This window comes from Roseomonas sp. GC11, assembly GCF_024437745.1.
Classification (GTDB): Bacteria; Pseudomonadota; Alphaproteobacteria; order Acetobacterales; family Acetobacteraceae; genus Pseudoroseomonas.
Map to the genome: position 1 here is coordinate 1 of NZ_JANFNY010000023.1, position 57,082 is coordinate 57,082.

Genomic DNA, 57,082 nt, shown 5'->3' on the forward strand with positions numbered 1-57,082 from the left:
CGGCATCGCTGCCCGGGCGCGGCGGGGCCAGCGCCGCCACCGCCACCGGCCAGCCGGCGCGCTCCAGCAGCCGCGCGGCCACATAGCCATCGCCGCCATTATGACCGGGGCCGGCCAGCACCAGCACGCGGCAGGGGCGGAACCGCGCGCGAATCGCCCGCGCCAGGGCGGCGCCGGCGGCGTCCATCAGCACGGGGCCGGGGATGCCGGAGGCCATCGCCAGCCAGTCAGCCCGCGCCATCTCGGCCGGGGTGAGGAGTTCATGCGGGGTCATGCGGGAAGGGTAGGGGGGTTCCGGAAAGGTGACGAGATGGGGGCTCCGCCCCCAGGCCCCCCGCTGGGGGGACAGGGTCCCCCCAGACCCCGCCTTCAGGGGGGAAGGGATTGGCGCGGCGCTTGCTTTGGTGGGGGCAGGGCTGGCATTGCCGCCAGGCTTGAGCGTGAGACAGTGGCGGGGGCACAAAGGGTCATGGCAGCGCAGGAACGGCCATTCGTGGAGATCGACCAGGTCTCCATGCGCTATGGCGGGGTGGAAGGCACCCTCGCCCTGAAGGATGCCACGCTGCATATCCGGCGCGGCGAGTTCGTGGCGGTTGTCGGGCCTTCGGGCTGCGGCAAGTCCACGCTGATGAAGCTGGTCAGCGGGCTGTGGCCCTCCAGCGCCGGCAGCGTCATCGTCGCCGGGCAGGAGGTGGACCGCCCGCTCTCCGTCGTCGGCATGGCCTTCCAGAACCCCACTTTGCTGCCCTGGCGCAGCATCCTGGACAATGTGATGCTGCCGCTGGAGGTGGTGGAGCCCCACCGCCGCCGCCTGCGCGCCGAGCGCGCCGCCTATGAGGAGAAGGCGCGCCGCCTGCTCGCCATGGTCGGCCTCGCCGGGTTCGAGAAGAAATTTCCCTACCAGCTCTCCGGCGGCATGCAGCAGCGCGCCAGCCTCTGCCGCGCCCTGGTGCATGACCCGCAATTGCTGATGCTGGACGAGCCCTTCGGCGCGCTCGACGTCTTCACGCGGGAGGATCTCTGGGCGCAGCTGCAGGAGGTCTGCCTGACGCTGAAGCCCACCGTCATCCTGGTGACGCATGACCTGAAGGAGGCGGTCTATCTGGCGGACCGCGTGCTGGTCATGTCCTCCCGCCCGGGCCGCATCCTGGCCGAGCGCAGCATCCCCTTCCCCCGCCCGCGCCGGCTGGACGACACCTACAGCGCCGAGTTCCAGGCCCTGGTGCATGAGCTGCGCGACCGCATCAATGCCGCCCGGCAAGGGGAAGGCCAGGAGACCGCCGATGCCGCATGACGCGCCCACCCCGCCGCCCGCTCCGGCCCAGGCCCGCGGCAGCGCCAATGCCCGCCGGGTGGAGGCCATGGCCGCCGCCGCCCGCCGCCGCCGCCGGCTGCAGAAGCTGCTGCCCTGGCTGATCATCCTGGCCGCCTTCCTGCTGTGGGAAGCGGTGGTGCGCGGCTTCCAGGTGGACCCCTTCATCCTGCCCGCGCCCTCCGCCGTGGCCGCCAGCATGGTGCAGTGGTGGCAGCCATTGCTGGACAATGCCTGGCAGACCCTGCTCACCACCCTGGCCGGCTTCGCCCTGGCCATTGTCTTCGGCCTGCTGCTCGGCGTGCTGATCGGCAGCTCGACGCTGCTCTATCACGGGCTCTACCCGCTGCTGATCGGCTTCAACTCGGTGCCCAAGGTGGCGGTGGTGCCGGTGCTGGTCATCTGGTTCGGCATCGGCACCGTGCCGGCCATCATCACCGCCTTCCTGATCAGCTTCTTCCCCATCGTGGTGAATGTCGCCACCGGCATCGCCACGGTGGAGCCGGAACTGCGCGACGTGCTGCGCGCCCTCGGTGCCCGCCCCTCGGACATCATCCGCAAGGTCGGGCTGCCGCGCGCCATGCCCTATTTCTTCGCCTCGCTGAAGATCGCCATCACCGTGGCCTTTGTCGGCTCCATCCTGGCGGAGACGGTGGCGGCCAACAAAGGCATCGGCCAGCTCATGATGTCGGCCAGCAGCCGCTTCGACGTGCCGCTGGTCTTCGCCGGGCTGATGGTGACGGCGGTGATGGGCGTGGCCATGTATGCCGTGGCCGTCGCCATCGAGGAGCGCACCACCGGCTGGGCCATGCGCGGCCAGGCGGAGCAGAATGTGGCCAGCCTGAACGGTTGACCCGCCGTGCCCACCCGTCCATGGCGGGTGGGCCACCCAGCAGGAGGGGCCACGCCGTGCCGGTTGTCTTCGAGGACGCGCATCTCCAGGTCATCCACGCGCCCGGGGAGAGCGGCTATGCCCTGGCCACCTTCAACACGCGCGACACCCGGGCCAATGGCAGGGTCTTCTTCGCCCAGCCGCTGCACCAGAAATACGGGGTGGAGTGCTTCGGCTTCGTCTCCCGCGCCGCCAACTGGTATCCGCACCCCTCGATGGCAGCGGCCGCCGCGGCCATCGCCCCGCTGCGCCGGGCGCCGCTGATCGGCTATGGCCACAGCCAGGGCGGCTATGCGGCGCTGAAATATTCCCGCCTGCTTGGCCTCGCCGGGGCGGTAGCCAGCGGGCCGCAGGTCAGCATCGACCCGGCCGAGGGTCTGGCGGACCGGCGCTTCACCCACCATTTCGACCCCGCCCTGCACCAGGGCATGCGCATCGTGGCGGAGGATCTCGCGGGGCGGCTGGTGCTGGTCTATGACCCCGCCTATCCGCCGGATGTCGAGCATGCCGAGGCGATCCGGGCGCTGTCCCCGGCGGTGGAGCCGCTGCATCTGTCGCATCTGAACCACCGCACCGTGGTGGCGCTCAGCCCTTCCACCGTGCTGCTGCCGCTGTTCACCGCCATTCTGGAGGGGAGCCCCCTGGCCCCGGTGGCCCTGGCGGCGCGGCAGGCGCGGCGGCGGCACCCGCAATATGCGGTGTATCTGGCGCGGGCGGCGCTGGTGCGGCGGCGCCCGCTGGTGGCGCAGCGCCTGCTGGAGCCCTGGCGCCCCGAAGAGCTGAAGCCCCCCCTGGCCAAGGAGCGCAACCTGCTGCTGGCCCGCGCCTATGCGCGGCAGCGCCGGCATGAGGAGGCTTTGCGCCTTTATGACGTTCTGCTGCGCGACCACCCCTCGGTGGAGATCTATGCGCGCGAGGCTGAGCGCTCCCGCCAGGCTGTGGCGCGGCGCCAGAAGCTGTAAAAGTCTTTTTGCTTCTTTTTCTTCAGAAAAAGAAGTTTCTTCCTCGATTTATTTTATTTTGAATTTTCACTGCCCCGGCAGCGTGAGGGCGGGCAGTGCCTCGAATCCCGGCCGCCCGAGCAGGTAGCCCTGGAACAGGGTGAGGCCGAGTTCGCGCAGCGCCTCGAACTCGGCTTCCGTCTCCACGCCTTCGGCGAGGACGGCGCAGCCGAGGTCGCGGCACATGGCGACGACGTGGCGCAGGATGGTGCGGCGGGCGCGGTCGTGGTCGACGCCGTGCACCAGGGCCATATCGAGCTTCACGACATCCGGCTGGAAATCGGCCAGCAGCCCCAGCCCGGAATGCCCGGCGCCGAAATCGTCGATGGCGGTGCGGAAGCCGATCTCGCGGTAGCTGGCGAGGATGCGGCGCAGATGGGCGGGGTCGCGCATCAGCTCCTGCTCGGTGAATTCGAAGACGAGGCGCTCATGCGGCAGGCCGGTGCGGCGGGCGGCGTCCAGCGTGGTGCGGATGCAGGCGCGCGGCTCATAGACGGCATTGGCCATGAAATTGACCGAGAGCAGCGCCGCCTGGGCCGTGAGGCCGAGGCGGGTGGCCAGCTCGATGGCGCGCACGCGGCAGGTCTGGTCGAAGGCGTAGCGGTTTTCCTCCGTCACCTGGGCGAGCACGCTGGCGGCGCTTTCCCCCGCCGGGCCGCGCACCAGGGCCTCATAGCCATAGAGGCCGTGCGTGCCGTCCGCCCCCCAGCGCAGGATCGGCTGGAAGGCCATGGAGAGGGGCGGGACGGCGACTCTGGCCTGGCAGGCGGCGCAGGGCTGGCGGGGCGGGGCGGCGGAGTCCATGCGGGCGCACTTTTCCGGTTGGGCAATGACGCATTCTGCGGCACGTTGGTGGATAAAAGATGGATCGCGCCACCCTGCGCCCCGCCGGGCCTGGGCATCCGGCCGAGGGGGAACGATGAACGCGACACCCGACCCGCGCGCCCTGCGCGCCGCCGAGGACCCCGCCCGCCGCCTGCGCCTGCTGCGCGCGCTGGAGCGCAAGCTGCTCTGGCTCTCGGCCTGGATGATCCACCACGCCAACCACCTGCGCCCCAACCGCGACGGGCTGAAGGTGGGCGGGCACCAGGCTTCCTCCGCCTCGGTCGCCGCCATCATGACGGCGCTCTATTTCGACATCCTCCGCCCGGAGGACCGGGTGGCGGTGAAGCCGCATGCCGGCCCCGTCTTCCATGCGGTGAACTACCTGCTGGGCCGCCAGGGGCGGGAGAGGCTCGCCACGCTGCGCCAGTTCGGCGGCATCCAGCCCTATCCCAGCCGGGTGAAGGATGGGGGGGAGGTGGATTTCTCCACCGGCTCGGTCGGGCTCGGCGTCGCCATGACCAGCTTTTCCGCGCTGGTGCAGGATTATGTCCACCTCCAGGGCTTCGCCCCGCCGGGGCAGAAGCGCGGCCGGCATGTCGCCATCGTGGGCGATGCCGAACTGGACGAGGGCAATATCTACGAGGCCCTGCTGGAGGGCTGGAAGCATGATGTCCGCGATGTCTGGTGGGTGATCGACTACAACCGCCAGAGCCTCGATTCCGTGGTGCCGGACCGGCTCTTCGGCCGGATCGAGGGGCTGTTCCGCGACATGGGGTGGAATGTCGTCACCCTCAAATATGGCCGCCGGCTGGAGGCGGCCTTCGCCCGGCCGGAGGGCGAGCATCTGCGCCGCTGGATCGATGACTGCCCGAACAGCCTCTATGCCGCGCTCACTTTCCAGGGCGGGGCGGCGTGGCGGGCGGCGCTGCTGGCCGATCTCGGGCGGCTGCCGGGGCTGCGCGCCATCATCGACCCGCTGACGGATGACGAGCTGGCCGCGCTGATGACCAATCTCGGCGGCCATGACATCGAGACGCTGACCGAGGCCTTCCGCGCCCAGGAGGCGGCGGGGGACCAGCCCACCTGCTTCATCGCCTATACGGTGAAGGGCATGGGTCTGCCCTTCGCCGGGCATAAGGACAACCATGCCGGGCTGATGACGAAGGAGCAGATGGAGGCCTTCCGCGCCGGGATGGGCATCCGCCCCGGCCATGAGTGGGACCCCTTCGAGGGACTGGACATTCCGGAGGCGGAGCTGCGCGCCTTCCTGGCGGAACTGCCCTTCGCCCGGCCGCTGACGCCGGCGGGGCGCTGCCTCTCCGCCCCCGCCGTACCGGTGCCGGAGCATTTCCCGCCGCCGCGCCTGCCGCCCAACCGGATTTTCTCCACCCAGGCCGGTTTTGGCGAGCTGATGGCCGAGATCGGCCGCGGCAACCGGGAGATGGCCGGGCTGGCCGGGCGCATCGTCACCACCAGCCCGGATGTGACCGTCTCCACCAGCCTCGGCCCCTGGGTGAACCGGCGCGGCATTTTCGACCGCCACCGCAAGAATGATGTCTTCCGCGATGCCCGGCTGGCCAGCGCGCAGCGCTGGGGCATGTCGCCGCAGGGGCAGCATGTCGAGCTTGGCATCGCCGAGCAGAACCTCTTCCTGGTGCTGGGCGCGCTGGGGCTGGCGGACCGGCTGCACGGGGCGCGGCTGCTGCCGGTGGGCACGGTGTATGACCCCTTCGTCAACCGGGGCCTCGATGCGCTGATCTATGCCTGTTACCAGGATGCGCGCTTCCTGCTGGTCTCTACCCCCTCGGGCCTGACCCTGGCGCCGGAGGGCGGGCAGCACCAGAGCAGCAACACGCCGCTGATCGGCATCGCGCAGGACCGGCTGGCCAGCTACGAGCCGGCCCATGCCGATGAGCTGGCCATCCTGCTGCGCCATGCCTTCGCCCATATGCAGAAGCCGGATGGCTCGGCGGTGTGGCTGCGCCTGTCCACCCGCGGCATCCCGCAGCCGGAGCGGGAACTCGACCCGGCGGCGGTGATCGCCGGCGGCTATTGGGCGGTGCCGCCGGCGCCGGGGGCGCGCCTGGCCATCGCCTACCAGGGGCCGGTGGCACCCGAGGCCTGGGAAGCCTTTTTTCAGCTCAGGGAGGAGGAGCCGGGGGCGGGGCTGCTGGCCATCACCAGCCCGGACCGGCTGCATGCCGAGTGGCTGGCCAGCCGCCGCGCGGCGCGGCGGGGGCCTGGGGTGCCGCCTTCCACCATCGAGGCGCTGCTGGCCCCGCTGGCGCCCGGGGCGGCCATTGTCTCGGTGCTGGATGGGCACCCGGCCGCCCATGCCTGGATGGGCGCGGTGAAGGGCCACCGTGTGGTGCCGCTCGGCGTGGACCGCTTCGGGCAGGCGGGGGATATCCCGGATCTCTACCGGGAATATGGCCTGGATGTGGAGGCCATCCTCGATGCCTGTGCCCAGGCGATTTTAGAAAATTAAAAGCGTTCTTTTTTGAAAAAAAAGAACCAAAAAACTTTTTTCAGTTGGCGTCTCGCTTCAGGCCTGAGGCGGGACGCCAAACGGAAAGAAAGTCTTTTTGCTTCTTTTTCTTCAGAAAAAGAAGATTCTGAAAATTATAAAATAAATCAAAGGTTTCGCAGATAGCCATCCAGCCGCGCCATGGCGTCGCGCGCCAGTTCGGGCGAGACGGCGAAGCAGAGGCGGAGCTTGCCATCGGGGTCGGCGCCGAAGGCCGCGCCGGGGGCCAGCCCGACCTTGGCCTGGCGCAGGATGCGCACGGCGAGGGCGCGGCTGTCGGTTTCCCCCTCCACCGAGAACATCAGGTAGAAGCTGCCTTCCGGCGCCTGCACTCGGACCTTGGGGATGGCGGCGAGGCCCTCGCTGAAGATGCGGCGGCTCTCGCGGCAGCGGGCGACCATGGTCTGGATGAAGCCATCCCCCTGTTCCAGCGCGGCGATGCAGGCGTGCTGGATGAAGGTGGGGATGGAGGTGGTGTTGTACTGGCTGAGATTGTCGAAGACCGGGGCCATGCCCTCGGGGAAGATCAGCCAGCCGGCGCGCCAGCCGGTCATCGCCCAGTTCTTCGAGAAGGTGTTGGAGATCAGGAGCCTGTCGCTGGCGTCGCAGACCTCGAGGAAGGAGGGCGCGATGGCGTTGCCATAGGTGAAGTGGTTGTAGACCTCATCCGAGAGCAGCCACAGCCCGCGCGCGCGGGCGAGGTCGCGCAGCGCCGCCATCTGCCCCTTCTGCATCACCCAGCCGGTGGGGTTGGAGGGGGAGTTGATGGCGATGACGCGGGTGCGCGGGGTGATGGCGGCCTCGATATCGGCCAGTTCCAGGCGGAAGGCGCCCGATTCGTCGCGGTGCAGCGGCACGGGCACGGCGGTGCCGCCCAGCACCTGCACCGTGGCGGCGAGGTTGGGCCAGTGCGGGGCGGGGTAGATCACCTCGTCACCCGGGCTGAGGATGGCCTGGAGCCCCTGCATGATGGCGTTCATGCCGCCGGTGGTGATGGTGAAGCGGCTTTCCGCCACCTCCACCCCCCAGTGGCGGCGGTGGTAGGCGGCCAGGGCCTCGCGCAGGCGCGGCAGGCCGAGGGCGTAGGTGTAGCGGGTATGGCCGGCGCGCATCGCCTCCGCCGCGGCCTCGACGACGAAGGGCGGGGTGGGCAGGTCGCCCTCGCCGATCCACAGCTTGATCACCGCCGGGTCCTCGCGCGCCAGGTCGGCGATCTCGGCGATCTGGTTGATGGCGAGGCCGCGGATGCGCTCCGGCAGGTCGTCCAGCGGGGTCGGGGCGGGGGCGAGGGCGGTGCTCATGCGGTTCCTCCTGAGGCGCCAGCTGGGGCACCCGTTGGGGCACCAGTTGAAGCGCCGGAGGTTGTGCCGGGGGTCGCGGGGCGGCGCAAGCGGGGGGAGATGCGCTCCGCTCTTTCAATGCGCGGCCGGCTGCGCTAAACGCGCCGGCTCATGGAGACGCCGGCACTGCGTTCGCGGGCGTGGTGGAATTGGCAGACACGCTGGATTTAGGTTCCAGTGGCGCAAGCCGTGGGGGTTCAAATCCCTCCGCCCGCACCATTGGACAAGGCCGGCCGAGACTAGACCTTCAGGAGCATGTGTGGCGATGCAGGTGACCGAGCTGGCAGCCGAGGGGCTGAAGCGGGCCTTTACCGTGGTGGTTCCGGCGGCGGAGATCGCCACGGCGCGTGATCAGCGCCTGGCCTCGCTGGCGAAGGAGATCCGCATCCCGGGCTTCCGCCCCGGCAAGGTGCCGATGGCCGTGGTGAAGCAGCGCTATGCCTCCGCCGTGATGGGCGAGGTGCTCGAGGAGCAGGTCCAGGGCGCGACCAAGACGGTGGTGGACGAGCGCGGCCTGCGCCCGGCCGTGCAGCCGAAGATCGAGCTGGTGAAGTTCGAGGAAGGCTCCGAGCTGGAGTTCAAGATCGAGCTGGAGCTGCTGCCCGAGATCCCGCTGCCGGATTTCGCCGCCATCGCGCTGGAGAAGCCCGTCGCCAAGATCAGCGACGAGGAGATCACCAAGGCGCTGGAGGGCATCGCCGCCCGCAACCGCAACCTTGAGGACGTGACCGAGGCCCGCCCGGCCACCACCGGCGACGTCGTGGTGACCGATTTCGAGGGCCGCCTGGTCGAGGGTGACACCGTGAGCGAGCCCTTCCCGGGCGGCACGGGCACGGACATGCCGGTCGAGATCGGCGGCAGCGGCTTCATCCCCGGTTTCGCCGAGGGCCTGGAGGGTATCCAGATCGGCGAGACGCGCGAGGTGGACGTCACCTTCCCGGCCGAGTACGGCGCGGCGGAGCTGGCCGGCAAGCCGGCGCGCTTCAAGCTGACCGCCAAGGGGCTGAAGAAGCCCGTCTCCCCGGCGCTGGACGATGAGTTCGCCAAGAAGCTCGGCCTGGAGAGCCTGGACGAGCTGAAGAAGCGCATCGGCGAGTCGCTGCAGGGCGAGTATGACCAGCTCTCCCGCCTGAACGTGAAGCGCAAGCTGCTGGACGCCCTGGCGGCGCAGGCCAGCTTCGAGGTGCCCCCCTCGATGGTCGAGGCCGAGTTCGGCCAGATCTGGCAGCGCGTCGAGGCCGACCTGAAGGCCGGCAACCTCGACGAGGAGGACAAGGGCAAGGATGAGGACACGCTGAAGGCCGACTACAAGGCCATCGCCGAGCGCCGCATCCGCCTGGGCCTGCTGCTCTCCGAGATCGGCCGCAGCAACAACATCCAGGTGACGAACGAGGAACTGTCCCGCGCGATGCGCACCGAGGCCCAGCGCTACCCGGGCCAGGAGCGTGCCGTGATGGAGTTCTTCCAGAAGAACCCGCAGGCGATCGACAACCTGCGCGCCCCCATCTTCGAGGAGAAGGTGGTGGACTTCATGCTGGAGCTGGCCAAGGTCTCCGAGAAGGAAGTCCCCGCCGGTGAGCTGACGGCCGAGCCGGCCGCGGCCTGACCTCCGGCCGCCATCCGGCCCCCCGCCCGGCCCCGCGCCGCGCGGCAGGGGCCGGCAGGGTTGGCCTGGGTATGGCCCGGTTCGGGCATGGGCTGGCGGGCCGGGGCGGAAATTCCGCCCCGGCTCGTTTGCATGAGGGGACCCCTCTTTCGCGTCCGCTTCGGCTGCCCCATGTTAATCCTGGAAGCGTTAGGGTGACGGCGGCGGGCCGGTGCCGGAGTGCCAGGGGCAGGAGTCCCGGGCAGATGCCGGTGCCCCCCGCCACCGCGAGAGGATGCAAAATGCGGGACCGCGATCCGGTCGAACTCTACAACAATCTCGTCCCGATGGTCGTCGAGCAGACCGCGCGGGGCGAACGGGCCTTTGATATCTATTCGCGCCTGCTGAAGGAGCGGATCATCTTCCTGACGGGTCCGGTCTACGACCAGATGTCGTCCCTGATCTGCGCCCAGCTGCTGTTCCTGGAGAGCGAGAATCCGAACAAGGACATCGCCTTCTACATCAACAGCCCGGGCGGCGTGGTCTCGGCCGGCCTCGCGATGTACGACACGATGCAGTACATCCGCAGCCCCGTCAGCACGGTGTGCCTCGGCATGGCGGCCTCGATGGGCAGCCTGCTGCTGACCGCCGGCGCCAAGGGCAAGCGATTCGCCCTGCCGAACAGCCGGATCATGGTCCACCAGCCCTCCGGCGGCGCCCAGGGCCAGGCGACGGATATCGAGATTCAGGCGCGCGAGATCCTGGCGCTGCGCAAGCGGCTGAACCAGATCTATGTCAAGCACACCGGCCAGCCGATCGAGGAGATCGAGCGCAAGCTGGAGCGTGACAGCTATATGTCGGCCGAGGAGGCGAAGGAATTCGGCCTCATCGACGAAGTGGTCCTGGAGCGCCCGCTCGCTCCGGCCGAGACCCCGAAGGGGTGACGGGCAGGGGGGCAGCGGCCTTGGCCGCGCCCTTCCACCCCCTCCGCACCGCGGGGGGAGGGGCGGCGCGCACCGTCCGCCCCCCGTTCCGCTTCCCCCCGGATGACAGGGGGGCTACAGTCCCGCAAGATCCGCCGGCCCGATGCCGGTGGGTCCAGGAGCGCGCATGAGCAAGTCCGGCGACTCGAAGAACACCCTCTACTGCTCGTTCTGCGGCAAGTCCCAGCACGAGGTCCGCAAACTCATCGCCGGCCCGACGGTCTTCATCTGCGACGAGTGCGTCGAACTCTGCATGGATATCATCCGTGAGGAGCACAAGACGCATCTGGTGAAGTCGCGCGACGGGGTGCCGACCCCGCGCGAGATCTGCAAGGTGCTGGATGACTACGTGATCGGGCAGGAACACGCCAAGCGCGTGCTCTCTGTTGCGGTGCACAATCATTACAAGCGCCTGGCGCACGGCGGCAAGACCGGCGAGGTGGAGATCGCCAAGTCCAACATCATGCTCGTGGGCCCGACGGGCTCGGGCAAGACGTTGCTGGCGCAGACGCTCGCGCGCATCCTCGACGTGCCCTTCACCATGGCCGATGCCACGACGCTGACCGAGGCCGGCTATGTCGGCGAGGATGTGGAGAACATCATCCTCAAGCTGCTCCAGGCAGCCGACTACAATGTGGAGCGGGCACAGCGCGGCATCGTCTATATCGACGAGGTCGACAAGATCAGCCGCAAGTCCGACAACCCCTCGATCACGCGGGATGTCTCGGGCGAGGGCGTGCAGCAGGCCCTGCTGAAGATCATGGAAGGCACCGTGGCCTCGGTGCCGCCGCAGGGCGGGCGCAAGCACCCGCAGCAGGAATTTTTGCAAGTTGACACCTCCAATATCCTCTTCATCTGCGGCGGTGCTTTCGCCGGGCTGGAGAAGATCATTGCGGGCCGCGGCAAGGGCTCGGGCATCGGCTATGGCGCCGATGTGCGCGGGCCCGATGAGCGCCGCACCGGCCAGATCCTGCGCGAGGTCGAGCCCGAGGACCTGCTGAAATTCGGCCTGATCCCGGAATTCATCGGCCGCCTGCCCGTCGTCGCCACGCTGGACGACCTGGACGAGAAGGCGCTGATCGAAATCCTGACCAAGCCGAAGAACGCCCTGGTCAAGCAGTACCAGCGCCTGTTCGAGATGGAGGCCACCAAGCTGACCTTCACCGAGGACGCGCTGCGCTCCGTCGCCACCCGCGCCATCCAGCGCAAGACCGGCGCGCGTGGCCTGCGCTCGATCATGGAGGGCATCCTGCTCGGCACCATGTTCGACCTGCCGGGGCTCGAGGATGTCGAGGAAGTCGTGGTGAACAAGGAGGTGGCCGAAGGCCGCGCCGCCCCACTGTTCATCTATGGTGAACGGGCAGCGGAGCAGACTTCCGCTTGAGGCCGGCCCGGCGATGTGAGCGGGGCAGGCCTGCATGGCTTGCCCCGCCCATCGGCCGGACCCATCTCATGGGAATTCCCCGTGGTGCGGGGCCGCGCCGATGATCGGGCGGACCTGCGCCGACTGTCCTGAGTGAGGTCCCCTATGGCGGATAATAAACCCGAAGTGCTGAGCGGCGAATTGCTACCGGTGTTGCCGCTGCGGGACATCGTCGTCTTCCCGCATATGATCGTCCCGCTCTTCGTGGGGCGGGAGAAGAGCGTGCGCGCCCTGGAAGCCGTGATGCGCGAGGACAAGCAGATCCTGCTTGTCGCCCAGCGCAACGCCGCCCAGGACGACCCCGGCTCGGGCGACCTCTATGATGTCGGCACCGTCTCCACCGTGCTGCAGCTGCTGAAGCTGCCGGACGGCACCGTCAAGGTGCTGGTGGAAGGCGGCAAGCGCGCCCGCGTGCTCGGCTTCAAGGAGACCGACCAGTATTTCGAGGCCTATACCTCGGCGATGGACGAGGAAGGCGCGGAAGGCTCGGAGGTCGAGGCCCTGGCCCGCACCGTGGTCGGGCAGTTCGAGCAGTATATCAAGCTCAACAAGAAGATCGCGCCCGAGGTGCTGGTCTCGATCAACCAGATCGAGGATTCGGCCAAGCTCGCCGACACGGTCGCCAGCCACCTGAACCTGAAGATCGCCGAGAAGCAGGAGCTGCTCGAGATCTCCGGCGTGCCGGCGCGGCTGGAGCGCGTCTTCGCCCATATGGAGAGCGAGATCGGCGTCCTCCAGGTGGAAAAGCGCATCCGCAACCGCGTCAAGCGGCAGATGGAGAAGACCCAGCGCGAGTACTACCTGAATGAGCAGCTGAAGGCGATCCAGAAGGAACTGGGCGAGGGCGAGGACGGCAAGGACGAGGCCGCCGAGCTGGAGGCCAAGATCAAGGCCACCAAGCTCTCCCCCGAGGCGCGCGACAAGGCGCTGGGCGAGCTGAAGAAGCTGCGCTCCATGTCGCCGATGAGCGCCGAGGCGACGGTGGTGCGCAACTACCTCGACTGGATCCTCTCCATCCCCTGGAAGAAGAAGTCGAAGGTCCGCAACGACCTGGCCAAGGCCGAGGAAGTGCTGGACGCCGACCATTACGGGCTGGAGAAGGTCAAGGAGCGCATCCTGGAATACCTGGCGGTGCAGTCGCGCTCGCCCAAGGTGCGCGGGCCGATCCTCTGCCTCGTCGGCCCCCCGGGCGTCGGCAAGACCAGCCTCGGCAAGTCCATCGCCAAGGCGACCAACCGCAACTTCGTGCGCATGTCGCTGGGCGGCGTGCGGGATGAGGCGGAGGTGCGCGGCCACCGGCGGACCTATATCGGCTCCATGCCGGGCAAGGTCATCCAGGGCATGAAGAAGGCCAAGACCTCCAACCCGCTCTTCCTGCTGGACGAGATCGACAAGCTTGGCGCCGACTGGCGCGGCGACCCGTCGAGCGCCCTGCTGGAGGTGCTGGACCCGGAGCAGAACGGCACCTTCGGCGATCATTACCTGGAGGTGGATTACGACCTCTCGGACGTGATGTTCGTCACCACCGCCAACAGCCTGCGCATGCCGCAGCCGCTGCTGGACCGCATGGAGATCATCCGCATCCCCGGCTACACCGAGGATGAGAAGGTGCAGATCGCCAGGCGCCACCTGCTGCCCAAGGTCACCGAGGCCAACGGGCTGAAGGAGGGCGAGTGGAGCGTGACGGATGAGGCGCTGCTCGACCTCGTGCGCTACTACACGCGCGAGGCCGGCGTGCGGAACCTGGAGCGCGAGGTGGGCGGGCTGGCCCGCAAGGCCGTCAAGGAGATCGTCTCCAAGAAGGCCAAGAAGGTCGCCATCAACCGCAAGAACCTCGAGAAATATGCCGGGGTGAAGAAGTTCCGCTATGGCGAGGCCGAGGCCGAGGACATGGTGGGCGTCGTCACCGGCCTGGCCTGGACCGAGGTGGGCGGCGAGATCCTGACCATCGAATCGGTCATGGTTCCCGGCAAGGGCAAGGTGCAGACCACCGGCAAGCTCGGTGACGTCATGCAGGAAAGCGTCTCCGCGGCGATTTCCTATGTGCGCAGCCGCTCGGTCAGCTTCGGCATCAAGCCGACGATGTTCGAGCGCCGCGACATCCACGTCCATGTCCCCGAGGGCGCGACTCCGAAGGATGGCCCTTCGGCCGGCATCGCCATGGCGACCTCGATCGTCTCGGTGCTGACGGGCATTCCGGTGCGCAAGGATGTCGCCATGACGGGCGAGATCACGCTGCGCGGCCGCGTGCTGCCGATCGGCGGCCTGAAGGAGAAGCTGCTGGCGGCGCTGCGTGCCGGCATCACCACGGTCTTCATCCCTAAGGACAATGAAAAGGATCTCGCCGAGATCCCGGACAATGTGAAGAAGGGCCTGAAGATCCACCCCGTCGCGCATGTGGACGAGGTGATCAGCCAGGCTCTGGTCCGCCCCCCGGAGGCGATTTCCTGGACCGAGCCGGAGGAGGCGCCGCCCGCCGCCGATGGCAAGGCCGCGCAGCTGCCCAGCCTGCCGCACTGACAGAAAAAAGAAGGGGGTCCGGGGGAATTCCTTCCCCCGGCCTCTTTTTTTTGCGCCCCCCGTGGCCCGCCCGCATCAGCGCGACAAATTGGCGCGCTTCTCGTTCAACGTGACGTTGACGGCGGAAAATCGCACTGCCTAGTGTCGGGGTGACGCAGTTCGGCCACAGGGCTGATGCTGCCAAGCCACAGGCGGGGGATGAACCACGTGAACAAGCAGGATCTCGTCGCGGTTGTCGCGGAGACCGGGGAGCTGTCGAAGGCGAAGGCCGGAGAGGTGCTCGATGCGGTGTTCGATGCGATCAGCCATGCGCTGAAGGAGAAGAAGGAAGTCCGTCTGGTGGGCTTCGGGACTTTCTCGACCTCGCGCCGCAAGGCGGGCAAGGGCCGCAACCCGCGGACTGGGGAGGAGATCGAGATCGCGGCGACGACGACGGTGCGCTTCAAGGCGGGCAAGGCGCTGAAGGATGGGCTGGGCTGACCGGCCCGGCCATCCTGGCGCGGGAAGGGGAGGGGGCCGGCTTTGCCGGCCCTTTGTCGTTCTGAGGCTCAGGTCGTTCTGAGGCCTGGGTCATTTTGGGCTTGGCGCCGGCATGGTGGCGGCGCTAAGCGCAGGCTTGCTGGTGCGGGCGCTTAGCTCAGCGGTAGAGCGCCTCGCTTACACCGAGGATGCCGATGGTTCGAATCCGTCAGCGCCCACCAGAAGGTTTCCCAATCAAATCAATGCACAAAAAACGCAGAGGGCGTGTTGACAGGAGCCTCTCCTGGCCGTATTTCCCCTCTCACGACGCAAGCGGGTGTAGCTCAGTCGGTTAGAGCGCCGGCCTGTCACGCCGGAGGTCGCGGGTTCGAGCCCCGTCACTCGCGCCAGTCGTCTAGGCAAAAACGCCGCCCCGGAGAAATCCGGGGCGGCGTTTTGCTTTGGCATGTTTTCGTCTTTGAATGTTCCGCAAGCCTCTCCGGGCTATGGCGAAGCGTGCGTTGGGGGGGTAATGTCCGCCCAGCGCTGCGCTGCGGTATTCCCTGCGGCGTGGCTCGCCATGCGCTCCCCTGCGCTGGCTTAGTGGGCCGCAGGCCCGAGGGACGGACGCAAACATGACCCAGCCCCTGCTGGCGAACTATTTCCCGATCCTGGTCTTCCTGGCCATTGCCGCCGCGATCGCGGTGGCCATGGTGGGCGGCAGCGTGCTGGCGGCCCGCCAGAAGCCCTATGCGGAGAAAGTCTCCGCCTATGAATGCGGCTTCGAGCCCTTCGATGACACGCGCCGGCGCTTCGATGTGCGATTCTACCTGGTCGCCATCCTGTTCATCATCTTCGACCTCGAAGTGGCCTTCCTCTTCCCCTGGGCGGTGACGCTCGGGCAGATCGGCTGGTTCGGCTTCCTGTCGATGATGGGGTTCCTCGGCGTGCTCACGGTGGGTTTCATCTATGAGTGGCGCAAGGGCGCCCTGGACTGGGAGTGAGCGGCGGATGAGCGCGAACGAACAGCTGGCCTGGAACAGCCAGGCCCTGGCGCCTGGAGCCGAGCAGGACGCCGTCCTGAAGGGCGTGACGGACGAGATCGAGGACAAGGGCTTCATCGTCGCCAACCTGGACAAGGTGGTGAACTGGGCCCGCACCGGCAGCCTCTGGCCGATGACCTTCGGCCTGGCCTGCTGCGCCGTGCCGATGATCCACGCCTATATGCCGCGCTACGACCTGGACCGCTTCGGCGTGATTCCGCGCGGCTCGCCGCGCCAGTCGGACGTGATGATCGTGGCCGGCACGCTGACCAACAAGATGGCCCCCGCGCTGCGCAAGGTCTATGACCAGATGGCCGAGCCGCGCTGGGTCATCTCCATGGGCAGCTGCGCCAATGGCGGCGGCTATTACCATTACAGCTACAGCGTCGTGCGCGGCTGCGACCGCGTCGTGCCGGTGGATGTCTATGTCCCCGGCTGCCCGCCGACGGCCGAGGCGCTGGTCTACGGCATCCTGCAGCTGCAGAAGAAGATCCGCCGGACGGGGAGCATCCTGCGTGGCTGACGAAACCGCCCTCGACACGGCGGAGGCGCCGCGCGCGCCGACCGCCCAGGAAGCCCTGCTGGCCACCGTGCTGGGCGCGGTGCCGGACGGCGTCGTGACCGCCTCGCGCATCGCCCGCGGGGAAGAGGTTGAGATCCGCATCCGCCGCGAGGCGCTGCATGGCGTGATGCGCCTGCTGCGCGAGGATCCGCGTCTGGCCTTCGAGCAGTGCGTCGACATCTGCGGCGTGGACTGGCCGGGGCGCGCCGCGCGCTTCGATGTCGTCTACAACCTGCTGTCGATGACGCATAACCAGCGCATCCGCGTCATCACCGAGACGGACGAGTCGGTGCCGGTGTCCACCGTCTGCGACATCTGGCCCTCCGCCACCTGGTATGAGCGCGAGACCTGGGACATGTATGGCGTCATCTTCGACGGCCAGCCCGATCTCCGCCGCATCCTGACCGATTACGGCTTCGAGGGGCATCCGCTCCGCAAGGACTTCCCGCTGACCGGCTTTGTCGAGGTCCGCTACGATTCCGAGCGGCAGCAGGTGGTCTACGAGCCCGTGACGCTGCAGCAGGATTTCCGCAATTTCGATTTCCTCTCGCCCTGGGAAGGCATGACGACGCTGCCCGGCGACGAGAAGGTGCACCTCAACCGGATCACCCGCGAATGAGCCTCAGCACCGACGACACCCCGGCCGCCGGCGGCACCCGCACGGTCGAGATCGACAGCCACACCATCAATTTCGGCCCGCAGCATCCGGCGGCGCATGGCGTGCTGCGCCTGATCCTGGAGATGCAGGGCGAGGTGGTGGAGCGCGCCGACCCGCATATCGGCCTGCTGCACCGTGGCACCGAGAAGCTGATCGAGCACAAGAGCTACCTCCAGGCGCTGCCCTATTTCGACCGCCTGGACTATGTGGCCCCGATGGCGCAGGAGCATGCCTTCGCCCTGGCCACGGAAAAGCTGCTCGGCATCCAGGCGCCGATCCGCGCGCAGTATATCCGCGTGCTCTTCGCCGAGATCAGCCGCGTGCTGAACCACATCCTGAACATCACCACCTATGCGCTGGATGTGGGCGCGACGACGCCCTCCCTCTGGGGCTTCGAGCAGCGCGAGGTGCTGCTGGAATTCTATGAGGCGGCCTCCGGCTCGCATTACCACGCGAATTATTTCCGCGCCGGCGGCGTGGCCAAGGACCTGCCGGCCGGGCTGACCGAGCGCATCGCCACCTGGGCGGAGCAGTTCCCGCGCTTCGTCGACGATATCGAGCGCCTGCTGACGGGCAACCGCATCTTCAAGCAGCGCACCGTCGATATCGGCGTGATGACGGCGGAAGAGGCGATGGCCTGGGGCTTCACCGGCCCCTGCATCCGCGCCTCCGGCTGCGCCTGGGATCTGCGCCGCAGCCAGCCCTACGACATCTACGAGCAGCTCGATTTCGAGATTCCCGTGGGCACGCATGGGGATTGCTATGAGCGCTACCTGGTCCGCATCGCCGAGATGCGCGAGAGCCTGAAGATCATCAGGCAGTGCCTGGCGCAGATGCCGGGCGGGCCGATCAAGGTCCAGGACACCAAGATCGCGCCGCCGAAGCGGGCGGAGATGAAGCGCTCGATGGAGGCGCTCATCCACCACTTCAAGCTCTATTCCGAGGGCTACCACGTGCCCGAGGGCTCGACCTACACCGCGGTCGAGGCGCCGAAGGGCGAGTTCGGCGTGTTCCTGGTGGCGGACGGCACCAACCGCCCGTATCGCTGCAAGATCCGCGCCCCCGGCTTCGCCCATCTGCAGGCGATGGAGAAGCTGTCCAAGGGCCACATGCTGGCCGACGCCGTGTCCGTCATCGGCAGCCTGGATATCGTGTTCGGAGAGATCGACCGGTGAGCGCCCAGCACAACGTGGAGCACCACGAGGAACCCGCGAGCTTCGCCTTCGACGCGGAGAGCGAGGCGCAGATCGAGAAGATCCTGAAGCGCTACCCGGAAGGCAAGCAGGCGAGCGGCGTCATCCCGCTGCTCTATGTCGCGCAGAAGCAGATGGGGCGTGCCACCGGCAGCGCCTGGGTGCCGCGCGTGGCGATGGACACCATCGCCGAGCGCCTCGGCATGGCGCCGATCCGCGTCTATGAAGTGGCGACCTTCTACTTCATGTTCAATACCAAGCCGATCGGGCGCTTCCACCTGCAGGTCTGCGGCACGACGCCCTGCTGGCTGCGCGGCTCGGACGAGGTGCTGCGCGCCTGCAAGGAGGCCGGCCACCTCAAGGGCTATGGCGACACCAGCGCAGACGGGATGTTCACCCTGACTGAGGTTGAATGCCTCGGCGGGTGCGTGAACGCGCCCATCCTGCAGGTGGATGACGACTACTACGAGGATCTCGACTACGAGAGCACGGTGAAGCTGATCGAGTCGCTGAAGCGCGGCGAGCGGCCGAAGCCGGGCAGCGCCAAGGGCCGCCTCTGCAGCGCGCCCGAGGGCGGGCCGGAAGTGCTGCTCGATATCCCGCTGTCGGAGGGGAAGTGACGCCATGGCGCTGAGCGACAAGGACCGCATCTTCACCAACCTCTACGGCATCCATCCCTGGGGGCTGAAAGAGGCGCGGCGCCGCGGCAACTGGGACGGCACCGCCGGCCTGATCGCCAAGGGCCGGGACTGGATCATCGAGGAAGTGAAGCAGTCCGGCCTGCGCGGCCGTGGCGGCGCCGGCTTCCCGACCGGCATGAAGTGGAGCTTCATGCCGAAATCCAACCCGGATGGCCGGCCTTCCTACCTCGTCGTCAACTGCGACGAGTCGGAGCCGGGCACCTGCAAGGACCGCGACATCGTCCGCAACGATCCGCACACGCTGATCGAGGGCTGCCTGCTGGCCGGCGTCGCCATGGGCGCGCATGCCGGCTACATCTACATCCGCGGCGAATACTACAACGAGCACCTGGTGCTGCAGGCCGCGATCGACGAGGCCTATGAGGCCGGGCTGCTCGGCAGGAACGCGGCGGGCGGCGGCTGGGATTTCGACCTCTACGTCCATCGCGGCGCCGGCGCCTATATCTGCGGCGAAGAGACGGCGCTGATCGAGAGCCTGGAGGGCAAGAAGGGCATGCCGCGCCTGAAGCCGCCCTTCCCGGCGGCTGTCGGCCTCTATGGCTGCCCGACCACGGTCAACAATGTCGAGACCATCGCGGTGGTGCCGACGATCCTGCGCCGTGGCGCCTCGTGGTTCTCCTCCTTCGGGCGGCCGAAGAATTCGGGGACCAAGATCTTCTGCATCCAGGGCCATGTGAACAAGCCCTGCAACATCGAAGCCGAGATGAGCATCCCCATGCGGGAGCTGATCGAGCGCTATGCCGGTGGCGTGCGCGGCGGCTGGGACAATCTGCTGGCGGTCATCCCCGGCGGCTCCTCCACGCCGCTGCTGCCCAAGCACATCTGCGACGACGTGCTGATGGATTTCGACGCGCTGCGCGAGCACCGCACGGGCCTCGGCACGGCGAGCGTGATCGTGATGGACAAGTCCACCGACATCATCAAGGCGATCGCCCGCCTCGCGGCCTTCTACAAGCATGAGAGCTGCGGCCAGTGCACCCCCTGCCGCGAGGGCATGGGCTGGCAGAAGCGCCTGATGGACCGCATGGTCGAGGGCCGCGCCGAGATCGAGGAGATCGACCTGCTGGAGGGCGTCACCCGCCAGATCGAGGGTCACACCATCTGCGCGCTGGCCGATGGCGGCGTGTGGCCGGTGCAGGGGCTGATCCGCCACTTCCGCCCGCTGATGGAAGAGCGCATCCGCCAGTACAAGCAGAAGCACGGCGGTGGCATGCCGCTGGCGGCGGAGTAAGCGCCATGGCCAAGGTTACGATCGACGGGATCGAGGTGGAGGTCCCCAACGGCTCCACCGTGCTCCAGGCCTGCGAGGCGGCGGGGAAGGAAATTCCCCGCTTCTGCTACCATGAGCGCCTCTCGGTGGCCGGCAATTGCCGCATGTGCCTCGTCGAGGTGGAGAAGGCGCCGAAGCCCGTCGCCTCCTGCGCCTATCCGGTGGCCGACGGCATGAAGGTCTTCACGGATAGCGAGGTGGTCCGCAAGGCCCGCCGCGGCGTCATGGAGTTCCTGCTGATCAACCACCCGCTCGACTGCCCGATCTGCGACCAGGGCGGCGAGTGCGACCTGCAGGACCAGGCGACGGCCTATGGCGGCGAGGGCGGCCGCTACCGCGAGCAGAAGCGCGCGGTGAAGGACAAGTACATGGGTCCGCTGGTCAAGACGATCATGACCCGCTGCATCCAGTGCACCCGCTGCGTGCGCTTCGCCACCGAGGTGGCGGGCGTGCCGGAGCTGGGTGCGACCGGCCGCGGCGAGGACATGCAGATCGGCACCTATGTCGAGAAGGCGCTGACCACCGAGCTGTCGGGCAACCTGATCGACATCTGCCCGGTCGGCGCGCTGACCAGCCGGCCCTATGCCTTCGTCTCCCGCCCCTGGGAGCTGCGCAAGACGGACAGCATCGACGTGCTGGACGCGGTGGGTGCGAATATCCGCATCGACACGCGCGGCCCCGAGGTGCTGCGCATCCTGCCCCGCACCAATGAGGATGTGAACGAGGAGTGGATGGCCGACCGTGGCCGCTTCTCCTTCGACGGGCTGAAGCGCAAGCGGCTCGACCGCCCCTGGATCCGGACGGACGGAAAGCTGCGCCCGGCTGGCTGGGAAGAGGCCTTCGGCGTCATCGCCGCGAAGTTCAAGGGGCTGCCGGGCCATCGCCTGGGCGCCGTGGCCGGTGATCTGGTCGATGCCGAGAGCGCCTTCGCGCTCCGCGCGCTGATGGCGGGCCTCGGCTCGGCCAATCTGGACTGCCGGCAGGATGGCGCGGCGCTCGATGTCTCGCGCCGCGATTTCTACCTGTTCAACAGCGGCATCGCCGGGGTGGACGAGGCGGATGCGCTGCTGATCATCGGCAGCAACCCGCGCCAGGAAGCGCCGGTGCTGAACGCGCGCATCCGCAAGCGCTTCGTCGGCGGCGGGCTGAAGGTGGCCTATATCGGCCCGAAGGGGCTGAACCTCACCTACAAGGCCGAGCATCTGGGCGATGGGCCGGAGGCGCTGGCGGCGCTGCTGGCCGGCCAGGGTGCCTTCGCCGAGGTGCTGAAGGGCGCGCAGAAGCCGATGATCCTGCTGGGCCGCGCGGCCACCGCCCGGCCCGATGGCGCGGCCGTGCTGGCCGCCGCCTGGGAACTGGCCCAGCGCTCCGGCGCGCTGACGCCGGAATGGCACGGCTTCAACCTGCTGCACCTCTTCGGCGGGCAGGTCGGCGCGCTGGAGGCCGGCTTCGTGCCCGGCCCGGGCGGGCTGGACCTTGCCGGCATGCTGGGCGGCGGTGTCGATGCGCTGTGGCTGCTCGGCGCTGATGGCTTCGACCCGGCGCTGATCGGCGAGAACACCTTCGTCGTCTACCAGGGCCATCATGGTGACCGGGCGGCGGCGCGGGCGGATGTCATCCTGCCCGGCGCGGCCTATACCGAGAAGGAAGGCACCTACGTCAACACCGAGGGCCGCGTGCAGCGCGGCCGCCTGGCGGTGCACCCGCCGGGCGAGGCGCGGGAGGACTGGCGCATCCTGCGCGCCGCCGGCGCCGCCCTTGGCGTCGAACTCTCCTTCGACACGCTGGAGGCGCTGCGCGCCCGCATGGTGGCGGCCAACCCGCTGCTCGGCGCGGTGGATGGGCGGCTGGCCGGCGGCTGCGCCGACACCACCGGCCCCCGCGCCGGCGGCGCGACGGGTACGGGCGCCGGCGGCGCGCTGGGCACGGCGCCCTTCGCCCTGGCGATCACCGATTACTGGCAGGCGGATGCGATCAGCCGCGCCTCGGGCACCATGGCCGAGTGCAGCCGCATCTACAACGACGCCACGCCGAAGCTGGCGGCGGAGTAACGAGGCATGGACGCTTTCCTCGCTTCCCCCATCGGGATCCTCGCCATCACGGTGGCGCAGACCCTGGCGCTGCTGGTGCCGCTGCTGATCGGCGTCGCCTACATGACCTATGCCGAGCGCAAGATCATGGCGGCGATGCAGATGCGCAAAGGGCCGAACGTGGTCGGCCCCTTCGGCCTGCTGCAGCCCTTCGCCGACGCGCTGAAGATGCTGCTGAAGGAGACGATCATCCCCTCCGGCGCCAGCCGCGGGCTGTTCATCTTCGGCCCGATGCTGACGCTGATCCTGGCGCTGATCGCCTGGGCGGTGATCCCGGTGAATGATGGCTGGGCCATCGCCGACATCAATGTGGGCGTGCTCTACCTGCTGGCCATCTCCTCGCTCGGCGTCTATGGCATCGTCATCGCCGGCTGGGCCTCGAACTCCAAATACGCCTTCCTGGGCGCGCTGCGCTCGGCGGCGCAGATGGTGTCCTACGAAGTCTCGATGGGCCTGATCATCGTGACGGTGCTGCTCTGCGTGGGCAGCCTGAACCTCTCGGACGTGGTGCGGGCGCAGAAGACCGTGTGGTTCTTCATCCCGCTCTTCCCGATGTTCATCATCTTCTTCATCTCGATCCTGGCCGAGACGAACCGCCCGCCCTTCGACCTGGCGGAGGGCGAGTCCGAGCTGGTGGCGGGCTTCATGGTGGAATACTCCTCCATGACCTACGCCCTGTTCTTCCTGGGCGAATACGCCAACATGATCCTGATGTCGGGGATGACCGCCATCCTCTTCCTCGGGGGCTGGCTGCCGCCCTTCGACATCGCGCCCTTCAACTGGGTGCCGGGCCCGATCTGGTTCATCCTCAAGATCTGCCTCTGCCTCTTCGCCTTCGTCTGGGTGCGCGCGACCTTCCCGCGCTACCGCTACGACCAGCTGATGCGGCTGGGCTGGAAGGTCTTCCTGCCCTTCACCCTCGGCTGGCTGGTGCTGACGGCCTTCGTGCTGAAGATCATGGGGTGGCTGCCGGCATGAGCCTGCCCCTGATCCCCCGCATGATTTCCCCTGTCCAACCCGGAAGCGCGGGCTGCCCCCGCGCGGCGAGGTGAGAGATGGCGACGCTGGACCGCATGGCGCGCAGCTTCCTGCTGGCCGAACTGGCCTCGGGCATGGCGCTGACGCTCAAGTATTTCTTCGCGCCCAACAAGAGCACGATCAGCTACCCCTTCGAGAAGACGGCGCTCTCGCCGCGCTTCAAGGGGGAGCACGCGCTGCGCCGCTACCCCAATGGGGAAGAACGCTGCATCGCCTGCAAGCTGTGCGAGGCCGTCTGCCCCGCGCTGGCCATCACCATCGAGGCCGAGCCGCGTGAGGATGGCAGCCGCCGCACCACGCGCTACGACATCGACATGACGAAGTGCATCTATTGCGGCATGTGCGAGGAAGCCTGCCCGGTCGATGCCATCGTCGAGGGGCCGAATTTCGAGTTCGCGACCGAGACGCGGGCGGAGCTGATCTACAACAAGGATCGGCTGCTCTCGAATGGCGACCGGTGGGAACCCGAGATCGCCCGTCGCCTCGAACTCGACGCGCCTTACCGCTGATCCCGCGGCGGGGAGGGGTCCGGTCGTGTCCCTCCCCACGGCCTTCCTTCACGGCCCCGTCCTCCTGCCAGGACGGCTCATTTGGAACGGTGCCATGATGCTGCATCTGCACGCGGGCGGGCTGCAATGATTGCCGCACTCGCCTTCTATGTCTTCGCGGCCATCCTGATCGCGTCCGCGGTCATGGTGGTGACCAGCCGCAATCCCGTGCACAGCGTGCTGTTCCTGATCCTGGCGTTCTTCAACGCCGCGGCGCTGTTCCTGATCGCGGGTGCCGAATTCCTGGCGATGATCCTGGTCATCGTCTATGTCGGCGCGGTGGCGGTGTTGTTCCTGTTCATCGTCATGATGCTGGACATCGACTTCAGCCGCCTGCGGGAAGGCTTCCAGCGCTACGCGCCGATCGGCGCGGTGATCGGGGCGATCCTCTTCCTGGAGCTGCTCTTCGTCTTCGGATCGTGGGAATTCGCCCCCGATGCCGCGGCGCTGCGGCTCAACGCCATGCCGGAGGGCGGGGTCAGCAACACCCATGCGCTCGGCCAGCTGATCTACACGGACTATGTCTACCTCTTCCAGGTGGCGGGGCTGATCCTGCTGGTCGCCATGATCGGCGCCATCGTGCTGACGCTGCGCGACAAGCCGGCCACGAGCCGCCGCCAGGACATCGCCGTGCAGGTCGCGCGCGCCGAGGCGGTGGCGCTGAAGCAGGTGCCGGCGCGCACCGGCCTCGGCCAGCTCGGCATCCTGCGCCCGGCCCTGCCGGAGGCGCCCAAGCCCAAGGCCGTCCACCACGACGCGCATGGCCATGCGCATGGCCACGGGCATGACGACCATCACGGCGGGGGGCACCACTGAGATGCTGACCATCGGCCTTGGCCACTACCTGACGGTGAGCGCGATCCTCTTCGTGCTCGGCGTCTTCGGCATCTTCATGAACCGGAAGAACGTCATCGTCATCCTGATGGCGATCGAGCTGATCCTGCTCTCGGTGAACCTCAACCTGGTCGCCTTCTCCTCGGCGCTGCAGGATCTCACCGGGCAGGTCTTCACCCTCTTCGTGCTGACCGTCGCGGCGGCCGAGGCGGCGATCGGCCTCGCCATCGTGGTCATCTATTTCCGCAACCGCGGCAGCATCGAGGTGGAGGATATCTCCACTCTGAAGGGCTAGGCGCATGTTTGTCGGTGCCGTCTTCTTCCCGCTGCTGGGCGCCTCGATCTCCGGCTTCCTGGGCCGCTGGATCGGTGACAAGCCCGCGCAGTGGGCCACCGTGATCTGCATGGCGCTCGCCGCCTTCTGCGGTCTCTCGGCCTTCGCGCAGGTCGCGCTCGGCCACGCCCCGGCCACGGTCGAGATCATGACCTGGCTCGATGCCGGCGGGCTGCAGCTCTCCTGGGCGCTGCGCTTCGACACGCTCTCCGCCATGATGGTGGGCATGGTCACGCTGATCTCGACCATGATCCACCTCTACAGCGTCGGCTACATGTCGCATGACCCGACGCAGCCGCGCTTCTTCGCCTATCTGTCGCTCTTCACCTTCATGATGCTCATGCTGGTGACGGCCGATAACCTGCTCCAGCTCTTCTTCGGCTGGGAAGGCGTGGGCCTCGCGAGCTACCTGCTGATCGGCTACTGGTATGAGAAGGAAAGCGCCAACCGCGCGGCGATGAAGGCCTTCATCGTCAACCGCGTGGGCGACCTCTTCTTCATGCTGGGCATGGGCCTGACCTTCTGGACCTTCGGCAGCATCGAGTTCGACAGCATCTTCCAGGGCGTCGAGGCGGCGCAGAAGCTCACCTTCGCCGGCTACCCGGTGCTTGAGGTGATCGCACTGCTCTTCTTCCTGGGCGCCATGGGCAAGTCGGCGCAGATCGGCCTGCACACCTGGCTGCCGGACGCGATGGAGGGCCCGACCCCGGTCTCCGCCCTCATCCATGCCGCCACCATGGTCACCGCCGGCGTCTTCCTGATGGCGCGCATGTCGCCCATCATCGAATACGCGCCGAACGTGCTGGGCTTCGTCACCGTCATCGGCGCGACGACGGCGCTCTTCGCCGCCTCGGTCGGCATGGTGCAGAACGACATCAAGCGGGTCATCGCCTATTCGACCTGCTCGCAGCTCGGCTACATGTTCTTCGCCGTCGGCGTCGGCGCCTATCAGGCGGCGGTGTTCCACCTCTTCACCCACGCCTTCTTCAAGGCGCTGCTCTTCCTGGGCGCGGGCTCCGTCATCCACGCCATGTCGGACGAGCAGGATATCCGCCGCATGGGCGGGATCTGGAAGAAGATCCCCATCACCTACGCCATGTTCTGGATCGGCTCGCTGGCCCTGGCGGGCGCGCCCTTCTTCGCCGGCTACTACTCCAAGGACATGATCCTGGAGGCGGCCTTCGCCGGCCATGGCTGGACCGCCACCTATGCCTTCACCTGCGGCATCATCGCCGCCTTCCTGACCGCCTTCTACTCCTGGCGGCTCATCATCATGACCTTCCACGGCGCGCCGCGGGCCGACCATCACACGATGGAGCACGTGCATGAGAGCCCGGCGGTCATGCTGATCCCGCTCTTCGTGCTGGCGCTCGGCGCGCTCTTCACCGGCGCGGTCTTCTATGACGACTTCGTCGGCCACCACTGGGCCGAGTTCTGGAACGGCGCCATCGTCAACGCCCCGCACAACCACATCATGCACGAGGCCCACGAGGTCCCGGGCTGGGTGCCGCTGGCGCCGACGGTGGTGGGCCTGGCCGGCATCGCCCTCGCCTATGTGCTCTACATGTTCGCCCCCGCCATTCCGGGGAAGGTGGCGGCGGCCGTGCCCGGCCTTTACCGCTTCCTGCTGAACAAGTGGTACTTCGACGAGCTGTATGACCGCCTCTTCGTCCAGCCCGCGCGCTGCCTGGCGCAGCTGCTGTGGAAGGTGGGCGATGTGAAGATCATCGACGGCATGCCCAATGGCGCCGCCAGCCTGACCGCCCTGGCCTCGCTGCGGGTGGTGAAGCTCCAGTCCGGCCGGGTGGCGAATTATGCCTTCGCCATGATCATCGGGCTGGTCCTCTTCGTCTCCATCTTCCTCTTCGGGGTTGGCCGATGAACACCGCGGGATTTCCCCTGCTGTCGCTGCTCACCTTCCTGCCGCTGGTGGGCGCGGCCATCATCCTCTTCGTGCGGGGGGAGGAGGCGGCCATCGCCTCCAACGCCCGCTGGACGGCGCTGTGGACCAGCCTGATCACCTTCGGGCTCTCGCTGATCCTGTGGTTCCAGTTCGACAAGACGACGGCGGCCTTCCAGTTCGTCGAGAAGCTGGACTGGATGCCGGAATTCGGCCTCGGCTACTACATGGGCGTGGACGGCATCTCGGTGCTCTTCGTCCTGCTCTCCACCGCGCTGACGCCGCTCTGCATCCTCTCCTCCTGGGAGGCGGTGCAGAACCGGGTGCGCGAATACATGGTCGCCTTCCTGGTGCTCGAGACGATGATGGTCGGCATGTTCAGCTCGCTGGACATGGTGATGTTCTACATCTTCTTCGAGGGCGTCCTGATCCCGATGTTCCTCATCATCGGCGTCTGGGGCGGGGCGCGCCGGGTCTATGCGGCCTACAAGCTGTTCCTCTACACCCTGCTCGGCTCGCTGCTCATGCTGCTGGCCATGCTGGTGCTGTGGTATGAGGCCGGCACCTCCTCCATCCCGGCGCTGTTCGAGCTGCATCTGCCGCCCACGCTGCAGGTCTGGCTGTTCCTGGCCTTCCTCGCCTCCTTCGCGGTGAAGGTGCCGATGTGGCCCGTCCACACCTGGCTGCCGGACGCGCATGTGGAGGCACCGACCGCCGGTTCCGTCATCCTGGCCGGCGTGCTGCTGAAGATGGGGGCCTATGGCTTCCTGCGCTTCTCGCTGCCGCTGCTGCCGCAGGCCACCGAGTGGTTCGCGCCGCTGATCTTCGCCCTCTCCGTCATCGCCGTCGTCTACACCTCGCTGGTGGCGCTGGCGCAGGAGGACATGAAGAAGCTGATCGCCTATTCCTCGGTCGCCCATATGGGCATCGTGACGATCGGCATCTTCACCCTGAACCACCAGGGCATTTCCGGCGCCATCTTCCAGATGCTGAGCCACGGCGTCGTCTCCGGCGCGCTCTTCCTCTGCGTCGGCGTGCTGTATGACCGGGTGCACTCGCGCGAGATCGCCCGCTATGGCGGCGTGGCCAAGATCATGCCGGCCTATGCGATGGTGTTCATGCTGTTCACCATGGGCTCCGTCGCGCTGCCCGGCACCGCCGGCTTCCCCGGCGAGTTCCTGGTGATCGTGGGGGCCTGGCATGCCAGCCCCTGGGTGGCGCTGGGCGCGGGCCTCGGCATGATCCTGGGCGCGGCCTATATGCTCTACCTCTATCGCCGCGTCGTCTTCAGCAAGATCACCCGCGAGGACCTGAAGGCCCTGCTGGACCTCAGCCCGCGCGAATACGTGACCTTCGCGCCGCTGGTGCTGCTGACGCTGTGGATGGGGGTCTATCCCTCCTCCTTCCTCTCCTTCTTCGAGGCCAGCGTCGCGGCGCTCGTCACGCGGCATGAAGCCGCGATGGCGCTGCCGCGTCTGGCCGGGATGTGACGGGCATGAACTGGACCCTCATCCTCCCCGAGCTCGCGCTGGCGCTGTCGGGGCTTGCCGCCCTGGTCGCCGGCGTGCTGCCCAGGCGCGACACCAGCTTCGCCATCAACATGGCGGTGCTGGGCGGGCTGCTGCTCGCCGGCGTGCTGGTGCTGGCCCAGCCGGAAGGCGTGGCCTTTGGCGGGCAATATGTCTCGGACGCCTTCACCCGCTTCGTGAAGCTGCTGGTGGTGGCCGGCGCCGGGCTCGGCCTGCTCGTCGCCCTCGACTGGAACGCCAAGGAAGGGCTGGCGAAGTTCGAATACCCGCTGCTGCTGCTGTTCAGCACGCTGGGCATGATGGTCATGATTTCCGCCAATGACCTCATCGCCCTCTATATGGGCCTCGAACTGCTCTCGCTCTCGCTCTACGTCATCGCCGCCTTCAACCGCGACAGCGAGCGTTCGGCGGAATCCGGCCTGAAGTATTTCGTGCTCGGCTCGCTGGCCTCGGGCCTGCTGCTCTATGGCTCCAGCCTGATCTATGGCTTCTCCGGCTCGACCAATTTCGACCGCATCGCCGATGCGGTCGGGGCGGCGAGCGGCGCGCCCTTCGGCCTCGTCATCGGCCTCGTCTTTGTCCTGGCGGCGCTGGCCTTCAAGGTCTCGGCGGTGCCCTTCCACATGTGGACGCCGGACGTCTATGAGGGCGCGCCGACGCCGGTGACGGCCTTCTTCGCCTCCGCCCCCAAGGTCGCGGCCATCGCGCTGCTGGCCCGCGTGGCGGCCGGCCCATTCGGCGACCTCGTGGCGCAGTGGCAGCAGGTCATCATCCTGGCCTCGCTGGGCTCGATGATCCTGGGCGCGCTGGCGGCGATCGGGCAGAAGAACATCAAGCGCCTGATGGCCTATTCCTCGATCGGCCATGTCGGCTATGCGCTGATGGGCCTCGCGGTGGGCAGTGAGCTGGGCCTGCGTGGCCTGCTGCTCTACATCGCCATCTACCTCTTCACCAATGTCGGCGCCTTTGCTGTGCTGGTGGCGATGCGGCGCAAGGGCCGCGCGCTGGAGGGGGTGGACGACCTCGCCGGCCTGGGCAAGACGGACCCGGCCATGGCCCTGGCCATGACCCTCTTCATGCTCTCCATGGCGGGCATTCCGCCGCTGGCCGGCTTCTTCGGCAAGCTTTACGTCTTCCTGGCGGCTGTCCAGGGCGGCTACTGGGTGTTGGCCGTGGTGGGCGTGCTGACCTCCGCCATCTCCGCCTATTATTACCTGCGCGTCATTAAGGTCATGTATTTCGACAGTGGCGATGCGCTGGATCCGCGCCCGACCAGCCTTTCCGTTGTGCTGGCCGGCACGGGCCTCTTCACCATCTTCTTCTTCCTGTTCCCGGCCCCGTTCCTGGCCGCGGCGCAGGCGGCGGTGAACGCGCTGGTCGGCTGACCCGTCCCAACGGACAGAAAAAAGAAGGGGGTCTGGGGGAATTCATTCCCCCAGGCTCTTTTTTTATCCTGGTGCTCATGTCCTTACCGTCTCTCCCTCCCTTGTCCTGGCGCCTCGCCGTCCATGACGAACTGCCGAGCACCCAGGACCTGATCCTGGCCGCCGCTGCCGCGGGCGAGCCTGAGGGCCTGGCCGTGCTGGCGCGCCGCCAGAGCGCGGGCCGTGGCACGCAGGGCCGCCCCTGGCACTCCCCCACCGGCAATCTTTTTCTGTCTGTTCTCCTCCGCCCGCAGGCCCCGGCGCGCAGCCTACCCTTCTGGTCTTTGCTTTCGGTGGTGGCGCTGGCCGATGCGCTGGCACCTTTCCTGCCCGACCCGTCGCGCCTGTCCGTCAAATGGCCGAATGATCTTTTGCTGGGCGGCGCCAAATGCGCCGGCATCCTGACGCAGGGCCAGCCCGACATGGCGGGGGGCATTGCCTGGGTCATTCCCGGCATCGGCGTGAATCTGGCCGAGGCGCCCGCCCTGCCGGACCGCCCGACCGCCTCCCTGGCCCAGGAGGGCATCACCCCGCCGGAGCCCGTGGTCTTCGCCTGGGCCCTGCTCGAGTCGCTGGCGCATTGGCGCAACCGCCTCCTGACCGAAGGTTTTCCCCCGCTCCGGGAGGCGTGGATGGCGCGCGGCCCCCGGCTGGACACCCCGCTTTCCCTGCGCCAGCCCCAGGGCGAGCTGTCCGGCCTCTACCGCGGGTTGACCGAGGAGGGTCGATTGCTGCTATGCAACAATTCCGGGCTGGTCGCCGTGGCGTCCGGCGAGGTCGCGGGCTAGACCAGGGCCGGCCGCGGGCGGGCCGGAAAGGTGGCCGCCATGCTGGCCGGGGAGAGGAAAACGATGCTGCTCGCCATCGATGCCGGCAATACGAATGTGGTCTTCGCCATCCATGATGGCGCGGAGTGGCGCGGGCGCTGGCGCATCCGCACCGATGCCGCGCGCACCAGCGACGAATACGCGGTGTGGCTGCTGGCGCTGCTCGGCCATGCCGGCATCCGGGCGGAGCAGATCGAGCGCTGCGTGATCGGCACGGTGGTGCCGGCGGCGCTCTACAATCTCCGCCGCCTCTGCCGCGAATGGTTCTCCTGCGAGCCGCTGGTGGCGCGGGCGCCACTGGAATGGGGCTTCCCCATCCGGGTGGACCGGCCGGACGAGGTGGGCGCCGACCGCCTGCTGAACGCCCTGGCCGCGCATCACCATTACCGCGGCCCGCTGGTGGTCATCGATTTCGGCACCGCCACCACCTTCGATGTGGTGGACCGCGATGGCGGCTATCTGGGCGGCGTGATCGCCCCCGGCATCAACCTGTCCATCGAGGCGCTGCACAAGGCGGCGGCGCGGCTACCGCGCATCGGCATCGGCCGTCCGCAATCCGTGATCGGCACCTCGACGGTTCCGGCGATGCAATCCGGTATCTTCTGGGGCTATGTGGGTCTGGTGGAAGGTATCGTCGCGCGCATCGCCGCCGAGTATGGCGCACCGCTCAAGGTCATCGGCACCGGCGGGCTGGCCCCGCTCTTCGCCGAGGGCACGCCGGTGCTGGAGCGCACGGACCCCGATATCACGCTGGAGGGGCTGCGCCTGTTGGCGGAGCGCAACCCCGTCCCCATCTTCCAGCGCACGAGTTTGCCTGACGCGCTCCGGTCCGAGGCGGACTGACGGGCATGCGAGGGCCAAGGAACCTGCCCCGAGGGGCACACACTGCACCGACACACTCAACTGGCGAGTATCAATGGATCTGGACAATGGAGACTTTGCCTTCATCCCGCTGGGCGGGACGGGGGAGATCGGCCTCAACCTGAACGCCTATCGCTGCGACGGGCAGCTTCTGGCGGTGGATTGCGGCATCGGCTTCGGCGGCGCGGAGCAGCCGGAGGCCGAGGTCATGGTCCCCGACCCGGCCTGGCTGGCGGACCGCAAGGACAAGCTGCTGGGGCTGGTGATCACCCATGCGCATGAGGACCATATCGGCGCGGTGGCGCCGCTCTGGCCGCATCTGCGCTGCCCTGTCTATGCCAGCCCCTTCGCCGCCGCCGTGCTGCGGCGCAAGCTGGCCGAGGCCGGGCTGCTCAACCAGGTGAAGCTCGTCACCGTGCCGCTGGGCGGGACGGTGGAGCTTGGCCCCTTCACGCTGCGCTTCATCCGCGTGACGCATTCGGTGCCGGAGCCGCAGTCGCTCGCCATCCGCACGCGCTATGGCACGGTGCTGCACACCGGCGACTGGAAGCTGGACCCGGACCCGCTGGTGGGCGAGCCGGCCGATGAGGCCGCCTTCGCCGAACTGGGCCGCGAGGGCGTGCTGGCCATGGTGTGCGACAGCACCAATGCCCTGGTGGAAGGCCATTCCGGCAGCGAGGGCGAGGTGCGCCGCAATTTCACGGCGCTGATCCGCCAGCTGAAGGGGCGGGTGGCGGTCACCTGCTTCGCCACCAATATCGCGCGCATCGAATCCGTGGCGCTGGCGGCGCAGGCGGCGGGGCGCAAGGTGGCGCTGTTCGGCCGCAGCCTGCGCAATGCCGAGGCGGCGGCGCGCGAATGCGGCTATCTCCAGGCGGTGCCGCCCTTCCTCACCGAGGATGACGCGGATGACGTGCCCGATGACCAGCTGCTGATCATCTGCACCGGCAGCCAGGGTGAGCCGCGCTCGGCCATGGCGAAGATCGCCGCCGATACCCACCCGCGCATCTCGCTGGGGGAGGGGGATACGGTCATCTTCTCCTCGCGCATGATTCCGGGGAATGAGCGCGCCATCCTGCAGATGCAGGACGATCTTGCCCGCGGCGGCTGCAAGGTGATGACGGCGGATGACCATATGGTCCATGTCTCCGGCCACCCGGCGCGGGACGAGCTGCGCCGCCTCTATAGCCTGGTGAAGCCGCGCTTCTCCGTGCCGGTGCATGGCGAGTGGCGGCACCTGCAGGAGCATGCGGCGCTGGCCCGCCAGATGGGGGCCACCCCCGTGCTGGTGGAGGATGGCGATGTGCTGCGCCTTGCCCCGCTCTCCGGCGGCAATGCCGCGCCGGAGGTGGTGGAGGGCGTGCCCACCGGGCGCCTCGTGCTGGATGGGGAGCGCCTGCTGCCGCTGGAAGGCGGCGTGCTGGGCGCGCGGCGGCGGATGCTGTTCAACGGCATCGTGGTGGCGTCGCTGGCGGTGGACCAGTCCGGCCGCGTGATGGGCAGCCCGCAGGTCTCGGCGCCGGGCCTCTTCGACATGGCCGATGCGGAGCCGGGGCAGATCGCCGATGAACTGGCGCGGCTGGTGACCGAGCTGCCGCCGGAGCTGAAGCGCGAGGATGACATGCTGCGCGATGCCGCCCGCACCGCGCTGCGCAAGGCCGTCTCCCGCCGGCTGCGCAAGCGGCCGAGCGTCGAGGTGCATCTGATCCGGGTGTGAGCCCTGGGAGGGCGCTGCCCTCCCAGACCCTCCCGCCGGGGGGACAGGGTCCCCCCGGACCCCACCATCAGGGGCGCTGGCTGGAGGCTGCGGGGGGCTTTTAGCCAAGCACAAGAGGCTGTGATGAACTGGTTCACGGGCGTAATGGTTTACTTCCTCGTGTGGTGGACCGTGCTCTTCGCCATGCTGCCCATCGGCGTGAAGCCGGATGCTGAGGGCAAGGCGCCGGGCGGCTGGCGCGGCGCGCCACAGGCGCCGATGCTGTGGCGCAAGGCGCTGTGGACGACCCTGGCGGCCACGCTGATCTTTGCGGGAATCTATGAACTGGTGACGAGTGACATGTTGAGCTTCCGCCAGGGCTGGCTGGCGATGCCTGGGGATTAGGCAGTTTTGCCTGTCCTGCGCGCGGCATTGCCCTGGTTTTAGCAAAGCGCCCCTTTTCGCCTGTTTTTTTGGCGGAGCCGGGGTGTTTTTGCATTGCAGCGAAGAGGGGGTGGCGGCACCATGAGCCCCAGGAAGAGAGCTGGTTCTCTTCCTGCCGTGTGACTGGCGTTTCCTCCCTAAACTCGGGCCGCACCTCCTGGTGTGGCCCTTTTTTTTGGGGCAGGGCCAGAAGGGCAGGGAGGACGCCCTGGCGTGGGATTTCCGCGCCCTCAGGCGGAGCGCACACCGCCCAGGAAACGCTCCACCCGCTCGCGCAGGCTGCGGCCGGTGCCGGAGAGTTCCCGCACCGCCTCCTGAAGCACCCCGACGGCGGAGCGCGTCTCCCGACTGCCGGCGGCGACGCCAGAGATGGAGTGGGTGACCGCCTGGGTTCCCGACGCCGCGAGCTGCACGCTGCGGGCGATCTCCTGCGTGGCCACGCTCTGCTGCTCCACCGCGGCGGCGATGGCGGCGGAGGCGTTGTCGATGCTGGCGATCCCGGCGGCGATGGCCTGCATCGCCCCCACCGTGCCGCCGGTGGCGGACTGGATCTCGGCCACCAGCTCGGCGATGCCATCCGTGGCGCGGGCCGTCTCGCTGGCGAGGCTCTTCACCTCGCTCGCCACCACGGCGAAGCCCTTGCCGGCTTCCCCGGCCCGGGCCGCCTCGATGGTGGCGTTCAGCGCCAGGAGGTTGGTCTGCTCGGCGATGCGGCGGATCAGCCCCACCACCTCGCCGATGCGCTCGGCGGCGCTGCTCAGCGCCTGGACGGAGGCGCCGCTGCGCTCCGCCTGCTCCAGCACCCCGCGCGATTCCTGGGCGGAGGCCTGCACCCGCGCCGCGATCTCGCGCACCGAGGCGCTGAGCTGCTCCGTCGCGGCGGCCACCGTGTTCACATTCTCCATGGCGGAGCCGGCGGAGCCGGAGGCGCGGCCCGCCTCGCTCTCCGCCTGCGCCGCCTGCTGCTGGAGCTGCGTCGCCGTCTGCTCCATCTGGCCGCCGGCATGGTCCAGCGCCTTCAGCGCGGCGGCCACATTGCCCTCGAACTCCTGGCAGAGCCGGGCCAGGGTGGCGGCACGCTCCGCCTCCTGGCGCTGGCGCGCCTGGTCGGCCGCGCGCATCACTTCGGCCTCGGCGGCGCCCCGGCGCTGGGCTTCCAGCGCCTCGCCCAGCTGGCGCAGCTCATCACGGGCGCGCGGCAGGGGCACGGGGGTGGCGAGGTCGCCCCCCGCGATCCGCTCCAGCGCCTGCCGCAGCTGCCCGACCGGCTGGCCCAGCCGGCGGTGCAGGATCAGCAGCACGACGAGGCCCAGCACCCCCGCCCCCGCCAGCAGCACGGCGAAGCCCGCCGTGTCCCACAGCGCGTTCTCGCGCAGGTCGCGGGCATGGGCCTGCGCCTCCTCCAGCGCGCCGATGCCGATGGCGATGAGCAGCGGGTAGGGGGTGGCGCAGCGATCCGTCCAGGCGATGGCCGACATCAGTGGCTGCCCGCCCGCGCTCTCCAGGCGGGCGAAGTTCTGGGTGATCCATTGCTGGGTGGCCTCCACCTCCGCCTTCGCCGCCTGATAGGCGGTGCGCAGCCGGGCGGGGGCATCGGCGCGGCGCAGCAGCCCCTCCAGCTGCTCCGCCGCCAGCCCGTAGCGCGCGCGCAGCCGCCCCAGCTCCGCCTGCACCGCGGGGGTGGGGGGGCGGCCGGTCAGGATGGTGGCGCGCGTCGCGGTACATTGCGCGCCATAGGAGGAGCGCCCCTCCCAGGCCGCCTGCCGCACCGCCACCAGCTCGGCGAAGGTGCCATCCGTCAGCCGCATCTCGGTGGAGAGGATTTCGCCCAGCCGGGTCAGCGCCTCCGACACCACGCGCCCGGCCAGGAGGACCTTGTTCACCTCCTGCGCGCTCCGCTGGGCCATCGGGCGGTCGGCCTGTTGCAGCGTCGCGGCATAGCCGCGCGCCAGCTCATCCAGGCTGGCGCGCACCGGGCCGAGCGCCGCGCGCTCCTCCTCCGGCCGGCCCCGCGCCCCCTCCAGCGCCACCATCGTCTCGCGCAGCATGGTCTCCAGCGGGCGGAAGCGGCGCTCCATCTCGTCGCGCGGCTGCTCCATGCCCTGGGCCAGGGTCACCAGGTCGCCGGCCACGGTGCGGGTCTGCTGCATGGCCATGAAGGCCAGCCGGTCCAGCTCCGCCGTCTGCACGGCGCGCTCGGCGCGGGTGAAACGGCCATAGCCGTCCAGCAGCATCATGCCGGAGAGCAGGAGGACCGCTGCTAAAGGCACCGCGCAGAGGCACCCCAGCAGGGTGACGATGGAATGGCGTGACATCACCATGGCGGCCCTGCCCCCCGGAAATCCGCCTCTCGGATATCAGGCCGGTCGTAAAGGAAGGATGGAGCGCCCCTTTTTCCCCCTGGCTTGCTTTCCCCCGGCCTCTTTTCCCCTGGCCCGGCTCAGCCGGCCTCCACCTGGGCGATGCCCGGCACCACCTTCAGCGCCTGCGCCAGCCGGGGGGAGACATTCCAGCTGCCGGGCAGCATGACTTCCAGCTCCTGCCCCTCGCCCAGCCGCGGGATGAGCACGACGCGGCCACGCCCCTGGCCCTCGCGCAGCAGCATCTCGCGCACCGGCTCCACGGCGGCGGCATCCTCGATCCAGAGGCGGATCTGCTGGCCGATGCCGCTCGCCGCCTTGTCCAGTTCCTCGATGCCCTGGGCGGTCAGGCGCAGCGTCTCGCCCTCCATCCGCGCCTCGCAGGTGACGAGCACGGCATGGCCCTCGGTGAGGATCGGCCGGGCGCGCAGCAGCACCTCGGAGAACAGCGTCACCTCCGTGCTGCCGCTGGCGTCGGAGAGCCGCAGCCAGGCCATGCGGCTGCCGGTGCGGGTGGTGCGCTCCTTGCTGTTCACCACCGTGCCGGCCAGCTTCAGGATGCCCGCCCCCGCCTCGGCCTTGACCTGCAACTGGGCGATCGGCGTCACCCGCAGCTTCTTCAGCACCTCGCGATAGGTGTCGAGCGGATGGGCCGACAGATGAAAGCCCACCGCCTCCGCCTCCTGCGTCAGCCGTTCCAGCTCCGGCCAGTCCGCCACATTGGGCAGGCGCAGCGGCTCGGGCCGGGCATCGCCGCCGCCGAACAGGCCGATCTGGCTGGAATTGCGCTCCTCCGCCGCCGCCTGGGCGCGGCGCAGGATGACCTCGGCCCCCATCGTCATCTTCGCCCGGTTCTTCTCCAGGCTGTCGAAGGCGCCGGCGCGGGCGAGGTTCTCCAGCTGCATCTTGTTCAGCAGCTTGGGGTCCACCCGCCCGGCGAATTCGGCGATGGAGCGGAACGGCCCCTTCGCATCCCGCGCCCGCACCAGGTCCTTCATCGCCTGGAGGCCGACGCGCTTGACCGCGGCCAGGGCGAAGCGGATGGCCTCCCGCCCGTCCTCCAGCCGCTCCATGCGGAAATCGGCGGCGGAGCGGTTCACATCCGGCGGCAGCACCGGAATGCCAAGGCGCGAGGCCTCCTGCATGTGGTTGGCCAGCTTCTCCGTCTTGTCCATGTCGAAGGTCATGGAGGCGGCGAGGAAGGCCACCGGGTGGTTCGCCTTCAGATAGGCGGTGTGGTAGGCGACCAGCGCATAGGCGGCGGCATGCGACTTGTTGAAGCCGTATTCCGCGAACTTCTCCATCAGGTCGAAGATCTCGCCGGCCTTGTCCTCCGGCACGCCGTTCTTCACCGCGCCATCGACGAAGATTTTTCTCTGTGCCTCCATCTCGGAGCGGATCTTCTTGCCCATGGCGCGGCGCAGCAGGTCGGCGCCGCCGAGCGAATAGCCCGCCACGTCCTGGCTGATCTGCATGACCTGCTCCTGGTAGACCAGGATGCCATAGGTCTCCTCGACGAGGTGGCGCATGGCCGGGTGCACCGGCTCCCACTTCTCGCCATGCTTGCGGGCGCAGTAGGCCGGGATATTGGCCATCGGCCCCGGGCGGTAGAGCGAGACGGCGGCGATCAGGTCCTCGAAGCGGTCCGGGCGCATCATGCGCAGGCAGTCCCGCATGCCCTGGCCTTCGAACTGGAACACCCCGGCCGAGTCTCCCTTGGCCAGCATGTCGTAGGTGCGCCTGTCGTCCAGCGGCAGGGTGGCGAGGTCGATGGTGATGCCCTGCTCCGCCAGCATCTCCACCGCGCGCTGCAGCACCGTCAGCGTCTTCAGGCCGAGGAAGTCGAACTTCACCAGCGAGGCATTCTCCACGTATTTCATGGAGTACTGCGTCACCAGCATGTCGGAGCGCGGGTCGCGGTAGAGCGCCACGGTGTCGATCAGCGGCTTGCGCCCGATGACGACGCCGGCGGCATGGGTGGAGGCGTTGCGGTAGAGCCCCTCCAGCACCAGCGCCGTCTCCATCAGGCGGTCCACCATCTCATCCGCCTGGCGCATCTCCTGCAGGCGCGGCTCGCCATCCAGCGCCTGTTGCAGCGTCACCGGCTTGGCCGGGTTGAAGGGGATCAGCTCGGCGATCTTGTTGACCTGCCCATAGGGCATGCCCATGACGCGCCCCACATCGCGCACCACCGCCTTGGCCTGGAGGCGGCCGAAGGTGATGATCTGCGCCACCCGGTCCTCGCCATATTCGCGGCGGACATACTGGATGACCTCGTCGCGCCGCTCCTGGCAGAAGTCGATGTCGAAATCCGGCATCGAGACGCGCTCAGGGTTCAGGAAGCGCTCGAAGAGCAGGCCGAAGCGCAGCGGGTCGAGGTCGGTGATGGTCAGCGCCCAGGCGGCCACCGAGCCGGCGCCCGAGCCGCGCCCCGGCCCCACCGGAATGCCGTGCTCCTTCGCCCACTGGATGAAGTCGGCCACGATCAGGAAGTAGCCCGAGAAGCCCATCTTCTCGATGATGTCGAGCTCGAATTCCAGCCGGCTGCGGTAGGTGGGGCGCTCCGCCTCCGGCGTCGCCTGGGCGTCCAGCCGCGCCTCCAGGCCGCGCCGGGCCATGTCGCGCACCGTCTCGGCCTCGGTCATGCCGGGCTGCACCTTGGGGCAGATCGGCAGTTCCGGCTTGCGCGTCTCGGCCATGATGGCGCAGCGCCGGGCGATGGCCAGGGTGTTGTCACAGGCCTCGGGCAGGTCCTTGAACAGCGCCCGCATCGCCTCGGCCGACTTGAAGAAATGCTCCGGCGTGACGCGGCGGCGGTCCGGCTCGGCCAGGGTGCGGCCCTCGGCGATGCAGAGCAGCGCGTCATGCGCCTCGTACATCTCGGGCTTGGCGAAGTAGATGTCGTTGGCGGCGGCCAGCGGCAGGCCGGCGGCATCGGCCAGCGCCACCAGCGCCGGGTCCAGCGCGCGCTCGATCTCCAGCCCGTGGCGCGTCAGCTCCACCACCAGCCGGTCCCCGCCGAAGCTTTCTTTCAGTTCTTCCAGCAGGCGCAGCGCGGCGTCGCGGCGGCCTTCCAGCAACAGCCGGCCGAGCGGGCCCGTGGTGCTCGGCCCCGTCAGCAGGGTGACGCCGGCGGCGTGTTCCTTCAGCAGTTCCAGCGTGACGGTGGGGCGGCCCGAGGCGTCGTCACGCAGGAAGCCCTTGGAGGAGAGGCGCTGCACATTCTCCAGCCCCTCGGCATTCATGGCCAGGGCCACCACCGGGTCCGGCGGCAGGCGCAGCACCTCGGCCCGGTCATCGGCGGCGCCGCGGGTGAGGAAGAGCTGGCAGCCCATGATGGGCTGCACCCCCTTGCCCGAGCAGGCCTTGGAGAATTCCAGCGCGCCGAACATATTGGCCGTGTCCGTCAGCGCCACGGCGGGCATGCCCTGCGCCTTCGCCAGATCGGCCAGCTTCTCCGCCTTGATCGCCCCCTCGGCGAGGGAATAGGCGGAATGGACATGCAGGTGGACAAAGGCGCCGGTGCTCATGCCTGGCAGTCTAGCACAGGCGGGAACGCCTTGGAGGCAGAGAGAGTCTTCGTTCTTTTTTGAAAAAAAGAACCAAAAAACTTTTCTCCGTTTGGCGTCCCGCCGTGCCGGGAGACGGCGGCAGCCTGAAAAAGTCTTTTTGCTTCTTTTTCTTCAGAAAAAGAAGATTATTTTATAATTTTCAAAGACCTACAATCTTCCCGTCGCGCAGCGTCACCACACGGTCCATGCGCGCCGCCAGTTCCGGATTATGGGTGGCGATCAGCGCCGCGACGCCGGCGCCGCGCACGGCCTCCAGCAATTCGGCGAAGACGCGGTCGGAGGTGGCGACGTCCAGGTTGCCGGTCGGCTCATCGGCCAGCAGCAGGCCGGGGCGGTTGGCCAGGGCGCGGGCGATGGCCACGCGCTGCTGCTCGCCGCCCGAGAGGCGGCCCGGGCGATGGCCCTCGCGGCCGGACAGGCCGAAGCGGGCCAGGAGTTCGGTGGCGCGGGCGGTGGCGGGCTTTTCCGCCGTGCCCACCGCCATCTGCGGCAGCACCACGTTTTCCAGCGCGGTGAATTCCGGCAGCAGGTGGTGGAACTGGTAGACGAAGCCGATGGCGCGGCCGCGCAGGGCGCTGCGCGCCTCGTCCTTCAGGGTGCCGGTGGGCTGGCCACTGACAAACACCTCCCCGGCATCGGGGCGTTCCAGCAGCCCGGCGAGGTGCAGCAGGGTGGATTTGCCGGTGCCGGAGGGCGCCACCAGCGCGACGATCTCCCCGGCGGAGAGGGTCAGCTCGGCGCCGCGCAGCACGGGGAGTTCCCCGGCCTCGGTGCGGAAGCGGCGCTCGACGGCGGCGAGGTGCAGGCGCGTCTCACTCATTGCGCAGGGCCTCCACCGGGTCGGTCTTCGCGGCGCGCCAGGAGGGGTAGAGCGTGGCCAGCAGCGAGAGGCCGAGGCCCATCAGCACCACCTGCACCACCTCCTGCGGGTTCACCACGGCGGGCAGGCGGGTGAGGAAATAGACCTCGGGGCTGAAGAGCTGCGTGCCGGTCAGCGCCTGGAGGGCCTGCCGGATGCTCTCGATATTGAGGCAGAAGACGAGGCCGAGGGCGAAGCCGATGCCCGTGCCCAGCACGCCGATCGAGGTGCCGCAGATCAGGAAGACCCGCATGATGGCGCCGCGCGTGGCGCCCATGGTGCGCAGGATGGCGATGTCCCGCCCCTTGTCCTTCACCAGCATGATCAGCGAGGAGACGATGTTGAAGGCCGCCACCACGATGATGAGGGTGAGGATGAGGAACATCACGTTCCGCTCCACCTGCACGGCGGCGAAGAAGGAGGAATTGGCCGCCTGCCAGTCCAGCACCCGCACCGGCTGGGTCAGGCCGCGCAGGATCTCGCGCGTCACGGCGCGGACATTGTCCGGGTCCCGCGCGAAGACCTCGATCTGCGAGACGGAGTCGCGCATCTGGAAGAAGAGCTGCGCCGCCGGCAGGGGCAGGAAGACGTAGCTGCTGTCATATTCGTTCATCCCCGCCTCGAACAGCGCGGCCACGGTGTAGGTCTTCATCCGGGGCACGGTGCCGATGACGGTGGTGCGCCCCTGCGGCGCCACCAGGGTGATCCGCCCGCCCACTCCGAGGCCCAGCTTCTGGGCGAGGCGGGTGCCGATCAGGATGGTGTCCTCGCCCTGGAAGGCGTCGAGGCTGCCGGCGCGGATATTGCCGGCCAGCAGCGGGCGGGCGCGCAGGTCCTCGGGGCGGATGCCGCGGGCCAGGCCGCCGGCGGCGCCGCCGGCATCGCTGGTGAGCAGCACCTGCCCCTCGACGATGGGGGTGGCGCTGGCCACCCCCGCCATCTGCCGCACGCGGGCGGCGATGTCGTCATAGTCGCGCAGGCCGCCGCCCGGGCCGGAGGCGGCGGCATAGACGCCGAGATGCCCGTTCAGCCCGAGGATGCGGCCCAGCAATTCCTGCCGGAAGCCGTTCATCACGCTCATGACGATGATGAGCGTGGCGACCCCCAGCGCGATGCCCACCAGCGAGAAGGTGGCGATGACCGAGACGAAGCGCTCGCCCTTGCGCGCCCGCAGGTAGCGGAACGCGACCTTCCGCTCGAAGGCCCCGAACATGGTGCCGTTACTTCCCGAGGATCTGCGCCAGCGCGGCCTCGAGGGAGACCTCCTGCCGCTCGCCGGTGGCGCGGCGCTTCAGCTCGATGATGCCCTTGGCGGCGCCGCGCGGGCCGATGATGGCCTGCCACGGATAGCCGGCGAGGTCGGCATCGGCGAACTTCACGCCCGCGCGCTCGCCGCGGTCGTCATAGACGGCCTCGGTGCCGAGGGCGGCGTAGAGCGTCTCGCACAGCGCATCCGCCGCCGCGTCGCCCGGCTTGAGGTTGAGGATGGCGCAGCGGAAGGGGGCCACGGCGTCCGGCCACTTGATGCCGGCCTCGTCGTGGTTGGCCTCGATCAGCGCGCCGAGCAGGCGGGAGACGCCGATGCCGTAGCTGCCCATCTGCGGGACCAGCGGGTTGCCATCCGGCCCGGCGACGGTGAGGCCCATCGACTTCGAATACTTCTCACCGAAGTAGAAGATGTGGCCCACCTCGATGCCGCGGGCGGAGACCTGGTTTTCCGCGCCGATGGCGTTCCAGGCGGCCTCGTCGTGCATCTCGTCGGTGGCGGCGTAGCGGCTGGTCCAGAAATTCACGGTTGGGTCCAGGTCGCCCTCATAATCGGGCTTCTGGGCCAGCACGTCGAAATCCAGCAGGTCCTTGTGGAGGTAGACCTGGCTCTCGCCCGTCTCCGCCAGGATGATGAATTCATGGGAGAGGTCGCCGCCGATGGGGCCGGTATCGGCGCGCATCGGGATGGCCTTCAGCCCCATCCGCGCGAAGGTGCGCAGATAGGCCACGAACATCTTCTTGTAGGAGAGGCGGGCGGCCTCGGCGTCCAGGTCGAAGGAGTAGGCATCCTTCATCAGGAATTCGCGGCCGCGCATCACGCCGAAGCGGGGGCGGATCTCGTCGCGGAACTTCCACTGGATGTGGTAGAGGTTGCGCGGCAGGTCGCGGTAGGAGCGGGCATAGGACTTGAAGATGTCGGTGACCATTTCCTCGTTGGTCGGGCCGAAGAGCATCTCCCGGTCATGCCGGTCGGTGATGCGGAGCATCTCCTTGCCGTAGTCGTCGTAGCGGCCGGACTGGCGCCAGAGCTCGGCGCTCTGGATGGTCGGCATGAGGATTTCCTGGGCGCCTGCGGCGTCCTGCTCCTCGCGCACGATCTGGCTCACCTTCTGCAGCACGCGCAGGCCGAGCGGCAGCCAGGCATAGATGCCCGCCGAGGTCTGGCGGATCATGCCGGCGCGCAGCATCAGCTTGTGCGAGGCGATCGAGGCCTCTGCGGGAACTTCTTTGAGGGTCGGCAGGAAGGCGCGGGAGAGGCGCAAGGGATCAGCTCCGGTCGGCTAGGACGGGCGGAAGGTAGAGGCGCGCGGCCCGTTATGCCAGGGGGAGAGCCGTGGGGAGAGGAGCAGGGAGAGGAGCAGGGAGAGCCTGGGGGGGGGGAGTGAGCCGATGGGTCTTACCGTGATGTGGCGTCGTGAAAATGCGCCGCATTGTGTGAATTGAAAAACCATAAATATTAATATAAATATTACCAGAAATGAAAATAATTAATTTAAAATACAAATTTATCTGAAAGAAGTTTTTGCTTCTTTTTTTCAAAAAGAAGAAAATTTCTTAATTTTTCTTCTGGCCGATCGGCGATGGCCCCTCGCTCATGATCCCGCCGGGCGTCGCTGACGCGGAGGGGGTGGTTCTGCCGCGGCTGGCGGCGATCAGGGCCTCGGCATCGCTGGCCCGGAGCGCCGGGCGGGGGTGGCGTGGCCTCGGTGGGGCAGCCATTCCTTGCCAGCCGGGGCCTTGCCCTCTATACCCCGGCGCGCCGGCGCGGGACGTCCCCTGCGCCGGCAAATCCGCACGCGGTGCGCCCTTCCATCCTGTCCTGGGATGCCTGGGTCCGGTCCCCCGAGAGGGGGGTAAGCGCCGCGGAGGCTCAACCGGACGTGTTTTGAAGGAAGGCGCTTCCCATGGCGATGCCCGAAGTTTCCCTGCGTCAGCTGCTCGAGGCCGGTGTCCATTTTGGCCACCACACCCGCCGCTGGAACCCGCGCATGGCGCCGTTCATCTTCGGTGTGCGCAACCAGGTCCACATCCTGGACCTGCAGCAGACCGTGCCGATGATGGACCGCGCGCTGCGCGCCATCCGTGACGTCGTGGCCGGCGGTGGCCGCGTGCTGTTCGTCGGCACCAAGAAGTCCGCCGCCGAGTATGTGGCCGAGGCGGCCACCCGCTGCGGCCAGTATTATGTGAACCACCGTTGGCTCGGCGGCATGCTGACCAACTGGAAGACCATCACCGGCTCCATCAAGCGCCTGAAGCAGATGGACGAGCAGCTGGCCGGCAACACCCAGGGCCTCACCAAGAAGGAAGTCCTGATGCTGACGCGCGAGCGCGAGAAGCTCGACCGCGCGCTGGGCGGCATCCGGGAGATGGGCGGCCTGCCGGACATCATCTTCGTCATCGACGTGGTGAAGGAGAAGCTGGCGATCGAGGAAGCCAACAAGCTGGGCATCCCGGTGGTCGCCGTGGTCGACTCCAACGCCGACCCCGAGGGCGTGGCTTTCCCGATCCCGGGCAATGACGACGCCATCCGCGCCATCAACCTGTACTGCGACATGGTCGCCGCCGCCGTGTTCGATGGCATCAGCGCCGAGCTGCAGGCCTCCGGCGTGGATCTGGGCGCGGTCGAGGAGCTGCCGGCTGAAGAGCTGGCCGCTGTCGAGGAAGCCGAGGGCGCGGCCGAGGCCGGCGAAGCCCAGGCCCAGGCCTAATCCAGACTGCCAGACAGGAGCATTCCCATGGCTGAGATCACCGCCGCGATGGTGCGCGACCTGCGCGAGAAGACCGGCGCGGGCATGATGGACTGCAAGAAGGCCCTGGTGGAGAACAATGGCGACGCCGAGGCGGCGATCGACTGGCTGCGCAAGAAGGGCCTCGCCGCCGCGGCGAAGAAGTCCGGCCGCGTCGCCGCCGAGGGCCTGGTCGGCACCGCCACCGGCCCGCAGGTGGGCGCGATGGTCGAGGTGAATGCCGAGACCGACTTCGTGGCCCGCAACGAGCTGTTCCAGAACTTCGTCGCCGAGGTGGCCGGCCTGGTCCTCTCCGTCGGCGAGGATGTGGAGAAGCTGAAGGCCGCGACCTATCCGGGCACCACCCACTCGGTGCAGGACGAGCTGACGCGCCTGATCGCCACGATCGGCGAGAACATGTCGATCCGCCGCGCCAGGCGCTTCACCGTGCCGTCCGGCTCGGTGGCCTCCTATGTCCACTCGGCGGTCAAGCCGGGCCTGGGCAAGATCGGCGTGCTGGTCGCGCTCGAGGCGCCCTCGGAGATCGAGGCGCTGGAGTCGCTCGGCCGCCAGATCGGCATGCATGTCGCCGCCACCCGCCCCGAGGCGCTGGACATCTCGGCCGTTGACCCCTCCGCCCTGGAGCGGGAGAAGGCCGTGCTGAGCGAGCAGGCCGCGGCTTCCGGCAAGCCGGCCGCGATCATCGAGAAGATGGTCGAGGGCCGCGTCCGCAAGTACTACGAGGAAGTGGTGCTGCTGGAGCAGGTGTGGGTGCATGACGGCGAGAGCCGCGTGAAGGCCGTCGTGCAGAAGGCCGGCGCCAAGCTGACGGGCTTCGCCCGCTTCCAGCTGGGCGAGGGCATCGAGAAGCAGACGAGCGACTTCGCCGCCGAGGTTGCCGCCGCCGCCGGCACGGTCTGAGACCGCGCTGAAAGACCCGATCGGGGGTGCCGGCCCAGGGCCGGCGCCCCCTTTCGCCTGACCGGGTTGCCTGGCTGGATCGCCTGACTGGGTTGCCTGACTGGGTTGCCTCATCGGGCGCCGCCGCATCCACCCCTGGCCGGGGCGGGAGGCGTGCCGCCCGCGCGGGGGCTCCGGGCCTGTCATGTCCTCCCTGGCCATGCCTGCCTTGGCCCGTGCCTGCCCTTGCCCCGCACCGGGGGGCTGCCTATCGTGCCGCGCCCCGTCCCCTTGTTTTTGCGCCCCCACGCCTCTTGCCGCCGGAACCGCCATCATGCCCGCCCCCATCTATAAGCGCGTCCTGCTCAAGCTCTCGGGCGAGGCTCTGATGGGCAGCCGGGAATATGGCCTGGACAACGCCACGGTCCGCGCCATCGCGCAGGACATCAAGGGCGTGGTGGAGCTGGGTGTCGAGGTCTGCGTCGTGGTGGGCGGTGGCAACATCTTCCGCGGCGTCGCCGGCGCCTCCTCCGGCATGGAGCGGGCGCAGGCGGACAGCATGGGCATGCTCGCCACGGTGATGAACGCCCTGGCCATGCAGAGCGCGCTGGAGCGGCTGAACGTGCCGACGCGCGTGCAGTCCGCCATTCCGATGAGCAGCGTCTGCGAGCCCTTCATCCGCCGCCGCGCCGAGCGGCATATGGAGAAGGGGCGGGTGGTGATCTTCGCCGCCGGCTCGGGCAACCCCTTCTTCACCACCGATACCGCCGCCGCGCTGCGCGCCGCCGAGATGCGCTGCGACGCCCTGTTCAAGGGCACGCAGGTGGATGGCGTCTATTCCGCCGACCCGCGCAAGAACCCGCAGGCCGAGCGTTACGTGACCCTGACCTATCTCGACATGCTGGCGCGCGATCTGGCGGTGATGGATGCCGCCGCGATCAGCCTGGCGCGCGAGAACAAGCTGCCGATCATCGTCTTCAACATCCATGAGCCGGGCGCCTTCACCGCCGTGATGCAGGGCGAGGGCCGCTTCACCACGGTCGTGGACCAGTAAGAAGGAGGGCCGCGCCATGGCCGCACCTGCCGATCTGAAGTCGCTCAAGCAGGACCTCACCCGCCGGATGGACGGCGCGCTGGAGGTGCTGAAGAAGGAATTCTCCGGCCTGCGCACCGGCCGGGCCTCGCCCGCGCTGCTGGAGCCGATCCGCGTCGAGGTCTATGGCGCGAACCAGCCGCTGAGCCAGGTGGCCAATATCTCCGTGGGCGGCCCCGGCCTGCTCTCCGTGCAGGTGTGGGACCGCTCGGCCGCCAAGGCGGTGGAGATCGCCATCCGTGACTCCGGCCTCGGGCTGAACCCGCAGGCCGAGGGGCAGGTGATCCGCGTGCCGCTGCCGCCGCTGACGCAGGAGCGCCGCAACGAGCTGGCCAAGCAGGCGCACAAATATGCCGAGGCCGCCAAGGTGGCCGCCCGTGGCGTGCGCCGTGACGGCATGGAGCAGATCAAGGCCTGGGAAAAGAAGTCCGAGATCGGCAAGGACGACGCGGCCAAGTGGTCCGACGAGGTGCAGAAGCTGACCGACCAGATCATCAAGAAGGTCGACGAGCTGCTGGCCGAGAAGGAAAAGGACATCAAGGCGGTCTGAGCCGGAGCATGAGCGCGGCGCCCCTCAATCATCCGCAGGCCGGCGCCGCCCTGGCGATGCCCGCCCCCGCCGGGCCGCAGGCCGGCCCGGTGCATGTCGGCCTCATCATGGACGGCAACCGCCGCTGGGCGAAGGCGCGCGGCCTGCCGCGCGCCCTCGGCCACAAGGCGGGGGTGGAGGCGGTGCGCCGCACCGTCCAGGCCGCCGCCGATTCCGGCATTGGCTGGCTGACCCTCTTCGCCTTTTCCTCCGAGAACTGGCAACGCTCGGCCGATGAGGTGCGCGACCTCACCGGCCTGCTGCGCCTCTACCTCCGGCTGGAGGTGGCGACGCTGGCGAAGAATGGCGTGCGGCTGCGCGTCATCGGCGAGCGGGAGCGCTTCGGCCCCGAGACCATGGCCGCCATCGAGGAGGCCGAGGCCGCCACGGCCCACAACACCCGGCTGAACCTGACGGTCGCGCTCTCCTATGGCGCGCGGGCGGAGATCGCCGCCGCGGCGCGCGCCCTGGCGGCCGAGGTCGCCGCCGGCCGGCTGGCGCCGGAGGCGGTGGACGAGGCCGCCCTGGCCGCCCGCCTGACCACCGCCGGCATGCCGGACCCGGACCTGATCATCCGCACCTCGGGGGAGCAGCGCCTGTCCAACTTCCTGCTGTGGCAGGCGGCCTATGCCGAGTTCGTCTTCCTGGACGTGCTGTGGCCCGATTTCGAGGCGGAGCATCTGGCGCAGGCCGTGGCCGAGTTCCGCCGCCGCCATCGCCGCTTCGGCTCCGGCGCGGGCTGAACCATGGCCCAGGCTGATTCCGCCAGGCGCTGGCGTGACCTGAAGAAGCGCGCCCTTTCCGCCGCCGTGCTGGGGCCGGGCGCCCTGCTGTGCATCTGGCTCGGCGCCTTTCCCTGGACGGCGCTGATGACGCTGGCCATCGCCCTGCTCTCCTGGGAGTGGGTGCGGCTCTGCGGGCTGCGCAGCCGGGCCTGGCCGGGCATGGCGGTGCCGGCCTCGGTGGGGCTGGCCTGCGCCTGTTCCGTCTTCTCGCTGCCGGTGCCGGGGCTGGCGGTGCTGGGGCTGGGCTTCCTCGCCACCTGGCTGGCCGCGCCGCGCCTCTTCCGGGGCGAGGGGCCGCCGCCCCCCGCCGGCTGGCTGGCGCTCGGCGTGCTCTATATCGGCCTTGCCGGCATCGCGCTGATCGAGCTGCGGCATGACAATGAGGCGGGGCGCAACAACGTCCTCTTCCTCATCTCCGTGGTCTGGGCCAGCGATATCGGCGCCTATATGGTGGGCCGGCTGCTGGGCGGGCCGAAGCTGGCGCCCGCCATCTCCCCGGGCAAGACCTGGTCCGGCGCGGCGGGGGGGCTGCTCTCCACCATGCTGGTGGGCTGGCTGGTGGCCGATTTCCTGGTGCCCGGCAACCCGCCGGCGCTGAAGGTGCTGCTGGTGGCGGCGCTGCTCGGCATCGCCACGCAGCTCGGCGACCTGCTGGAGAGCGGGGCGAAGCGCCGCTTCGGCGTCAAGGATTCTTCTCAGTTGATCCCCGGCCATGGCGGGGTGCTGGACCGGCTGGACGGGCTGCTGGCCGCCGCCCCGGTGGCGGCGCTGCTGGCCTTCGCCGTGGGCTACGGGGTGCCGCTGTGGCGGTGACGGGCCCCCGCCGCGTCACCCTCCTGGGCAGCACCGGCTCGGTCGGGCGCAGCACCGTGGCGCTGCTCGACGCCGCCGCGCCGGGGGAATTCCTGGTGGAGGCGCTGGTGGCCGGGCGCGACGCCGCCGGGCTGGCGGAGCAGGCGCTGCGCCTGCGCCCCGCCCTCGCCGTGCTGGCCGAGGAGGCTGCCCTGCCGGAGCTGCGCGCCCGGCTGGCGGGCAGCGGCATCGCCTGCGCCGCCGGCCGCGCCGCCGTGCTGGAAGCCGCCGCCCGCCCGGCGGACTGGACCATGGCCGCCATTGTCGGCGCCGCCGGGCTGGGGCCGGTGCTGGCCGCGCTCGGCCATGGCGGCACGCTGGCGCTGGCCAACAAGGAGGCGCTGGTCTGCGCCGGGGATCTGGTGCTGGAGGCGGCGCGCCGCCACGGCGCCACCCTGCTGCCGGTGGATTCCGAGCACAACGCCATCTTCCAGGTGCTGGAGGCCGCCGACCCGGCGGCGATCGAGCGCATCATCCTCACCGCCTCGGGTGGGCCCTTCCGCGAGGCCAGCCGCGAGCAGATGGCGCGCGCCACGCCGGAACAGGCGGTGCGCCACCCCGTCTGGTCGATGGGCGCCAAGATCAGCATCGATTCCGCCACCATGATGAACAAGGGGCTGGAGCTGATCGAGGCGGCGCGCCTTTTCCCGGTGCCGGAGGCGCGGCTCGGCGTGCTGGTCCACCCGCAATCGGCGGTGCACGGGCTGGTGCAGTATCGCGACGGCTCGCTGCTGGCGCAGATGGGCACGCCGGACATGCGCACCCCCATCGCCCATGCCCTGGCCTGGCCGCGCCGCATGGCGGTGGAGCTGCCGCGCCTCGACCTCGCCGCGCTGGGGCGGCTGGACTTCGCCGAGCCGGATCTCGCGCGCTTTCCGGCACTGCGGCTGGCGCGTGAAGCCTTGCGGGCGGGCAGCGGAGCCCCCACCATTCTGAATGCCGCGAATGAGGTGGCGGTGGGGCTGTTCCTGGAACGGCGCCTCGGCTTCCTCGACATCGCCGCGGTGGTGGAGGAGAGCCTCACGGCGCTGGGCGCGCCGGTGGTGCCCGACCTCGACGCCGTGCTGGCGCTGGACGCGGCGGCCCGCCAGGATGCCCTGGCCCGCGCGGCACGCCGCGCCGCCTGATGGCCTGCGGCACGCCGCGCCGCCTGAGGGTGTGCGGCACGCCGTGCCGCCTGAGGGGCGCCGCCTGACCTGCGCGGCGCGCCGTGCGACTGAACCCAGGCCCCGCCGCCGCGCGGGGCAGGAGACGCGACCTTGGACCTGCTGCCTGAGCCCTTCCGCTCGATCATCGCCTTCATCGTGGTGCTCGGCGTGCTCGTCTTCATCCATGAGCTGGGGCACTACCTCGCCGCCCGCTGGCGCGGGGTGCATGTGGAGGTGTTCTCCATCGGCTTCGGCCGGGTGATCCACAGCTGGACGGACCGGCGCGGCACGGAATGGCGGCTCTCCTGGCTGCCGCTCGGCGGCTTCGTGAAGCTGCACGGGCAGGAAGGCCCGGCCGACGCCACCCCTGAGCAGCGCGCCGCCTGGCGGGAGGGGCAGACCTTCCACGACAAGCCGGTGCGCGACCGCGCCATCGTCGTCGCCGCCGGGCCCATCGCCAACTTCCTGCTGGCGGCGGTGCTGTTCGGTGGGCTCTACATGACCATGGGCCAGCCGCAGCCGACGGCCAGCGTCGGCAATGTGGTGGCCGGCAGCGCCGCCGAGCAGGCCGGGCTGCGCCCCGGGGACCGGATCCTCGCCCTCGACGGCACGTCGGTGACGCGCTTCGAGCAGGTGCAGGCCCATATCCAGCCCCGCGCCGGGCGGGAGGTCAGTATCCTCCTCCGCCGCGACGGGCAGGAGATGACCCTGCGCGCCATCCCGGCGGCGCGGGAGGAGGGCGGCAAGACCCTTGGCGTCCTCGGCATCGCCGGCGGCGCGCCGGAATTCATCCGCATGGACCCGGTGAGCGCCCTGGCCGCTGGCACGGCCCAGACCTGGGATGTGACGGTGCAGACCCTGGCCGGGCTCTGGCAGATGATCGCCGGGGAGCGCGGCACGCAGGATCTCGGCGGGCCGCTGCGCATCGCCCAGCTCTCCGGGCAGGTGGCGCAGCTGGGCATCGCCAGCCTCGTCTCCTTCATGGCGGTGCTGTCGGTCAATCTGGCGCTGATCAACCTCTTCCCGATTCCCGTGCTGGATGGCGGCCATCTGCTCTTCTACGCCGCCGAGGCCATCCGCGGCCGCCCGCTGCCGCCGCGCGCCATCGAATATGGCTTCCGCGCCGGCTTCGCCGTGCTGGCCATGCTGTTCCTCTTCGCGACCTGGAATGACCTGTCCAATCTCGGCGTGGTGCGCTGGGTGGTTGGGCTGATCGGCTGAGGCCCTTGAGGGGGCTTTGCCCCCTCAAACTCCCCCAGCAGGGGGCAGGGCCCCCTGCACCCGCCTTCTGTTGGGTTTCCAAAGGCCTCAGGCCTTTGGTGGGGAGAGTTTGAGAGGGGCGAAGCCCCTCTCAAGAGCGCGCCGGCTTTCCTCCGGGCGGTTCGGATCAACTGAAAAAAAGCCGTGGCCGGAGGGGGGTGGCGGGGCGATGCGTTAACGGTTAGTCTCCGGCGGCCCGAGACGCCCCGTTTCCGGCGGTTTTCCACTGGCCCCCATCAACCGGCCCCGGACCCGACCTTTGCACGCTACCCGCGCCCTCCTGCTCGCCGCCACCTGCCTCGTGCCCGTGCTGCTGCCGCCTGATGCGCAGGCGCAGCAGCCGCGCACCCCGCCGCGGCGGGGTGCCGCCGCGGCGCAGCCTGCCGCCAATGGCTATGTCAGCCAGATCGACGTGCGGGGGAACCAGCGCATCGAGGCGGACACCATCCGCTCCTACATGCTGCTCCAGCCCGGCGATGCCTTCGATGGCGACCGGCTGGACCGCAGCCTGCGCACCCTCTTCGCCACCGGCCTGTTCCGGGACGTGAAGGTGACCCGCCAGGGCGACCGCATCGTGGTCCAGGTGCAGGAGAACCCGATCGTCAACCGGGTGGCCTTCGAGGGGAACAGCAAGCTCTCGGACGACACGCTGAAGCCCGAGGTGCAGCTGCGCCAGCGCGCGGTCTTCACCCCGGCCACCGCCCAGGCGGACCGCCAGCGCATCCTCGACCTCTATGCCCGCCGCGGCCGTTTCGCCGCGCGCGTCGAGCCCAAGATCATCGAGCTGGACCAGAACCGCGTCGACGTGGTCTTCGAGATCACCGAGAACGAGGTGGCGCTGATCAGCCGCATCAGCTTCGTCGGCAACGAGGCCTTCTCGGACAGCCGGTTGAAGGAGATCGTCTCCTCGCGCGAGGCGGCGTGGTACCGGCCCTTCAGCTCCTCCGACACCTATGAGCCGGAGCGCCTGAACTTCGACCGCGAGCTGCTGCGCCGCTACTACCAGCGCCAGGGCTATGCCGATATCGAGGTGACGGGTGCCGCCGCCGAGCTGGCGCCGGACCGCAGCGGCTTCTTCGTGACCTTCACGGTCAAGGAAGGCATCCGCTACCGCGTCGGCAAGGTGGACATCACCTCCAGCCTGCGCAACGTCTCCGCCGACCGGCTGCGCCGCGTCATGGAGATCCAGTCCGGCGACTGGTATGATGGCGATGCCGTCGAGCGCATGACCCAGGCGCTGATGGACGAGGCCAATCTGGCCGGCGCCCCCTTCGTCGAGGTCGAGCCCAAGACCACCCGCGACCGCGAGGGCAAGGTGGTCAACCTCGCCTTTGATGTGCGCGAGGGTGCGCGCCAGTATGTCGAGCGCATCGACATCGTCGGCAATACCCGCACGCAGGACCGCGTGATCCGCCGCGAGTTCCGCCTGGCGGAGGGCGATGCCTTCAACGCCGCGCAGATGCGCCGCTCGCGCCAGCGCATCCGCGACCTCGGCTATTTCAGCGACGTGCAGATCAACCCGACCCCCGGCTCCTCGCCGGACCGCACCGTGCTGGCCACCAATATTTCCGAGCGCGCGACGGGCGAGCTGTCCATCGGCGGCGGCTACTCGACCGATGCCGGCGCCCTGGCCGATATCGGCGTGCGTGAGCGCAACATGCTCGGCACCGGCATCGATGCCCGCGCCAACACCACCGTGGCGCAGCGCCGCAGCCAGATCGACCTCTCGGTCACCGACCCGTCCTTCATGGACCGCAACCTCTCGGTCGGCGCCGACATCTTCTACATCGTGCGCGACCTCACCGACTATTCGGGCTATGAGGAGCGCCGCTACGGCTTCAGCCTGCGCGCCGGCTATGAGTTCAACGAGCGGCTGCGCCAGTCCTGGGCCTATACCCTGTCCCGCCGCAACGTCTTCAACGTCAGCGACGACGCCTCGATCTACATCAAGGACCAGAAGGGCGTCACGCTGCTGTCGCAGGTCGGCCAGACGCTGACCTATGACACGCGCGATTCCCGCCTCGACCCGCATGATGGCTATGTGCTGCGGCTGGGCACGGATTTCGCGGGCCTTGGCGGCGATGTCTCCTATGTCCGCACCAAGGTCGATGGCGCCTACTACATCCCCTTCGAGCGCCTGATGGGCGACCCGGACTATGTGCTCGCCATTTCCGCCAGCGTCGGCCACATGCTCCGCGTCGGCAGCAACAACGAGCGCATCATCGACCGCTTCTTCCTGGGTGGCGAGAATCTGCGTGGCTTCGCCACGGCCGGCGTCGGCCCGCGCGACACCAGCACGGATGACGCGCTCGGCGGCCGCACCATGTGGACGCAGAGCACGGAAATGCGCTTCCCCCTCCCGGTGCCCTCGGAACTCGGCCTGCTCGGCCGTGCTTTCATCGATGTCGGCTCGCTCAGCGGGTCGGATAGCGGCACCAACATCGCCGATGACTCCGCCCCGCGCGTGGGCGCCGGCGTCGGCGTCTCGTGGCGCAGCCCCTTCGGCCTGATCAACATCGATCTGGCCCAGGCCGTGGTGAAGAAGTCCTACGACGAGACGCAGGTCTTCCGCTTCGGTTTCGGCACGCGCTTCTGAGCCTTTCCACGGAGTTCCCGATCATGGCGCGTCGCGCTTCCGCAACGCTTGCGGCGATCCTGATGGCGTCCACCCTGCTGTCCGGCGCCGCGATGGCGCAGCAGCAGGAATGGTTCGTCCCCAACCAGGGCCAGGGGGCGCAGCAGCGCCCTGCCCAGGCTCAAGCCCCGGCCCAGCGCCCGGCCCAGCCGGCCCAGCGCCCGGTGCAGGCCAACCCGGCGCCGCTGCCGCCCGGCGAGCAGCCGCCGGCCGCCATCATCGGCATCGTCGATGTGCCTGAGGTGCAGCGCAACTCCACCGCCTTCAACCAGGTGCGGGAAGAGATCGAGAAGCGCCGCCAGAAGCTGAATGACGACCTCCAGCGCGAGCAGAACCGCTGGCGCGAGGAGCAGCAGCAGCTGGCCAACCAGCGCAACGCCCTCTCCCCCGAGGAGCTGCGCAACAAGGAGCGCGACCTGCAGGACCGCGTGACCGATGCCCAGCGCATCTTCCGCGACCGCAGCCGCAACATCGAGCAGGCGGCGCAGCAGAGCCTGCAGGAGATCGAGCGCGCCCTGGCCACGGTGATCCGCCAGGTCTCGGCCAGCCGCAAGGTGAACCTCGTGCTGCCGCGCCCGGTGGTGGTCTATAACGACCCCGCCTTCGACCTGACGGAAGAGATCTCGACCCAGCTCAACAAGGTGCTGCGCTCGGTCAGCCTGCCGGCCGAGGAGCCGGCGCCCGCGCCGGCCGCCGCGCCGGCCCGGCCGGGCCAGCAGGGCCAGGCGCCGCGGCGGAACTGACCGCCATGGCGGATCCGCGCTTCCACCCCGCCTCCGGCCCGCACCCGCTTTCGCGTGTCGCCGAGGTTGCGGGGGCGGAGAGAACGGGGGCGCGGCTGGAGGAGGAGGGGGCGCGCCTGTTCGAGGGCGTCGCCTCGCTCGCCGAGGCGGGGCCGGCGCATCTGGCCTTCCTCGAAGGCCGCCGGCACCTGCCGGCGCTGCGCGCGAGCCGCGCCGGCGCCGTGCTGCTGCGCGCCGAATTCGCCGCCGAGGTGCCGCGGGGCTGCGTGGCGCTGGTGGTGGCGGCCCCGCAGCTCGCCTTCGCGCGGGTGGCCGGGCTGTTCCACCCGGCCGCCGCGCCGCAGCCCGGCATCCACCCCACCGCCCAGGTCGCGCCCGGCGCCGTGATCGGCCCGGGCAGCGAGATCGGCCCCTATGCCGTGATCGGCGCGGGGGCGGTGCTGGGCGCGCGCGCCTATGTCGGGCCGCATGCCTTCATCGGCCCCGGCTGCGTCTTTGGCGATGATGCCCGCATCCATGCCCATGCCAGCGCCATCTGCTGCCTGGCCGGGCACCGCGTCACCCTGCACCACGGGGCGCGGGTGGGGCAGGAGGGCTTCGGCTTCGTCCCGACGCCCGAGGGGCGCTTCCTCACCATCCCGCAGCTCGGCCGCGTCGTGCTGGAGGATGAGGTGGAGATCGGCGCCAATAGCTGCGTCGACCGGGGCGCGCTGGGGGATACGGTGCTCGGCCGTGGCACGCGGCTCGACAACCTCGTGCAGATCGGCCACAACGTGACGACGGGGCGCGGCTGCGTCATCGTCGCGCAGGTCGGCATCTCCGGCTCCACGCGGCTTGGCGACTATGTGACCATCGCCGGGCAGGCGGGGCTGACGGGGCATCTCGACATCGGCAGCCGGGCGCGCATCGGCGCCCAGGCCGGTGTCCAGGCCGATATTCCGCCGGGGCAGGATGTCACCGGCTCGCCGGCCATGCCGGTGAAGGATGCGTTGCGCGCCGCGCTCTATCTGCGCAAGGTGGGGGCCCGCAAGGCGTCCGTGGGCACGACCCCGGCTGGAACGGCCCCAGCTGGAACGGCCAGGGGCGAGGCAGCGGAATTGGGCGCCGCGGCAGCGGGCGGCGCGGAACAGGACAGGGCGCAAGACGGGCGCCCCTCACAAACGGACTGACCGGCATGGACCAGCACGAACAGCCCCCGAGCGATGGGGCGCCGAAGCAGACTCTCGATTCCTGTGACATCGCCCGCGTGATGCGCGCGATCCCCCACCGCTACCCCTTCCTGCTGGTCGACCGCGTGGTGGACATGGTGCTGGGCGAGAGCGCGGTGGGCGTCAAGAACGTCACCATCAACGAGAACTTCTTCCAGGGCCATTTCCCGGCGCACCCGGTGATGCCGGGCGTGCTGATCATCGAGGCGATGGCGCAGACGGCGGCCGTGCTGGTGGTGGAGACGCTGGGCCCCAGCGCCCATGGCAAGATCGTCTATTTCATGAGCATCGAGAACGCCAAGTTCCGCCGCCCCGTCGGCCCTGGCGACCAGCTGCGCATCCACATCAACAAGGATCGCCAGCGCGGCAATGTGTGGAAGTTCAACGCGGTGGCCAAGGTGGATGGCGTCGCCGTGGCGGAAGCCAGCTACGCCGCCATGATCATGGACCGCTGAGCGGATGCCCGAGAGCGTGACGCAGACCCCCCCGCCCGCCGCCACCCGCCAGATCCACCCCAGCGCCGAGATCCACCCCACCGCCATCATCAGCGCGGGCGCCAGCATCGGCGCCGGCTGCCGCATCGGCCCGTGGTGCGTCATCGGCCCCGATGTGGTGCTGGGCGAGGGCGTGGTGCTCGAGGCGCATGCCGTCCTCGATGGCCATACCGAGATCGGCGACCAGGTGCAGGTCAGCCCCTTCGCCTCGATCGGCCTCGCGCCGCAGGACCTGAAGTACAAGGGCGAGCCGACGCGCGCCGTGGTCGGCCCGCGCACCATGATCCGCGAGCACGCCACCATCCACCGCGGCAGCGTGGGCGGCCATGGCGTGACCACGGTGGGCGCGGACTGCCTGATCATGTGCAACGCCCATGTCGGGCATGACTGCACCCTCGACCACCACGTGATCCTGGCCAACAACGTCATGCTGGGCGGCCATGTGCGGATCGCCGATACCGTCTTCGTCGGCGGTGGCGCGGCCATCCACCAGTTCGTCCGCATCGGGCGGCAGGTGGTGGTGGGCGGCATGAGCGGCGTCGAGGCCGATATCATCCCCTATGGCGCCGTGCTGGGCAACCGCGCGCGGCTGACCGGGCTGAACTGGGTGGGGCTGAAGCGGCGCGGCTTCACGCGGCCGCAGATCCACACGCTGCGCGCCGCCTATCGCAGCCTCTTCCGCACCGCCGGCAATTTCCAGGACCGCATCGCCGTGACCGAGGCGGAACTGGGCGGCCTTCCCGCCGTGGCTGAGATCCTCGCCTTCATCC

At 68.9% G+C, this 57,082-nt stretch carries 48 protein-coding genes and 3 tRNA genes (1 of these 51 cut by a window edge); 43 read left to right on the forward strand and 8 right to left on the reverse strand.

The genetic code is table 11. The features are described from left to right. Nucleotides 1-274: NAD(P)H-hydrate epimerase (locus NON00_RS09250; RefSeq protein WP_305123279.1), on the reverse strand; the 274-nt coding region annotated here is incomplete at its 3' end. Nucleotides 275-469: 195 nt separating this feature from the next. Here NON00_RS09250 and NON00_RS09255 point away from each other — a divergent pair. The 3 genes from NON00_RS09255 to NON00_RS09265 are packed head-to-tail and all read left to right on the forward strand — an operon-like array spanning nucleotide 470 to nucleotide 3,166. Then, complete coding sequence (locus NON00_RS09255) at nucleotides 470-1,294, forward strand: ABC transporter ATP-binding protein (protein WP_256020036.1); 825 nt, start codon at nucleotides 470-472, stop codon at nucleotides 1,292-1,294. Beyond that, nucleotides 1,284-2,165: an ABC transporter permease gene (locus NON00_RS09260; protein WP_256020037.1), complete on the forward strand. Its 882-nt coding sequence runs from the start codon at nucleotides 1,284-1,286 to the stop codon at nucleotides 2,163-2,165. The genes NON00_RS09255 and NON00_RS09260 overlap by 11 nt, the downstream gene beginning before the upstream one ends. Nucleotides 2,166-2,221: 56 nt before the next feature. Next, nucleotides 2,222-3,166 (forward strand): hypothetical protein, encoded by a 945-nt coding sequence (locus tag NON00_RS09265; protein ID WP_256020038.1) that lies wholly within the window; start codon nucleotides 2,222-2,224, stop codon nucleotides 3,164-3,166. Nucleotides 3,167-3,232: 66 nt separating this feature from the next. Here NON00_RS09265 and NON00_RS09270 read toward each other — a convergent pair whose 3' ends face one another. Beyond that, nucleotides 3,233-4,009, reverse strand: a complete 777-nt coding sequence (locus NON00_RS09270; protein ID WP_256020039.1) for an EAL domain-containing protein — start codon at nucleotides 4,007-4,009, stop codon at nucleotides 3,233-3,235. A 115-nt stretch (nucleotides 4,010-4,124) separates the two neighbouring features. Here NON00_RS09270 and NON00_RS09275 point away from each other — a divergent pair, with 115 nt between their 5' ends. Next, nucleotides 4,125-6,518 carry a 1-deoxy-D-xylulose-5-phosphate synthase N-terminal domain-containing protein gene (locus tag NON00_RS09275; protein WP_370688691.1) on the forward strand — a complete coding sequence of 798 codons (2,394 nt, stop codon included), beginning with the start codon at nucleotides 4,125-4,127 and terminating at the stop codon, nucleotides 6,516-6,518. Nucleotides 6,519-6,664: 146 nt separating this feature from the next. Here NON00_RS09275 and NON00_RS09280 read toward each other — a convergent pair whose 3' ends face one another. Continuing rightward, the gene (locus NON00_RS09280) at nucleotides 6,665-7,858 is read right to left on the reverse strand and encodes a pyridoxal phosphate-dependent aminotransferase (RefSeq protein ID WP_256020040.1); all 1,194 of its coding nucleotides are present in this window, start codon (nucleotides 7,856-7,858) and stop codon (nucleotides 6,665-6,667) included. 173 nt (nucleotides 7,859-8,031) lie between these two features. Here NON00_RS09280 and NON00_RS09285 point away from each other — a divergent pair. The 26 genes from NON00_RS09285 (at nucleotide 8,032) to NON00_RS09410 (ending at nucleotide 33,780) form a co-directional block, all read left to right on the forward strand. Then, a tRNA-Leu gene (locus NON00_RS09285) sits at nucleotides 8,032-8,116 on the forward strand. A 46-nt stretch (nucleotides 8,117-8,162) separates the two neighbouring features. Beyond that, nucleotides 8,163-9,503, forward strand: a complete 1,341-nt coding sequence (gene tig / locus NON00_RS09290; RefSeq protein ID WP_256020093.1) for a trigger factor — start codon at nucleotides 8,163-8,165, stop codon at nucleotides 9,501-9,503. Between the two features lie 281 nt (nucleotides 9,504-9,784). Next, nucleotides 9,785-10,426, forward strand: a complete 642-nt coding sequence (clpP, locus tag NON00_RS09295) for an ATP-dependent Clp endopeptidase proteolytic subunit ClpP (protein ID WP_256020041.1) — start codon at nucleotides 9,785-9,787, stop codon at nucleotides 10,424-10,426. Between the two features lie 166 nt (nucleotides 10,427-10,592). Continuing rightward, the gene (gene clpX / locus NON00_RS09300) at nucleotides 10,593-11,849 is read left to right on the forward strand and encodes an ATP-dependent Clp protease ATP-binding subunit ClpX (RefSeq protein ID WP_256020042.1); all 1,257 of its coding nucleotides are present in this window, start codon (nucleotides 10,593-10,595) and stop codon (nucleotides 11,847-11,849) included. Nucleotides 11,850-11,993: 144 nt separating this feature from the next. Next, nucleotides 11,994-14,408, forward strand: coding sequence for an endopeptidase La (gene lon / locus NON00_RS09305; protein ID WP_256020044.1), 2,415 nt, complete (start codon nucleotides 11,994-11,996; stop codon nucleotides 14,406-14,408). A 198-nt stretch (nucleotides 14,409-14,606) separates the two neighbouring features. Then, nucleotides 14,607-14,888 carry an HU family DNA-binding protein gene (locus NON00_RS09310; protein WP_305123280.1) on the forward strand — a complete coding sequence of 94 codons (282 nt, stop codon included), beginning with the start codon at nucleotides 14,607-14,609 and terminating at the stop codon, nucleotides 14,886-14,888. 146 nt (nucleotides 14,889-15,034) lie between these two features. Further along, nucleotides 15,035-15,109: transfer RNA gene (locus NON00_RS09315), tRNA-Val, on the forward strand. Between the two features lie 91 nt (nucleotides 15,110-15,200). After that, nucleotides 15,201-15,277 (forward strand) — tRNA-Asp (locus NON00_RS09320). Between the two features lie 225 nt (nucleotides 15,278-15,502). After that, nucleotides 15,503-15,871 (forward strand): NADH-quinone oxidoreductase subunit A, encoded by a 369-nt coding sequence (locus NON00_RS09325; protein ID WP_256020046.1) that lies wholly within the window; start codon nucleotides 15,503-15,505, stop codon nucleotides 15,869-15,871. 7 nt (nucleotides 15,872-15,878) lie between these two features. Then, the gene (locus NON00_RS09330) at nucleotides 15,879-16,433 is read left to right on the forward strand and encodes an NADH-quinone oxidoreductase subunit B family protein (RefSeq protein ID WP_256020047.1); all 555 of its coding nucleotides are present in this window, start codon (nucleotides 15,879-15,881) and stop codon (nucleotides 16,431-16,433) included. Beyond that, complete coding sequence (locus tag NON00_RS09335; protein WP_370688692.1) at nucleotides 16,426-17,091, forward strand: NADH-quinone oxidoreductase subunit C; 666 nt, start codon at nucleotides 16,426-16,428, stop codon at nucleotides 17,089-17,091. Before NON00_RS09330 ends, NON00_RS09335 begins: the two co-directional genes overlap by 8 nt. Further along, the gene (locus NON00_RS09340) at nucleotides 17,088-18,305 is read left to right on the forward strand and encodes an NADH-quinone oxidoreductase subunit D (protein WP_256020048.1); all 1,218 of its coding nucleotides are present in this window, start codon (nucleotides 17,088-17,090) and stop codon (nucleotides 18,303-18,305) included. Before NON00_RS09335 ends, NON00_RS09340 begins: the two co-directional genes overlap by 4 nt. Next, nucleotides 18,302-18,943 (forward strand): NADH-quinone oxidoreductase subunit NuoE, encoded by a 642-nt coding sequence (gene nuoE, locus NON00_RS09345; protein WP_256020049.1) that lies wholly within the window; start codon nucleotides 18,302-18,304, stop codon nucleotides 18,941-18,943. The genes NON00_RS09340 and nuoE overlap by 4 nt, the downstream gene beginning before the upstream one ends. 4 nt (nucleotides 18,944-18,947) lie before the next feature. Beyond that, nucleotides 18,948-20,255 (forward strand): NADH-quinone oxidoreductase subunit NuoF, encoded by a 1,308-nt coding sequence (gene nuoF, locus NON00_RS09350; RefSeq protein ID WP_256020050.1) that lies wholly within the window; start codon nucleotides 18,948-18,950, stop codon nucleotides 20,253-20,255. A gap of 5 nt (nucleotides 20,256-20,260) precedes the next feature. Next, nucleotides 20,261-22,345 (forward strand): NADH-quinone oxidoreductase subunit NuoG, encoded by a 2,085-nt coding sequence (gene nuoG, locus NON00_RS09355; protein WP_256020051.1) that lies wholly within the window; start codon nucleotides 20,261-20,263, stop codon nucleotides 22,343-22,345. A 6-nt stretch (nucleotides 22,346-22,351) separates the two neighbouring features. Then, complete coding sequence (gene nuoH, locus NON00_RS09360; RefSeq protein WP_256020052.1) at nucleotides 22,352-23,362, forward strand: NADH-quinone oxidoreductase subunit NuoH; 1,011 nt, start codon at nucleotides 22,352-22,354, stop codon at nucleotides 23,360-23,362. Between the two features lie 77 nt (nucleotides 23,363-23,439). After that, a complete protein-coding gene (gene nuoI / locus NON00_RS09365; RefSeq protein WP_256020053.1) occupies nucleotides 23,440-23,931 on the forward strand; it encodes an NADH-quinone oxidoreductase subunit NuoI in 492 nt (163 codons plus the stop codon). 126 nt (nucleotides 23,932-24,057) lie between these two features. Next, nucleotides 24,058-24,786: an NADH-quinone oxidoreductase subunit J gene (locus NON00_RS09370; RefSeq protein ID WP_256020054.1), complete on the forward strand. Its 729-nt coding sequence runs from the start codon at nucleotides 24,058-24,060 to the stop codon at nucleotides 24,784-24,786. A gap of 1 nt (nucleotide 24,787) precedes the next feature. Further along, entirely contained in the window at nucleotides 24,788-25,099 is a 312-nt protein-coding gene (nuoK, locus tag NON00_RS09375) for an NADH-quinone oxidoreductase subunit NuoK (RefSeq protein WP_256020096.1), read from the forward strand. A 4-nt stretch (nucleotides 25,100-25,103) separates the two neighbouring features. After that, nucleotides 25,104-27,020: an NADH-quinone oxidoreductase subunit L gene (gene nuoL, locus NON00_RS09380; RefSeq protein ID WP_256020055.1), complete on the forward strand. Its 1,917-nt coding sequence runs from the start codon at nucleotides 25,104-25,106 to the stop codon at nucleotides 27,018-27,020. After that, nucleotides 27,017-28,528, forward strand: a complete 1,512-nt coding sequence (locus NON00_RS09385) for an NADH-quinone oxidoreductase subunit M (protein ID WP_256020056.1) — start codon at nucleotides 27,017-27,019, stop codon at nucleotides 28,526-28,528. The genes nuoL and NON00_RS09385 overlap by 4 nt, the downstream gene beginning before the upstream one ends. Before the next feature lie 5 nt (nucleotides 28,529-28,533). Next, nucleotides 28,534-29,952, forward strand: a complete 1,419-nt coding sequence (gene nuoN, locus NON00_RS09390; protein ID WP_256020057.1) for an NADH-quinone oxidoreductase subunit NuoN — start codon at nucleotides 28,534-28,536, stop codon at nucleotides 29,950-29,952. A 77-nt stretch (nucleotides 29,953-30,029) separates the two neighbouring features. Next, entirely contained in the window at nucleotides 30,030-30,779 is a 750-nt protein-coding gene (locus tag NON00_RS09395) for a biotin--[acetyl-CoA-carboxylase] ligase (RefSeq protein ID WP_256020058.1), read from the forward strand. 63 nt (nucleotides 30,780-30,842) lie between these two features. Further along, nucleotides 30,843-31,661, forward strand: a complete 819-nt coding sequence (locus NON00_RS09400; RefSeq protein ID WP_256020059.1) for a type III pantothenate kinase — start codon at nucleotides 30,843-30,845, stop codon at nucleotides 31,659-31,661. 73 nt (nucleotides 31,662-31,734) lie between these two features. After that, nucleotides 31,735-33,396, forward strand: coding sequence for a ribonuclease J (locus tag NON00_RS09405; RefSeq protein WP_256020060.1), 1,662 nt, complete (start codon nucleotides 31,735-31,737; stop codon nucleotides 33,394-33,396). Nucleotides 33,397-33,519: 123 nt separating this feature from the next. After that, complete coding sequence (locus NON00_RS09410) at nucleotides 33,520-33,780, forward strand: DUF1467 family protein (RefSeq protein WP_256020061.1); 261 nt, start codon at nucleotides 33,520-33,522, stop codon at nucleotides 33,778-33,780. A 269-nt stretch (nucleotides 33,781-34,049) separates the two neighbouring features. On the opposite strand, the gene NON00_RS24740 is transcribed toward NON00_RS09410, so the two are convergent. The 5 genes from NON00_RS24740 to proS all read right to left on the reverse strand — a co-directional run bounded on the left by NON00_RS24740 (nucleotide 34,050) and on the right by proS (nucleotide 43,141). After that, nucleotides 34,050-36,140: a methyl-accepting chemotaxis protein gene (locus NON00_RS24740; RefSeq protein ID WP_305123281.1), complete on the reverse strand. Its 2,091-nt coding sequence runs from the start codon at nucleotides 36,138-36,140 to the stop codon at nucleotides 34,050-34,052. A 119-nt stretch (nucleotides 36,141-36,259) separates the two neighbouring features. Beyond that, nucleotides 36,260-39,709, reverse strand: a complete 3,450-nt coding sequence (gene dnaE / locus NON00_RS09425) for a DNA polymerase III subunit alpha (protein WP_256020062.1) — start codon at nucleotides 39,707-39,709, stop codon at nucleotides 36,260-36,262. Nucleotides 39,710-39,890: 181 nt separating this feature from the next. Continuing rightward, the gene (locus tag NON00_RS09430; RefSeq protein ID WP_256020063.1) at nucleotides 39,891-40,571 is read right to left on the reverse strand and encodes an ABC transporter ATP-binding protein; all 681 of its coding nucleotides are present in this window, start codon (nucleotides 40,569-40,571) and stop codon (nucleotides 39,891-39,893) included. Then, nucleotides 40,564-41,823, reverse strand: coding sequence for a lipoprotein-releasing ABC transporter permease subunit (locus NON00_RS09435; RefSeq protein WP_256020064.1), 1,260 nt, complete (start codon nucleotides 41,821-41,823; stop codon nucleotides 40,564-40,566). The genes NON00_RS09430 and NON00_RS09435 overlap by 8 nt, the downstream gene beginning before the upstream one ends. Nucleotides 41,824-41,830: 7 nt before the next feature. Next, nucleotides 41,831-43,141, reverse strand: a complete 1,311-nt coding sequence (proS, locus tag NON00_RS09440; protein ID WP_256020065.1) for a proline--tRNA ligase — start codon at nucleotides 43,139-43,141, stop codon at nucleotides 41,831-41,833. Nucleotides 43,142-43,783: 642 nt separating this feature from the next. Between proS and rpsB the strand changes: the two genes are divergently transcribed. From rpsB to lpxA, 13 genes are all read left to right on the forward strand, one after another. After that, nucleotides 43,784-44,587, forward strand: a complete 804-nt coding sequence (rpsB, locus tag NON00_RS09445) for a 30S ribosomal protein S2 (RefSeq protein WP_256020067.1) — start codon at nucleotides 43,784-43,786, stop codon at nucleotides 44,585-44,587. Between the two features lie 27 nt (nucleotides 44,588-44,614). Further along, nucleotides 44,615-45,526: a translation elongation factor Ts gene (gene tsf, locus NON00_RS09450; RefSeq protein ID WP_256020068.1), complete on the forward strand. Its 912-nt coding sequence runs from the start codon at nucleotides 44,615-44,617 to the stop codon at nucleotides 45,524-45,526. Between the two features lie 313 nt (nucleotides 45,527-45,839). Next, a complete protein-coding gene (gene pyrH / locus NON00_RS09455; protein WP_256020069.1) occupies nucleotides 45,840-46,559 on the forward strand; it encodes a UMP kinase in 720 nt (239 codons plus the stop codon). Between the two features lie 16 nt (nucleotides 46,560-46,575). Further along, nucleotides 46,576-47,148 (forward strand): ribosome recycling factor, encoded by a 573-nt coding sequence (frr, locus tag NON00_RS09460; RefSeq protein ID WP_256020070.1) that lies wholly within the window; start codon nucleotides 46,576-46,578, stop codon nucleotides 47,146-47,148. An 8-nt stretch (nucleotides 47,149-47,156) separates the two neighbouring features. Further along, nucleotides 47,157-47,930, forward strand: coding sequence for an isoprenyl transferase (locus tag NON00_RS09465; RefSeq protein ID WP_370688693.1), 774 nt, complete (start codon nucleotides 47,157-47,159; stop codon nucleotides 47,928-47,930). Nucleotides 47,931-47,933: 3 nt separating this feature from the next. Next, nucleotides 47,934-48,785, forward strand: coding sequence for a phosphatidate cytidylyltransferase (locus tag NON00_RS09470; protein ID WP_256020071.1), 852 nt, complete (start codon nucleotides 47,934-47,936; stop codon nucleotides 48,783-48,785). Continuing rightward, nucleotides 48,776-49,951 carry a 1-deoxy-D-xylulose-5-phosphate reductoisomerase gene (gene dxr / locus NON00_RS09475; protein ID WP_256020072.1) on the forward strand — a complete coding sequence of 392 codons (1,176 nt, stop codon included), beginning with the start codon at nucleotides 48,776-48,778 and terminating at the stop codon, nucleotides 49,949-49,951. The genes NON00_RS09470 and dxr overlap by 10 nt, the downstream gene beginning before the upstream one ends. A 132-nt stretch (nucleotides 49,952-50,083) precedes the next feature. Further along, the gene (gene rseP / locus NON00_RS09480; RefSeq protein WP_370688694.1) at nucleotides 50,084-51,193 is read left to right on the forward strand and encodes an RIP metalloprotease RseP; all 1,110 of its coding nucleotides are present in this window, start codon (nucleotides 50,084-50,086) and stop codon (nucleotides 51,191-51,193) included. A gap of 298 nt (nucleotides 51,194-51,491) precedes the next feature. Further along, on the forward strand, nucleotides 51,492-53,828 hold the full coding sequence (gene bamA / locus NON00_RS09485; RefSeq protein WP_256020073.1) for an outer membrane protein assembly factor BamA: 2,337 nt from the start codon (nucleotides 51,492-51,494) through the stop codon (nucleotides 53,826-53,828). A 62-nt stretch (nucleotides 53,829-53,890) separates the two neighbouring features. Then, on the forward strand, nucleotides 53,891-54,610 hold the full coding sequence (locus NON00_RS09490; protein WP_256020074.1) for an OmpH family outer membrane protein: 720 nt from the start codon (nucleotides 53,891-53,893) through the stop codon (nucleotides 54,608-54,610). Nucleotides 54,611-54,615: 5 nt separating this feature from the next. After that, nucleotides 54,616-55,779, forward strand: a complete 1,164-nt coding sequence (gene lpxD / locus NON00_RS09495; protein ID WP_256020075.1) for a UDP-3-O-(3-hydroxymyristoyl)glucosamine N-acyltransferase — start codon at nucleotides 54,616-54,618, stop codon at nucleotides 55,777-55,779. Between the two features lie 5 nt (nucleotides 55,780-55,784). Then, nucleotides 55,785-56,273: a 3-hydroxyacyl-ACP dehydratase FabZ gene (fabZ, locus tag NON00_RS09500; RefSeq protein ID WP_256020076.1), complete on the forward strand. Its 489-nt coding sequence runs from the start codon at nucleotides 55,785-55,787 to the stop codon at nucleotides 56,271-56,273. Nucleotides 56,274-56,277: 4 nt separating this feature from the next. Continuing rightward, on the forward strand, nucleotides 56,278-57,082 hold the 5' portion of the coding sequence (gene lpxA / locus NON00_RS09505; protein WP_256020077.1) for an acyl-ACP--UDP-N-acetylglucosamine O-acyltransferase. The gene runs 74 nt beyond the window's last position; the window shows 805 of its 879 coding nt (coding positions 1-805); the start codon lies at nucleotides 56,278-56,280; the stop codon falls past the right edge of the window.

Coding starts and splice junctions, on each gene's coding strand:
- NON00_RS09280 (WP_256020040.1), bottom strand. CDS start 7,858: ATGAGCACCGCCCTCGCCCCCGCCCCGACCCCGCTGGACGACCTGCCG.
- nuoF (WP_256020050.1), top strand. CDS start 18,948: ATGGCGCTGAGCGACAAGGACCGCATCTTCACCAACCTCTACGGCATC.
- pyrH (WP_256020069.1), top strand. CDS start 45,840: ATGCCCGCCCCCATCTATAAGCGCGTCCTGCTCAAGCTCTCGGGCGAG.
- nuoL (WP_256020055.1), top strand. CDS start 25,104: ATGTTTGTCGGTGCCGTCTTCTTCCCGCTGCTGGGCGCCTCGATCTCC.
- NON00_RS09400 (WP_256020059.1), top strand. CDS start 30,843: ATGCTGCTCGCCATCGATGCCGGCAATACGAATGTGGTCTTCGCCATC.
- NON00_RS09490 (WP_256020074.1), top strand. CDS start 53,891: ATGGCGTCCACCCTGCTGTCCGGCGCCGCGATGGCGCAGCAGCAGGAA.
- NON00_RS09385 (WP_256020056.1), top strand. CDS start 27,017: ATGAACACCGCGGGATTTCCCCTGCTGTCGCTGCTCACCTTCCTGCCG.
- NON00_RS09395 (WP_256020058.1), top strand. CDS start 30,030: ATGTCCTTACCGTCTCTCCCTCCCTTGTCCTGGCGCCTCGCCGTCCAT.
- NON00_RS09430 (WP_256020063.1), bottom strand. CDS start 40,571: ATGAGTGAGACGCGCCTGCACCTCGCCGCCGTCGAGCGCCGCTTCCGC.
- NON00_RS09275 (WP_370688691.1), top strand. CDS start 4,125: ATGAACGCGACACCCGACCCGCGCGCCCTGCGCGCCGCCGAGGACCCC.
- NON00_RS09340 (WP_256020048.1), top strand. CDS start 17,088: ATGAGCCTCAGCACCGACGACACCCCGGCCGCCGGCGGCACCCGCACG.
- NON00_RS09330 (WP_256020047.1), top strand. CDS start 15,879: ATGAGCGCGAACGAACAGCTGGCCTGGAACAGCCAGGCCCTGGCGCCT.
- NON00_RS09465 (WP_370688693.1), top strand. CDS start 47,157: ATGAGCGCGGCGCCCCTCAATCATCCGCAGGCCGGCGCCGCCCTGGCG.
- NON00_RS09270 (WP_256020039.1), bottom strand. CDS start 4,009: ATGGACTCCGCCGCCCCGCCCCGCCAGCCCTGCGCCGCCTGCCAGGCC.
- NON00_RS09470 (WP_256020071.1), top strand. CDS start 47,934: ATGGCCCAGGCTGATTCCGCCAGGCGCTGGCGTGACCTGAAGAAGCGC.
- tig (WP_256020093.1), top strand. CDS start 8,163: ATGCAGGTGACCGAGCTGGCAGCCGAGGGGCTGAAGCGGGCCTTTACC.
- NON00_RS09405 (WP_256020060.1), top strand. CDS start 31,735: ATGGATCTGGACAATGGAGACTTTGCCTTCATCCCGCTGGGCGGGACG.
- NON00_RS09325 (WP_256020046.1), top strand. CDS start 15,503: ATGACCCAGCCCCTGCTGGCGAACTATTTCCCGATCCTGGTCTTCCTG.
- tsf (WP_256020068.1), top strand. CDS start 44,615: ATGGCTGAGATCACCGCCGCGATGGTGCGCGACCTGCGCGAGAAGACC.
- nuoK (WP_256020096.1), top strand. CDS start 24,788: ATGCTGACCATCGGCCTTGGCCACTACCTGACGGTGAGCGCGATCCTC.
- lon (WP_256020044.1), top strand. CDS start 11,994: ATGGCGGATAATAAACCCGAAGTGCTGAGCGGCGAATTGCTACCGGTG.
- nuoN (WP_256020057.1), top strand. CDS start 28,534: ATGAACTGGACCCTCATCCTCCCCGAGCTCGCGCTGGCGCTGTCGGGG.
- clpP (WP_256020041.1), top strand. CDS start 9,785: ATGCGGGACCGCGATCCGGTCGAACTCTACAACAATCTCGTCCCGATG.
- dnaE (WP_256020062.1), bottom strand. CDS start 39,709: ATGAGCACCGGCGCCTTTGTCCACCTGCATGTCCATTCCGCCTATTCC.
- NON00_RS09435 (WP_256020064.1), bottom strand. CDS start 41,823: ATGTTCGGGGCCTTCGAGCGGAAGGTCGCGTTCCGCTACCTGCGGGCG.
- NON00_RS09310 (WP_305123280.1), top strand. CDS start 14,607: ATGAACCACGTGAACAAGCAGGATCTCGTCGCGGTTGTCGCGGAGACC.
- lpxD (WP_256020075.1), top strand. CDS start 54,616: ATGGCGGATCCGCGCTTCCACCCCGCCTCCGGCCCGCACCCGCTTTCG.
- NON00_RS09260 (WP_256020037.1), top strand. CDS start 1,284: ATGCCGCATGACGCGCCCACCCCGCCGCCCGCTCCGGCCCAGGCCCGC.
- clpX (WP_256020042.1), top strand. CDS start 10,593: ATGAGCAAGTCCGGCGACTCGAAGAACACCCTCTACTGCTCGTTCTGC.
- nuoG (WP_256020051.1), top strand. CDS start 20,261: ATGGCCAAGGTTACGATCGACGGGATCGAGGTGGAGGTCCCCAACGGC.
- NON00_RS09410 (WP_256020061.1), top strand. CDS start 33,520: ATGAACTGGTTCACGGGCGTAATGGTTTACTTCCTCGTGTGGTGGACC.
- nuoI (WP_256020053.1), top strand. CDS start 23,440: ATGGCGACGCTGGACCGCATGGCGCGCAGCTTCCTGCTGGCCGAACTG.
- fabZ (WP_256020076.1), top strand. CDS start 55,785: ATGGACCAGCACGAACAGCCCCCGAGCGATGGGGCGCCGAAGCAGACT.
- frr (WP_256020070.1), top strand. CDS start 46,576: ATGGCCGCACCTGCCGATCTGAAGTCGCTCAAGCAGGACCTCACCCGC.
- NON00_RS09370 (WP_256020054.1), top strand. CDS start 24,058: ATGATTGCCGCACTCGCCTTCTATGTCTTCGCGGCCATCCTGATCGCG.
- NON00_RS09255 (WP_256020036.1), top strand. CDS start 470: ATGGCAGCGCAGGAACGGCCATTCGTGGAGATCGACCAGGTCTCCATG.
- nuoH (WP_256020052.1), top strand. CDS start 22,352: ATGGACGCTTTCCTCGCTTCCCCCATCGGGATCCTCGCCATCACGGTG.
- NON00_RS24740 (WP_305123281.1), bottom strand. CDS start 36,140: ATGGTGATGTCACGCCATTCCATCGTCACCCTGCTGGGGTGCCTCTGC.
- rpsB (WP_256020067.1), top strand. CDS start 43,784: ATGGCGATGCCCGAAGTTTCCCTGCGTCAGCTGCTCGAGGCCGGTGTC.